51 protein-coding genes (2 of these 51 cut by a window edge) are annotated in these 56540 nt (G+C 67.9%); 16 read left to right on the top strand and 35 right to left on the bottom strand.

What is annotated here, in order from left to right:
• Positions 1–185 carry the start of a hydroxylamine reductase gene (hcp, locus tag SAZ01S_RS00970; protein WP_084579133.1) on the bottom strand. 1456 nt of this gene lie to the left of the window's left edge, so the window shows 185 of its 1641 coding nt (coding positions 1–185); its start codon is at positions 183–185; the stop codon falls past the left edge of the window.
• A gap of 133 nt (positions 186–318) precedes the next feature.
• Here hcp and SAZ01S_RS00965 point away from each other — a divergent pair, with 133 nt between their 5' ends.
• Positions 319–705, top strand: a complete 387-nt coding sequence (locus SAZ01S_RS00965; protein ID WP_084579131.1) for an RrF2 family transcriptional regulator — start codon at positions 319–321, stop codon at positions 703–705.
• Between the two features lie 28 nt (positions 706–733).
• Here SAZ01S_RS00965 and SAZ01S_RS00960 read toward each other — a convergent pair whose 3' ends face one another.
• The 11 genes from SAZ01S_RS00960 to SAZ01S_RS00910 all read right to left on the bottom strand — a co-directional run bounded on the left by SAZ01S_RS00960 (position 734) and on the right by SAZ01S_RS00910 (position 19942).
• On the bottom strand, positions 734–1552 hold the full coding sequence (locus SAZ01S_RS00960; RefSeq protein ID WP_084579129.1) for a Cof-type HAD-IIB family hydrolase: 819 nt from the start codon (positions 1550–1552) through the stop codon (positions 734–736).
• The gene (zwf, locus tag SAZ01S_RS00955) at positions 1549–2988 is read right to left on the bottom strand and encodes a glucose-6-phosphate dehydrogenase (protein WP_084579127.1); all 1440 of its coding nucleotides are present in this window, start codon (positions 2986–2988) and stop codon (positions 1549–1551) included. Before zwf ends, SAZ01S_RS00960 begins: the two co-directional genes overlap by 4 nt.
• Complete coding sequence (gene gnd / locus SAZ01S_RS00950; RefSeq protein ID WP_084579125.1) at positions 2985–3971, bottom strand: phosphogluconate dehydrogenase (NAD(+)-dependent, decarboxylating); 987 nt, start codon at positions 3969–3971, stop codon at positions 2985–2987. Before gnd ends, zwf begins: the two co-directional genes overlap by 4 nt.
• A gap of 23 nt (positions 3972–3994) precedes the next feature.
• Entirely contained in the window at positions 3995–6799 is a 2805-nt protein-coding gene (locus SAZ01S_RS00945; RefSeq protein ID WP_084579123.1) for a bifunctional transaldolase/phosoglucose isomerase, read from the bottom strand.
• The gene (gene tkt, locus SAZ01S_RS00940; protein ID WP_084579121.1) at positions 6796–8871 is read right to left on the bottom strand and encodes a transketolase; all 2076 of its coding nucleotides are present in this window, start codon (positions 8869–8871) and stop codon (positions 6796–6798) included. The genes SAZ01S_RS00945 and tkt overlap by 4 nt, the downstream gene beginning before the upstream one ends.
• Before the next feature lie 58 nt (positions 8872–8929).
• Positions 8930–9628, bottom strand: a complete 699-nt coding sequence (gene rpiA / locus SAZ01S_RS00935; RefSeq protein ID WP_084579119.1) for a ribose-5-phosphate isomerase RpiA — start codon at positions 9626–9628, stop codon at positions 8930–8932.
• 107 nt (positions 9629–9735) lie between these two features.
• Complete coding sequence (locus SAZ01S_RS00930; protein ID WP_084579117.1) at positions 9736–11232, bottom strand: efflux transporter outer membrane subunit; 1497 nt, start codon at positions 11230–11232, stop codon at positions 9736–9738.
• On the bottom strand, positions 11229–14540 hold the full coding sequence (locus SAZ01S_RS00925; RefSeq protein WP_084579115.1) for an efflux RND transporter permease subunit: 3312 nt from the start codon (positions 14538–14540) through the stop codon (positions 11229–11231). The genes SAZ01S_RS00930 and SAZ01S_RS00925 overlap by 4 nt, the downstream gene beginning before the upstream one ends.
• Positions 14537–17647 (bottom strand): efflux RND transporter permease subunit, encoded by a 3111-nt coding sequence (locus SAZ01S_RS00920; RefSeq protein ID WP_084579113.1) that lies wholly within the window; start codon positions 17645–17647, stop codon positions 14537–14539. Before SAZ01S_RS00920 ends, SAZ01S_RS00925 begins: the two co-directional genes overlap by 4 nt.
• Positions 17648–17650: 3 nt before the next feature.
• The gene (locus SAZ01S_RS00915) at positions 17651–18949 is read right to left on the bottom strand and encodes an efflux RND transporter periplasmic adaptor subunit (RefSeq protein WP_084579301.1); all 1299 of its coding nucleotides are present in this window, start codon (positions 18947–18949) and stop codon (positions 17651–17653) included.
• A gap of 81 nt (positions 18950–19030) precedes the next feature.
• Positions 19031–19942, bottom strand: a complete 912-nt coding sequence (locus SAZ01S_RS00910) for a LysR family transcriptional regulator (protein WP_084579111.1) — start codon at positions 19940–19942, stop codon at positions 19031–19033.
• Positions 19943–20056: 114 nt separating this feature from the next.
• On the opposite strand from SAZ01S_RS00910, the gene SAZ01S_RS00905 reads away from it, so the two are divergent.
• Genes SAZ01S_RS00905 through SAZ01S_RS00870 form a run of 8 tightly spaced genes read left to right on the top strand, consistent with a single transcriptional unit; the run spans position 20057 to position 28633 of the window.
• Positions 20057–22474 carry a TonB-dependent receptor gene (locus tag SAZ01S_RS00905; protein WP_245824470.1) on the top strand — a complete coding sequence of 806 codons (2418 nt, stop codon included), beginning with the start codon at positions 20057–20059 and terminating at the stop codon, positions 22472–22474.
• A gap of 11 nt (positions 22475–22485) precedes the next feature.
• Complete coding sequence (locus SAZ01S_RS00900) at positions 22486–23601, top strand: FAD-dependent oxidoreductase (RefSeq protein WP_084579107.1); 1116 nt, start codon at positions 22486–22488, stop codon at positions 23599–23601.
• Positions 23602–23623: 22 nt separating this feature from the next.
• Positions 23624–24526: a VOC family protein gene (locus SAZ01S_RS00895; RefSeq protein WP_084579105.1), complete on the top strand. Its 903-nt coding sequence runs from the start codon at positions 23624–23626 to the stop codon at positions 24524–24526.
• A 3-nt stretch (positions 24527–24529) separates the two neighbouring features.
• Positions 24530–25687 (top strand): alpha/beta hydrolase family protein, encoded by a 1158-nt coding sequence (locus SAZ01S_RS00890; protein WP_084579103.1) that lies wholly within the window; start codon positions 24530–24532, stop codon positions 25685–25687.
• 45 nt (positions 25688–25732) lie between these two features.
• Positions 25733–26299 (top strand): cupin domain-containing protein, encoded by a 567-nt coding sequence (locus SAZ01S_RS00885; RefSeq protein ID WP_084579101.1) that lies wholly within the window; start codon positions 25733–25735, stop codon positions 26297–26299.
• Positions 26300–26301: 2 nt separating this feature from the next.
• Positions 26302–27213 carry an NAD-dependent epimerase/dehydratase family protein gene (locus SAZ01S_RS00880; protein WP_084579099.1) on the top strand — a complete coding sequence of 304 codons (912 nt, stop codon included), beginning with the start codon at positions 26302–26304 and terminating at the stop codon, positions 27211–27213.
• Positions 27214–27218: 5 nt separating this feature from the next.
• Positions 27219–28184 (top strand): fumarylacetoacetate hydrolase family protein, encoded by a 966-nt coding sequence (locus SAZ01S_RS00875; RefSeq protein WP_084579097.1) that lies wholly within the window; start codon positions 27219–27221, stop codon positions 28182–28184.
• Positions 28185–28225: 41 nt separating this feature from the next.
• The gene (locus SAZ01S_RS00870) at positions 28226–28633 is read left to right on the top strand and encodes a VOC family protein (RefSeq protein WP_084579095.1); all 408 of its coding nucleotides are present in this window, start codon (positions 28226–28228) and stop codon (positions 28631–28633) included.
• Here SAZ01S_RS00870 and SAZ01S_RS00865 read toward each other — a convergent pair.
• From SAZ01S_RS00865 to SAZ01S_RS00850, 4 genes are read right to left on the bottom strand one after another with little or no spacing between them, the layout of a single operon-like run.
• Entirely contained in the window at positions 28621–30024 is a 1404-nt protein-coding gene (locus tag SAZ01S_RS00865) for an MFS transporter (protein ID WP_245824469.1), read from the bottom strand. The genes SAZ01S_RS00870 and SAZ01S_RS00865 overlap by 13 nt on opposite strands.
• Positions 30008–31693 carry a GMC oxidoreductase gene (locus SAZ01S_RS00860; protein WP_084579298.1) on the bottom strand — a complete coding sequence of 562 codons (1686 nt, stop codon included), beginning with the start codon at positions 31691–31693 and terminating at the stop codon, positions 30008–30010. The genes SAZ01S_RS00865 and SAZ01S_RS00860 overlap by 17 nt, the downstream gene beginning before the upstream one ends.
• A gap of 14 nt (positions 31694–31707) precedes the next feature.
• Positions 31708–32340 (bottom strand): gluconate 2-dehydrogenase subunit 3 family protein, encoded by a 633-nt coding sequence (locus tag SAZ01S_RS00855; RefSeq protein WP_084579093.1) that lies wholly within the window; start codon positions 32338–32340, stop codon positions 31708–31710.
• A 59-nt stretch (positions 32341–32399) separates the two neighbouring features.
• A complete protein-coding gene (locus SAZ01S_RS00850; RefSeq protein ID WP_139809864.1) occupies positions 32400–34703 on the bottom strand; it encodes a TonB-dependent receptor in 2304 nt (767 codons plus the stop codon).
• A 200-nt stretch (positions 34704–34903) separates the two neighbouring features.
• Between SAZ01S_RS00850 and SAZ01S_RS00845 the strand changes: the two genes are divergently transcribed.
• The 6 genes from SAZ01S_RS00845 (at position 34904) to SAZ01S_RS00820 (ending at position 41590) form a co-directional block, all read left to right on the top strand.
• Positions 34904–35698 carry a TIM barrel protein gene (locus SAZ01S_RS00845; RefSeq protein WP_245824466.1) on the top strand — a complete coding sequence of 265 codons (795 nt, stop codon included), beginning with the start codon at positions 34904–34906 and terminating at the stop codon, positions 35696–35698.
• Between the two features lie 7 nt (positions 35699–35705).
• A complete protein-coding gene (locus tag SAZ01S_RS00840; RefSeq protein ID WP_084579091.1) occupies positions 35706–37025 on the top strand; it encodes an MFS transporter in 1320 nt (439 codons plus the stop codon).
• A 149-nt stretch (positions 37026–37174) separates the two neighbouring features.
• Complete coding sequence (locus SAZ01S_RS00835) at positions 37175–38194, top strand: sugar phosphate isomerase/epimerase family protein (RefSeq protein ID WP_084579089.1); 1020 nt, start codon at positions 37175–37177, stop codon at positions 38192–38194.
• Positions 38195–38207: 13 nt separating this feature from the next.
• On the top strand, positions 38208–38600 hold the full coding sequence (locus SAZ01S_RS00830; protein WP_084579087.1) for a C-glycoside deglycosidase beta subunit domain-containing protein: 393 nt from the start codon (positions 38208–38210) through the stop codon (positions 38598–38600).
• Positions 38601–38770: 170 nt separating this feature from the next.
• A complete protein-coding gene (locus SAZ01S_RS00825) occupies positions 38771–39982 on the top strand; it encodes an MFS transporter (protein ID WP_084579085.1) in 1212 nt (403 codons plus the stop codon).
• 111 nt (positions 39983–40093) lie between these two features.
• On the top strand, positions 40094–41590 hold the full coding sequence (locus tag SAZ01S_RS00820; protein WP_084579083.1) for a glycoside hydrolase family 30 protein: 1497 nt from the start codon (positions 40094–40096) through the stop codon (positions 41588–41590).
• A gap of 32 nt (positions 41591–41622) precedes the next feature.
• Here SAZ01S_RS00820 and SAZ01S_RS00815 read toward each other — a convergent pair whose 3' ends face one another.
• The 3 genes from SAZ01S_RS00815 to SAZ01S_RS00805 are packed head-to-tail and all read right to left on the bottom strand — an operon-like array spanning position 41623 to position 45680.
• Positions 41623–43992, bottom strand: a complete 2370-nt coding sequence (locus tag SAZ01S_RS00815; protein WP_084579081.1) for a glycoside hydrolase family 3 protein — start codon at positions 43990–43992, stop codon at positions 41623–41625.
• A gap of 14 nt (positions 43993–44006) precedes the next feature.
• Positions 44007–44573: an NADPH-dependent FMN reductase gene (locus tag SAZ01S_RS00810; protein ID WP_084579079.1), complete on the bottom strand. Its 567-nt coding sequence runs from the start codon at positions 44571–44573 to the stop codon at positions 44007–44009.
• A gap of 3 nt (positions 44574–44576) precedes the next feature.
• Positions 44577–45680: an LLM class flavin-dependent oxidoreductase gene (locus SAZ01S_RS00805; RefSeq protein ID WP_084579077.1), complete on the bottom strand. Its 1104-nt coding sequence runs from the start codon at positions 45678–45680 to the stop codon at positions 44577–44579.
• A 92-nt stretch (positions 45681–45772) separates the two neighbouring features.
• Between SAZ01S_RS00805 and SAZ01S_RS00800 the strand changes: the two genes are divergently transcribed.
• Positions 45773–46447 (top strand): TetR/AcrR family transcriptional regulator, encoded by a 675-nt coding sequence (locus SAZ01S_RS00800; RefSeq protein ID WP_084579075.1) that lies wholly within the window; start codon positions 45773–45775, stop codon positions 46445–46447.
• A 66-nt stretch (positions 46448–46513) separates the two neighbouring features.
• Here SAZ01S_RS00800 and SAZ01S_RS00795 read toward each other — a convergent pair whose 3' ends face one another.
• From SAZ01S_RS00795 to SAZ01S_RS00720, 16 genes are all read right to left on the bottom strand, one after another.
• Positions 46514–46822 (bottom strand): 2Fe-2S iron-sulfur cluster-binding protein, encoded by a 309-nt coding sequence (locus SAZ01S_RS00795; RefSeq protein WP_084579073.1) that lies wholly within the window; start codon positions 46820–46822, stop codon positions 46514–46516.
• A gap of 18 nt (positions 46823–46840) precedes the next feature.
• Positions 46841–48025, bottom strand: coding sequence for a DegT/DnrJ/EryC1/StrS family aminotransferase (locus tag SAZ01S_RS00790; protein ID WP_084579072.1), 1185 nt, complete (start codon positions 48023–48025; stop codon positions 46841–46843).
• The gene (locus tag SAZ01S_RS00785; protein ID WP_084579070.1) at positions 48022–48294 is read right to left on the bottom strand and encodes a hypothetical protein; all 273 of its coding nucleotides are present in this window, start codon (positions 48292–48294) and stop codon (positions 48022–48024) included. Before SAZ01S_RS00785 ends, SAZ01S_RS00790 begins: the two co-directional genes overlap by 4 nt.
• A complete protein-coding gene (locus SAZ01S_RS00780; protein ID WP_245824465.1) occupies positions 48291–48653 on the bottom strand; it encodes a DUF3024 domain-containing protein in 363 nt (120 codons plus the stop codon). Before SAZ01S_RS00780 ends, SAZ01S_RS00785 begins: the two co-directional genes overlap by 4 nt.
• A complete protein-coding gene (locus SAZ01S_RS00775) occupies positions 48644–48886 on the bottom strand; it encodes a nitrogen fixation protein NifZ (RefSeq protein WP_084579066.1) in 243 nt (80 codons plus the stop codon). Before SAZ01S_RS00775 ends, SAZ01S_RS00780 begins: the two co-directional genes overlap by 10 nt.
• Positions 48883–49212: a nitrogen fixation protein NifZ gene (locus tag SAZ01S_RS00770; RefSeq protein WP_084579064.1), complete on the bottom strand. Its 330-nt coding sequence runs from the start codon at positions 49210–49212 to the stop codon at positions 48883–48885. Before SAZ01S_RS00770 ends, SAZ01S_RS00775 begins: the two co-directional genes overlap by 4 nt.
• Positions 49213–49254: 42 nt before the next feature.
• On the bottom strand, positions 49255–49785 hold the full coding sequence (locus tag SAZ01S_RS00765) for a hypothetical protein (RefSeq protein ID WP_084579292.1): 531 nt from the start codon (positions 49783–49785) through the stop codon (positions 49255–49257).
• Positions 49785–50108: a HesB/IscA family protein gene (locus SAZ01S_RS00760; RefSeq protein ID WP_084579062.1), complete on the bottom strand. Its 324-nt coding sequence runs from the start codon at positions 50106–50108 to the stop codon at positions 49785–49787. The genes SAZ01S_RS00765 and SAZ01S_RS00760 overlap by 1 nt, the downstream gene beginning before the upstream one ends.
• Positions 50105–50341: a 4Fe-4S dicluster domain-containing protein gene (locus SAZ01S_RS00755; RefSeq protein WP_084579060.1), complete on the bottom strand. Its 237-nt coding sequence runs from the start codon at positions 50339–50341 to the stop codon at positions 50105–50107. Before SAZ01S_RS00755 ends, SAZ01S_RS00760 begins: the two co-directional genes overlap by 4 nt.
• 16 nt (positions 50342–50357) lie before the next feature.
• A complete protein-coding gene (gene nifB, locus SAZ01S_RS00750) occupies positions 50358–51908 on the bottom strand; it encodes a nitrogenase cofactor biosynthesis protein NifB (protein WP_084579058.1) in 1551 nt (516 codons plus the stop codon).
• A gap of 172 nt (positions 51909–52080) precedes the next feature.
• Positions 52081–52932 (bottom strand): SIR2 family protein, encoded by an 852-nt coding sequence (locus SAZ01S_RS00745; RefSeq protein ID WP_084579056.1) that lies wholly within the window; start codon positions 52930–52932, stop codon positions 52081–52083.
• The gene (gene nifT / locus SAZ01S_RS00740; protein ID WP_084579054.1) at positions 52929–53147 is read right to left on the bottom strand and encodes a putative nitrogen fixation protein NifT; all 219 of its coding nucleotides are present in this window, start codon (positions 53145–53147) and stop codon (positions 52929–52931) included. The genes SAZ01S_RS00745 and nifT overlap by 4 nt, the downstream gene beginning before the upstream one ends.
• Complete coding sequence (locus SAZ01S_RS00735; protein WP_084579052.1) at positions 53144–53977, bottom strand: 4Fe4S-binding leucine-rich repeat protein; 834 nt, start codon at positions 53975–53977, stop codon at positions 53144–53146. The genes nifT and SAZ01S_RS00735 overlap by 4 nt, the downstream gene beginning before the upstream one ends.
• A gap of 11 nt (positions 53978–53988) precedes the next feature.
• Complete coding sequence (locus SAZ01S_RS00730) at positions 53989–54183, bottom strand: 4Fe-4S dicluster domain-containing protein (protein WP_084579051.1); 195 nt, start codon at positions 54181–54183, stop codon at positions 53989–53991.
• A 147-nt stretch (positions 54184–54330) separates the two neighbouring features.
• A complete protein-coding gene (nifA, locus tag SAZ01S_RS00725; RefSeq protein WP_084579049.1) occupies positions 54331–56046 on the bottom strand; it encodes a nif-specific transcriptional activator NifA in 1716 nt (571 codons plus the stop codon).
• A gap of 246 nt (positions 56047–56292) precedes the next feature.
• A protein-coding gene (locus tag SAZ01S_RS00720) for a ferredoxin family protein (protein ID WP_245824464.1) crosses the window boundary here: on the bottom strand, positions 56293–56540 show its 3' portion. It continues 70 nt past the right edge of the window; the window shows 248 of its 318 coding nt (coding positions 71–318); the start codon falls outside the window, past its right edge — the gene reads right to left on this strand; the stop codon is at positions 56293–56295.

Here is a 56540-nt window from a genome sequence, read left to right as displayed (position 1 = left end):
GTGAAGGCGTCCACCACTTCGTCCCGCGCGCCTTTCGCCGCCGCACGATCGGCATAGACCGAGATGCCCTGCATCACGCGCAGCAGCACGTCCTGCAGATCGGCGACCTGCGCCGTCTTGCCGCAAGACCCCATCCTGGCAGCACAGCCGCCCTTGTTCGATTGTTCGCACTGGACGCAGTACATCGCCGGTCTCCGGATAAAGCTGAATTGCACATTCCACTTATTGGGCCGGCAATCCCGCCACTTTGACGGACGTCAAAACTACGTGCTTTTCCCCACTGCGCCTGCATGCCTCGCCAAGTAGGAAGGTGCCGGCATGCAACTGACCCGTCACTCCGATTACGCGCTGCGGCTGCTCATGCATCTCGGCAGCACCGGGGCGGGGCGCGTCTCCATCGCCTCGGTGGCGGAGGAGCAGGGCATTTCCACCACCCATCTGATGAAGATCGCCAACGGTCTGGCGCATGCCGGCTTCATCGAGGCCGTGCGCGGGCGCGGCGGCGGGATCCGGTTGGCGCGAGACCCGGCAAACATCAACCTTGGCGCGGTGCTTGGCGTGACCGAGCCGCGCTGCCCGATGGTGGATTGCACCGGCTGCCGGCTGGCACACGGCTGCAGGCTGCCGGGCGTGCTGGACGAGGCGCAACGCGCGTTCATGGACGTGATCGGCCGCTACACGCTGGCGGACGTGCTGCGCGGCTGAACCGCGCGCCAATTCGCCCGTTGGACGTCTAGGCCGCCGAGGATCCGAGCAGCGGCAACAGGATGGTCTCGATCGCCTGGGCCACACCATCCATATCGCTGGGGCCGGTGACCCGCATCGCTGCCGTGCGGACCGCTTCGGGTGCCTGCCCCATCGCGATCGACAGCCCGGCGCGGCGGAACATCGGCAGGTCGTTATACTGGTCGCCGATCACCGCCACGTCCGCCAGCGCCACGCCGAGCGTGGCCGCCAGCGCGGCGATGCCGTCGCCCTTGTTCGCCGTCGGCGCGGTAACATCGAGATAATAGGGCTGCGACCGTGCGACCTCGGCGTCCGCGCCCAGCGCCGTCGCGACCTCCTGCTCCAGCGCGGCGAGCATGGCGTGATCCGAAGAGACCGCGACGATCTTGTCGACCGCATCGAGCAGCGGACCGAAGTCGCTGCACACCATCGGATCCTGCGCGGAGGTGACGCGCTCGCGTGGGGTATAATGGTCGTCGAGCCTGTCGGTGTGCCACTGCCCCTTGGCGAACACCCAGCGGATCACGTGCGCACGCGCGACCTGTTCGAGCGTGCGTGCCGCCACCTCGGCGTCGAGATGCGTCGCCGACAGCACCGCGCCGTCGGGCTGCACGATCGTTCCGCCGTTGAACGCGCCGATCGGCGCAGTGAGCCCCAGCCGCTCGGCGATCCACAGCAGCCCGCTCGGCGGCCGTGCGCTGATGATCGAGACGGGTACGCCCGCCGCGATCAGCCGCTGCACCGCGGCGACCACGGGCTCGCCCAGGCTCTTGTCCGGGCGGACCAATGTGCCGTCGACATCGGAGAGGAAGAGGCGAAGGTTCATGAGATCTCGTGCCAGCTGCGGCCATCACGCGCGAGCAGCGCGTCGGCGGATGTGGGGCCGGCGCTGCCGGCGGCATAGTCTTCGGGCTCACCGGTCCGCCAGGCGTCGAGCAGCGGTTGCACCGCGCGCCAGCCGCCCTCGATCTGGTCGGCGCGCTGGAACAGGCTCTGGTCGCCGACCAGCATGTCGTAGAGCAAGGTCTCGTAGCCGGTGCGGTGGCCGAGATCGAAGGCATCGGCATAGGCGAAGCTGAGGCACGCGGGCACCGTCTCGATGACCGGGCCCGGACGCTTGACCGACATTTCCAGCTTGAGCGCCTCGCCCGGCTGGATCTGGAGGATCAGGCGGTTCGGCGGCAGCGCCTCGGCCGGCGTGTCGCGGAACATCAGCGGCGGCACCGCGCGGAAATGGATGACGATCTCGGTATCGCGCGCCGACAGCGCCTTGCCGGTACGCAGGTAGAAGGGAACACCGTGCCAGCGCCAGGTGTCGACCGCGACCTTGAGTGCGACATAGGTCTCGGTGTTGCTGTCCGGCGCAACGTCGGGCGTCTCGCGATAGGCCGGCACGTCCTTGCCCCCGGCGCTGCCGCCGAGATAGCGGCCGCGCACGGCATCGTCCGGGCCGATCGCCCGCACCGCCGCGATCACCTTGGACTTTTCGGTGCGCAGCGCTTCGGCATCGAAGCTGTTGGGCGGCTCCATCGCGATCAGCGCGAGCAGCTGGAACAGATGGTTGGGCACCATGTCGCGCAGCGCGCCGGTCTCGTCGTAGAATTTGCCGCGGCTGCCCACCGCGACCGTCTCGGCCGCGGTGATCTGGACATGATCGACATAGCGGTTGTTCCACACCGCCTCGGTCAGCGCGTTGGCGAAGCGGGCGACGGTGATGTTCTGCACCGTCTCCTTGCCGAGGAAATGGTCGATCCGGTAGATCTGCGCCTCCTCGGCATGGCCGAGCAGCTGCGCATTGAGCGCCTGGGCCGAGGCGAGATCGGTGCCGAACGGCTTCTCGACGACCAGCCGGCGGAAGCCGTCGCGCTCGTCGAGCAGCCCGCTGGCGCCCAGCCTGTCCGCGATCGGCCCGAAAAAGCCGGGTGCGGTGGCGAGGTAGAACACCGCATTGCCGTCCAGCCTCGCCTTCAGGTCTTCGTACAGCGCGGCATCGGTGAAGTCGCCGCGCAGATAGGCGATGCGCGGCGCCCAGCGGGCCCAGGCCTCGCCATCGCCCTCGTCCTCGACAAAGCTTTTGAGCTTTTCGCGGAGCGCGGCGTCATCGCCCTCGCCATGGCTGATGCCGAGCAGCCTGGTGTCGCCATCGAGCAGTCCATCGCGTTCGAGATGGACCAGCGCCGGCATCAACAGGCGACTGGCAAGGTCGCCCATCGCCCCGAACAGGACCAGAGTCGCAGCCGGTGCCGGCGCCGCGTCGCTCACTGCGGCATCTCGACGTGCCCGCCAAAGCCGAAGCGCATCGCCGACAGCAGCTTGTCGCCGAAGGTGTTCTCCACCCGGCTGCGATAGCGGGCGAACAGCGCCGCGGTGAGGACATGGACCGGCACGGCCTCCTCCATCGCCGCATCGATCGTCCAGCGACCCTCGCCAGAGTCGGCGACCTTGCCGCTATACCCCTCCAGCATTCCGTCCTTGGCGAGCGCCTGGGCGGACAGGTCGAGCAGCCAGGACGAGATCACCGAGCCGCGGCGCCACACTTCGGCGATGTCGGTCAGGTTCAGGTCGAAGCGCTCGTCCTCGGGCAGCTTGTCCGACGACTTGCTCTTCAGCACGTCGAAGCCCTCCGCATAGGCCTGCATCAGGCCATATTCGATGCCGTTGTGGACCATCTTGACGAAATGCCCGGCGCCGGCGGGACCGCAATGGATATAGCCCTTTTCGGCACGCGGATCGCAGCCTTCGCGCTCCATCCGCTCCTTGGTGCGGGGAATGGTGCCGAGGCCCGGGGCAAGCGCGTCGAAGATCGGATCGAGCAGGTCGACCGCTTCCTTGGTGCCGCCGATCATCATGCAGAAGCCGCGCTGCAGCCCCCACACGCCGCCCGAGGTGCCGACATCGACATAGTGGAGCTGCCGCTCGGCCGCGACCTTGGCGCGGCGGATGTCGTCCTTGTAGAAGCTGTTGCCGCCATCGATCACGATGTCGCCCGGCTCGGCGGCGGCCATCAGCGCCTCGACGGTGCTCTCGGTCGGCGCGCCGGCGGGCAGCATCACCCAGAAGATGCGCGGCGCCGCCAGCTTGGCGACGACGTCTTCCAGCGAGCTGGCGGGGGTCGCGCCGTCCTTGGCCATGGCTTCTACCGCTGCGGTGCTTTGGTCGAACGCCACGATCTCATGGCCATGCTCCATCAGCCGGCGCGCGATCCCCGCACCCATGCGGCCGAGGCCGATCATCGCAAGACGCATCCGAGAATTCCCTTTCGCTGAAATCAGAGGGCCGCACGCACGGCCGATGCCAGGGCTTCTATCCCACCCCCGCCGCGCTTCAAGTGCAGGCGCAGCACGCGGCGGCCGCGCTCGGCGAGCACGTCCGTGTCGCCGCGCGCCTGGGCGATCTGGACGGTGCCGAAGCTCGCCTTGCGGCCCGGCACGGCCAGGTCCGGCTCGGGGTCGCGGGTGATGGTGAGGAAGACACCGGTGTTCGGGCCGCCCTTGTACGCCTGGCCGGTCGAATGGAGGAAGCGCGGACCGAAGCCGGCGACGGTCGCCACGCGCTTCTTGTCGCGCACCGCGACCCGCATCGCCGTGAGCGCCGCGGTGTCGGCATCGTTCCGCTCGATATAGGCGAGGAAGCCGGCATAGTCGCCGGGCAGCAGCGCCGCGAAATGATCGGCCAGCAGGCTCGCCGGGCTGCCGGACAGTGCCTGCCCCTTGGCGGCATAGAGGGCGAAATCCGCGTTGTCGGCGATCGGCTGCTCGGGATCGAGTGCGCCCGACGCTTCATAGGCCTCGACCAGCGTGCGCGTCGCGACCTTGGCGTCCTCGACATCGGGCTGGTCGAACGGATCGATGCCGATCACCGCACCGGCGATCGCCGTCGCGACCTCCCAGCGGAAGAACTCCTGCCCGATCTGCTGCGGCGTATCGAGCGTGATCCGCACCACCGGATGCCCGGCTGCGGCGAGCGCCTCCAGCTGCGCCGCATCATCACCACCCGCAGCGCCGGCAAGGGCGAACTGCACGAAGACACGGTCCTTGCCATAGACTTCGGGTGCGCCGAGCGGCTCGAGATCGACCGGCACGATCCCCCTGCCCTGCTTGCCCGTCGATTCCGCCAGCAGCTGCTCCAGCCAGGCGCCGAGCGGCGCCAGTGGCGGGGCAGCAAGGATGGTCAGCTTGTCGCGCCCGGCCTTGGCAGCTTCGCCGAGCAGCACCCCCAGCCGAACGCCGGGATTGGCGGCGGGCGGCACATCTGCGCCGCACGCAAACACCATCGGCGCGGTCGCCTGGAAGAAGGCGGGCAGGTCGAGGCCCATCGCGGCGGCGGGTACCATGCCGAACACCGACAGGACCGAGTAGCGCCCGCCGATCGCCGGATCGCCGTGGAAGATCGCGGCGAAGCCATCGGTTTTCGCCGTTTCCTCCAGCTTCGAGCCGGGATCGGTCACCGCGACGAAGTGCGCGCCCTTGCGGCCGCTCGCCGCGAAGAAATAGGCGCGGAGCAGTTCGGGCTCCAGCGTCGAGCCCGATTTGGAGGAGACGATGAACAGCGTCTCGGCCGGATCGATTTGCGCCGCCACCGCGGCGATCTGGCCGGGATCGGTGGTGTCGAGCACGTGGAGCCTGGGGCTGCCGGGCGCATTGCCGAGGATCAGGGCGAGCACCTCAGGCCCCAGGCTCGATCCGCCCATGCCGAGCAGCACGACGTCGCGGAATGCCCTGGCCTTCTCGGCAAGCTGCTGGAGCGCGGCCATGTCCACCCGCTCGCCGCGCGCGGCGGGGAGCCAGCCGAGCCATTTGGCTTCATCGCCGCCGGTCCACAATGTCGCGTCGCCCGCCCAGAGCCGCCGCGACCAGGCGTCGGCGCGCGCGGTCTCCAGCCGTTCCTCGACGGCCTTGGCAAGGTCGTCGGGCAGCTGCGCCGCGAAGCCGTTCAGCCGCTTGCCGAGATGCGCCGTGCGCTTGGCCGCGACCGCCCCGAGCAGCGCATCGGCGGCATCGCCGAACTGCTGCACCCCGTCGAGCACAAGCGCCCGGGTGATCTCGTCGAGGCCGAGGCCCAGCCGCTCGGCCTCGGCGAGCACGTGCCGCGCTTCCTCCAGCCCGTCGGTCAGCGTGTCCGCGACGGTGCCGTGGTCGCGAAAGGCGTCCATCGTCTTGGGCGGCATGGTGTTGACCGTGTCCGGCCCGATCAGCGTGTCGACATAGAGCGTGTCCGGATAGGCCGGATCCTTCACGCCCGTCGACGCCCAGAGCAGCCGCTGCGGCATCGCTCCCTTGGCGGCGAGCGCCTGCCAGCGCGGGCTGGCGATCATCTCCAGATACCAGGCATAGGCCCGCTTGGCATTGGCGATCGCGACCTTGCCGCGCAGGGCCCTGAGCGCATCGCTCTCCGGATCGCCCGCGGCGACGCGCGCATCGATCTTCTTGTCGATCTGGATGTCGATGCGGCTGACGAAGAAACTGGCGACGCTTGCGATCCGATCCACCGCTTCGCCCTTGGCGACGCGCGCTTCCAGGCCGGCGAGATAGGCCTCGGCGACCGCCTGATAGCTTTCCTGCGAGAACAGGAGGGTGACGTTGATGTTGATCCCGTCCTCGATCAGCTGGCGGATCGCAGGCACGCCGGCCTTGGTGCCGGGGACTTTAACCATCAGGTTCGGCTCGTCGACATGGCGCCACAGCCGCCTGGCCTCCTCGATCGTCGTCTGGGTGCCGTTGGCGAGATAGGGCGAGACTTCGAGGCTGACATAGCCGTCGCGCCCGCCGAGCCGGTCATAGACCGCGCGCAGATCGGCGGCGGCCGCCTTGATGTCGGCGATCGCCTGGCTTTCGTACACGTCGGCCACGCTGGCATCGCCGGTGCCGAGAAAGCCGTTGAAGCCCGCGTCATAGGCATCGCCGTGCCCCATCGCCTTTTCGAAGATCGACGGGTTGGAGGTGACGCCGGTCAGCCCGTCCTCGGCGATGAGCTTCCGCAAGCCGCCCTCGCGCAGGAAGCTGCGGTCGACGAAGTCGAGCCATGCGGCCTGACCGGCTGCGTGGAGCTGCTTCAACTTGCTCTCGGCGCTCATTTGGCCTGCTCCAGTACGTCGCGCGCGACCTTCACCACATTGTCGACGGTGAAGCCGTATTTCTCCTGCAGCTTGGCAAGCGGCGCCGAGGCACCGAAGGTCGACATGGTGATCGTGGCACCGTGGCTGGTCACATAGCGGTCCCAGCCCATCGACCCCGCCTGCTCGACCGCCACGCGCGCCATCACGTCCGGCGGCAACACGGATTCGCGATAGGCGCGGTCTTGCTTCTCGAACAGATACCAGCTCGGCAGCGAGACGACGCGTGAGCGCACGCCCTCGGCGGTGAGGCGCTCATGCGCCTCGACCACCATCGGCAGTTCGGAGCCGGTGCCGATCAGGATCACCTCCGGCGCGCCGCCCGCGGCATCGGCGAGCACATAGCCGCCGCGCTCCAGCCCATCGGCCGAGGCATAGTTGCTGCGGTCGAGCGTCGGGATCGCCTGGCGCGAGAGGATCAGCGCGGTCGGTTCGTGGCTGTGCTCCAGCGCCACCTTCCAGGCGACCGCGACCTCGTTGGCATCGCCCGGGCGGATCGTGTCGAGGCCCGGGATCGCGCGCAGCGTGGCGAGATGCTCGATCGGCTGGTGGGTCGGCCCGTCCTCGCCGACACCGATGGAATCGTGGGTGAACACGAAGACGACCGGCAGCTCCATGATCGCCGCAAGGCGGATCGGCGCGCGCATATAGTCGGCGAAGACCAGGAAGGTCGCCGTATAGGGGCGCAGATAGCTCAGCGCCATGCCATTGGCGATCGAGCCCATCGCATGTTCGCGCACGCCGAAATGCAGGTTCTTGCCGGCATAGTTGGTCGCCTCGAACGAATTCGCGCCCTTGATGTCGGTCTTGGTCGAAGGCGAGAGGTCCGCCGCGCCGCCGAGCAGGGCGGGCACGTGCGGGGCGACCGCGTTGATTACCTTGCCACTGCTGTCGCGCGAGGCAAGGCCCTTGGCATCGGCATCGAAGCGCGGGATCGCCTGCTGCCAGCCGTCATGGAGCTTGCCGCGGCGGAGCTCGTCAATCTCGGCGGCCTCTTGCGGGAAGGTCTCGTGGTAGCGCGCGAACAGCGCTTCCCATGCTTCCCGCGCCGGCCTGCCGCGATCGGCGACCGCCGCGCCGAAGCGCTCGGCCACGCCGTCCGGCACCAGGAACTGCGCGTCCTCGGGCCAGCCATAGGCCTGTTTGGTCGCACGGACATTGTCCTCGCCCAGCGCTTCGCCATGCGCCTTCTCGCTGCCGGCGCGGGGCGAGCCCCAACCGATCACCGAATGGACGATGATGAAGGTCGGCGCATCGGTGGTCGCGCGGAAGGTTTCGAGCGCCTGGGCGATCGCCTCCGCATCATTGGCATCGTCGACATGCAGGACGTTCCAGCCATAGGCCTGGAAGCGCTGGCCGACATCCTCGTCGAAGGCGAGATCGGTGCTGCCTTCGATCGAGATATGGTTGCTGTCATAGATCCAGCAGAGGTTGGAGAGCTTGAGGTGCCCGGCGATCGAGGCAGCCTCGCCCGAGACGCCTTCCATCATGTCGCCGTCGCCGCACAGGACATAGACGTCATGGTCGAACAGGTCGAAGCCGTCGCGATTGTAGCGGGCGGCGAGCGCGCGCTCGGCGATGGCCATGCCGACCGAATTGCCGCACCCCTGGCCGAGCGGACCGGTGGTGGTCTCGACGCCGGTGGTCATCCGATATTCGGGATGGCCCGGCGTCTTGGACGAGAGCTGGCGGAACTGCTTGATGTCGTCGAGGCTCACCGCCGGCGCGCCGGTCGGCTGCCCGTCCGCGTCGATTTCGCGGACGCCGGCCAGATGCAGCACCGCATAGAGCAGCATCGAGGCATGGCCGACCGACAGGACGAAGCGGTCGCGGTTCGGCCAGTCCGGCGCGGCAGGGTCATAGCGCAGGAAACGGCTCCACAGCGTGTGCACCACGGGTGCGAGCGCCATGGGGGTGCCGGGATGGCCGCTATTGGCCTTTTGCACCGCGTCCATCGCAAGCGTGCGGATGGTGTCGATGGCGAGGCGATCGGGCGAGCCGTCTTCGTGAATCTGCTGGCTGAGGTCGGACATGGATCAAGCAACTCCGTTCGTTGCGGTGCAACGGGTGGGTTCGCGAAAGGCTGCAATCTTATTCATCTATCGGTCGTTTCTGACGGGTCACCCCATCGGAACCGGCGACGTAGAGCGCATCGATTTCGGTGAGGAAAAGCCCGTGCCCCAGGGCACCGGGAATCGCCGACAGCGCCGCGGCCAGGGGGGATGGATCGGCGAGGTCCGGAAAGCGGGCATCGAGGATGTGATGCCCGGCATCCGTCACCCACGCGTCCCCGCCGCGCAGCCGCAGGTCGGCCGTGCCGCCGAGGCGGGACAGCTCCCGGGCGACCAGACCCCGCGCCGCCGGCAGGATCTCGACCGGCACCGCGCGGGCGCCCAGCCGTTCGACCTGCTTCGAGGCATCGGCGATGGCGATGTTGCGGCGCGCCAGCGTGGCGACGACCTTCTCGAGCAGCATCGCCCCGCCGCCCCCCTTGATCGCGCGAAGACGCGGATCGATCTCGTCGACTCCGTCGATGCAAAGATCGATGGCGGTACGTTCGTCCGGGACCAGCAGGCGAATACCGGCAGTACGCGCCGCCGCCGCGGTAGCGCGTGACGTGGCGACCGCGGCGATGTCGAGCCCCGCCGCGACGCGCGCGCCCAACAGCTGCACGACATGCGCCGCGGTGCTGCCGGTGCCGAGGCCGACGATCATGCCGTCCCGCACCTCCTCGACCGCAGCGGCTGCCGCGGCGCGTTTCAGGTGCTCGGCATCATCGGGGGAATGCATGATGGCCGAACGGTACAGCGTCGCGCGCGTTCCGGCTGCTATACGCGCGTCTAGCCGACGATGCGCTTTCCTGCGACGAACGCGGAAAATTCAGGTGAGCGAGGCGCTCAGCGCCCCTGGGTCCGGGCAACCTGCCGCGCGTTGTCGTTCAGATCGGCCAGGGTCCATCCGCCCCCCAGCGCCTGGACCAGCGCGACATAGGCGGTCTGCCGGTCGAGCTGCCCCTGGATCAGCGCGCGGCGGGCGCTCAGCGCGGTGGCCTGCGCGCTCACCACGTTGCTGTAGACGACGATGCCGGCGCGATACTGGTTGCGCAGCGTCGTCTCCGACTGATCGGCCGCGATCGAGGCGGTGCGCAGATACGTCTCCTGCCGCGCCAGCACCTCCTGCGCGACCAGATTGTCCTGCACGCCCTGGAAGGCGGTGAGCGTCACCTGACGGTAGTTGGCGACGGCCGCGTCATAGGCGGCGCGCGCCTGCGCCACTCGGGCACCGCGCGCACCGAAATCGAGCAGCGTCTCGGCGACCGAGGCGCCGAGCGACCAGAGCGAGGCGCCAGCGTCGAACAGGCTGGACAGCGCGTTACTGGAGAAGCCGCCGCTGCCGGTGAGGCTCACCGTCGGGAAATAGGCGGCGCGGTTGATGCCGATCGTCGCATTCGCCGCGGCCACCGCACGCTCGGCGGCGGCGATGTCCGGCCGGCGCTCGACCAGAGCGGAAGGTAGCGCGACGGGCGCATCGGGTACCACCGGCGTCCAGGCGGCGCCGGTGGAGGCGATGCGGAAGCCGGCCGGGTTCTCGCCGATGAGCACGGCGATCGCGTCCTCATACTGCGCCCGCGTCCGCGTCTGGCCTTCGAGATCGGACTGGGCCGAGGCGAGCTGCGATTGCGCCTGAAACACGTCGGTCTTGGCGACGATCCCCGCCTTGTACTGGTTCGAGGCGATCTCCAGCGAGCGCTGATAGGCCTCCACCGTCGCGGTAAGGCTGGCGATGGTGGCGTCGGTGGCGCGCAGGCTCAGATAGTCGGTGACCAGCTCGCCCTGGATCGCCAGCCGGGCGTTGGCGACGTCGGCCAGCCGTGCCTCTTCGGTATAGCGGGCGTTGCGGACCGTGTTGGTGACGCTGCCGAACAGGTCCGGGGTCCAGCTCGCCTGCGCATTGATCCGGAAGCTGTCGGAACTCTGGCCGTTGATCACGGTCGCGCCGGTGCCGCTGTCGGTAGCGTTGCGGACCGAGGTGCCGCTGTGCGTGTGAGTCACCGATCCGGTGGCGCTTACCGTCGGAAACAGGCTGGCGCGCGCCTCGCGGGTCGCGGCGGTCGCCTGGCGCCAGACGGCGGCGGCCTGGGCGAGCGTCTGGTTGTGCGCGTTGGCGCGGGCGATCAGGTCGTTCAGCGTCGCGTCGCCGAAGCTCGTCCACCAGTCTGGGCGCAGCGCGCCGTCATTGGGATTGGCGGGACGCCAGCCATCCACCGTCTTCCACGCGGGCGGAGTCGCCGTTGCCACCTCGGGGCGCTGATAGGGCGGTGCGAGCGAGCAGCCCGCGAGCGCGCTCAGCGCCAGCAGCGATGCGATCGGACGAAGGCGGATGCGGGTGGTCATGCGGGAAGCTCGCGAACTGGCTGGGGAGAGGATCGCCGGCGGCGCCGCGCCAGACGATCGAGCAGGACGTAGATGACCGGCGTGGTGATCAGGGTCAGCACCTGGCTGGCGATCAGCCCGCCGACGATGGCGACGCCCAGCGGCCGGCGCAGCTCGGCGCCTTCGCCGAAGCCGATCGCCAGCGGCAGCGCGCCGAGCGCCGCCGCGATCGTGGTCATCAGGATCGGGCGGAAGCGCAGCAGGCTCGCCTCGCGCGCGGCGTCCTCCGCCGAAAGCCCGCGCTCGCGCTGAGCAGCGAGCGCGAAGTCGATGATCAGGATGGCGTTCTTCTTGACGATGCCGAGCAGCAGGAACAACCCGATCAGCGCGATGATGTCGAATTCCATCCCGCAAACGATCAGCGCCAGCACCGCGCCGGTCCCCGCCGCCGGCAGGGTGGAGAGCACGGTCAGCGGATGGATCAGGCTCTCGTAGAGAATCCCGAGCACGATGTAGATCGCGACCAGCGCCGCCAGGATCAGCAGCGGCTGCGATCCCTGTTGCTGCTGATAGGTGAGCGCGGTGCCGGCAAAGGCGCCATGCACCGTGCTGGGCATGGCGATCTGCGCCTCGGCCGCATCGATCGCGGCGCGTGCGTCGGACAGCGCCTTGCCGGGCTGGAGATCGAACGAGATCGTCGCGGCGACTTCAGTGCCCTGGTGGTTGACGCTCGCCGCGGTAGGCGCCTGGCGGACGGTGGCGAGCGCGGGCAGCGGCACCATCGCGTGCGCGGTGTTGCTCAGCGCCGAGCCGGTCGAGGGATTGCGCAGCGCCGGATTGGACGGGACGGCACCGCTGGTCGCCGCCTTGGTGGTCGCGGTGCCGGTGCCCGTCGCGCCCGTGGCGCCGGTCGTGGTGGTCGGCGGCGGTGCGACGACGTTCACCGCACTACCCGAAGCGCTGGTGCGGCTCAGATTGTCGGTCGCGACCGACTGGGCAGGGATCCGGATGTCCGGCAGCATGTGCGGGCCGGTGGTCGCCGCCGGATCCCAGCCGAGGATCACGCTATACTGGTTGATGTCCTCGTAGATGGTCGCGACGTTGCGCTGGCCGAAGGCGTCGTACAGCGCGTTGTCGACATCGCGCGGCGAAATGCCGACCCGCGCGGCCGCATCGCGATCGATCGTGACGAAGCTCTCCACGCCGTTTTCGGCCAGATCGCTGTCGACATTGGTGAAGACCGGGCTCTTCGCCATCGCGTCGTTGAGCTTCTGCGCCCAGACCTTCAGATGCGCGGTGCTGTCAGCCATCAGCGTGTACTGATAGGTGGCATTGCCCGAACGGCCGCCGGCGCGCAGGTCCTGCACGGGCGAGAGGAACAGGCGAATACCTTCCACCGGCTGGAGCGCGCGCTGCAGCCGCTGGATCACCACCGTGCTCGGCTGGCCCGGCCGCTGCGCGATCGGCTTCAGCGCGATCAGCATGAACGCGCCGCCGCCGCGGCTGCCGCCGGTGAAGCCGACCACGCTCTGCACCGCGCGGTCCTTCTTGATGACGGTGACGACCTGGGTGAGCTTGTCCTGCATCGACAGGAAGGACACGCTCTGGTCGGCGCGGACGCCGGCGAAGATCAGCGGCGATTCCTGCTGCGGGAAGAAGCCCTTGGGCACGACGATATAAAGATAGACGGTGAGCCCCATCACCGCGATCAGCAGCAGTACCACCAGCGGCTTCATCGCCAGCGCCCAGTCGAGCACCCGCGCATAGCCGCGCTCGAGCCGGGCATAGCCGCCCTCCAGCAGGCGGGCGAAGCGGCCGGGTCGCCTGGGCACGGCATCGTGTTGCGGCACGCGCAGGAACCAGGCGCAGAGCATCGGCGTGGTGGTGAGCGAGAGGACCAGGCTGATCATCACCGCAGCCGACAGGGTGACCGCGAACTCGCGGAACAGCCGCCCGACCAGCCCGCCCATGAACAGCAATGGGATGAACACCGCGATCAGGCCGATCGACATCGACAGCACGGTGAACCCCACCTCGCGCGCGCCGCGCAGCGCCGCCTCGAGCCGGCCCATGCCCTGTTCCAGGTGCCGGGTGGTATTCTCCAGCACGACGATCGCATCGTCGACGACGAAGCCGGTGGCGACGGTGATCGCCATCAGCGAAATGTTGTTGAGGCTGAACCCCAGCAGGTACATCACCCCGAAGGTGCCGAGCAGCGACACGATCGTCGCCACCGCCGGGATGAAGGTCGATCGCACGTCGCGCAGAAAGGCGAAGACGACAAGGACGACCAGCACCAGCGCAACCAGCACGGTGATCTCGATCTCGCGGATCGAGGCGCGGATCGAACTGGTCCGGTCCATCGCGACGTCGAGATGGATGTCGGCGGGGATCTGGGCGCGCAGCGTCGGCAGCTCTGCGCGGATCGCGTCGACCATCTGGATCAGGTTGGCGTCGGGCTGCTGGGTGATGTTGACGACGATCGCGCGCTTGCCGTTGTAGAGGCCGAGCGTGCGCAGGTCGGCGACGCTGTCGCTCACCGTGGCGATGTCGCCCAGCCGCACAGGCGCGCCGCTCCGCCAGGCGATGACCAGCGGGCGATAGTCCGCCGCCACCCGGCCCGCGGCATTGGTGTAGATCTGCCAGGCGCGGCCGGTCACGCTGCTCTGGAGCAGGCCCTTGGGGCGATTGGCGTCCGCCGCCTCGATCGCGGCGCGGACATCCTCCATCGAGATGCCGTAGCTGTTCAGGCGGTATGGATTTACGTCCACCCGCACCGCCGGCAGCGATCCGCCGCCCAGCTCGACATCGCCGACGCCCTGGATCTGCAGCATGCGCTGCTGCACGGTGTTGGAAACCGCGTCGTAGATCTGCCCCGCCGTCTTGGTGTCGGACCAGAGCGCCAGCGTAATCACCGGCTGGTTGGCGGGGTTGACCTTGCGATAGGTGGGGTTTTGCTTGAGCGTCGCCGGCAGGTCGGCGCGGGCGGCGTTGATCGCGGCCTGCACCTCGCGCGCGGCGGAATCGATGTTGACCGACAGATCGAACTGCAGCGTGATCCGCGTCGTGCCGAGCGAGCTCGACGAGGTCATTTCGGTCACGCCGGCGATCGTCGACAGGCGGCGTTCGAGCGGCGTGGCGATGCTTTGCGCCATCACCTCGGGGCTGGCGCCGGAGAGGTTCGCCGAGACGCTGATCGTCGGCAGGTCGATCGCGGGTAGCGGCGCCACCGCCAGCGAGAAGAAGGCGGCGATGCCCGCCAGCGCCAGCCCGATCGTCAGCAGGACGGTGCCGATCGGGCGCCGGATGAAGGGCGCGGAGAGGTTCAAGCGCCCGCCTCCGGCGTCACGTTCGGGCTGGTGCGCGTGCCCCAGCCATGCTTGGCCAGCTTCTGCTGCGCGCGATCGAAATAGAGATAGACGATCGGCGTAGTGAACATCGTCAGCAGCTGGCTGACCAGCAGGCCGCCGAAGATCGCGATGCCGAGCGGCCGGCGCAGCTCGGCGCCCTCGCCCAGCCCCAGCATCAGCGGCACCGCCGCGAACAGCGCCGCCAGCGTGGTCATCAGGATCGGGCGGAACCGCAGGATCGCCGCCTGCCGGATGGCCGCGGCGGGGGCGAGCCCCTCGTCGCGTTCGGCGGCGATCGCGAAGTCGATCATCATGATCGCGTTCTTCTTCACGATGCCGATCAGCAGCACGATGCCGATGATGCCGATCACGTCGAGATTGTGCCCCGTCACCCAGAGGGCGAACAGCGCGCCCACCGCCGCCGAGGGCAGCGTCGACAGGATCGTGACCGGGTGGATGAAGCTCTCATAGAGCACGCCCAGCACGATGTAGACGCAGACGATCGCCGCCAGGATCAGCACCAGCTGGTTGCCGAGCGAGGCGGAGAATGCCCCCGCCGCGCCGAGGAAGGTCACCGACACGCCGGGCTTGAGCTTCAGCTGCGCGATGGTGTCGCGGATCGCATTGGTCGCGGTGCCGAGCGACACGCCCGAGGCGGTGTCGAAGTTGACCGTCGCGGCCGGAAACTGGCCGACATGGGTGACGGCAAGCGGCGAGCGCCCCTCGCGGATCGTCGCCACCGCGCCCAGCGGGGTCGATCCGCCCTGCGACGGCAGATGCAACAGCCCCAGCGATTGCGGATCGGTGGCGAGCCCCGGCACCGCCTCCAGGATCACGCGATACTGGGTCGTCTCGGTAAAGATGGTCGAGACGATGCGCTGGCCGAACGCCGAATAGAGCGTGTCGTCGACGCTGGAGGCGGTGATGTTGAGCCGCGCCGCGCTGTCGCGATCGATGTCGACATAGGCGGCCGCGCCGGTCGCGCCGGCATCGGTCGAGACGTTGGCGACCTTGCCCACATGGCGCAGCGCCGCGGCGATCCGCTGCGCCTCGCCGTTCACGTCGGCGGTGTTCGATCCCTCGACCGAGAAGCGATACTGGGTCGGGCCGCTCTCGGCGTCGATCGTCAGGTCCTGGGTCGGCTGGACATAGAGGGTGATGCCGGCGATCCGGTCCACCGCATCCTCCAGCCGCCGCATGATCGCGCCCTGGTTGCCGTGCGATGCCTTGAGGTTGATCAGCATCGTGCCGACGTTGAGCGAGGCGTTGTTCGATCCGTCGACGCCGACATAGGAGGACAGCGTCTCCACGTCGGGATCGGCGAGGATCGCGCGGGCCGCCTGCGCCTGCAGCGTCGCCATATGGCTGTACGACACGCCGTTGGTGGCGACGATCCGCGCCTGGAGCTGCCCGGTATCCTGGGTGGGGAACAGCCCCTTGGGGATGACGAGGTAGAGCAGCACGGTCAGCCCGAGCGTGGCGATCGCCACCAGCAGTGTCGCGAAGCGGCGGCGCAGCACGAAATCGAGCCCGGTCTCGTAGCGGCGCTCGACCCAGCCGAACAGCGCGGCCGAGCGCTCCGCGACGCGGCTTGGCTTTTCCTCACTGGGCCGCTTCAGCCAGCGCGCCGACAGCATCGGCGTGAGGGTGAGCGAGACGACGGCGGAGATCAGGATCGTCACCGCCAGCGTCACCGCGAACTCGCGGAACAGCCGGCCGACGATGTCGCCCATGAACAAGAGCGGGATCAGCACCGCGATCAGGCTGACGGTCAGCGAGATGATGGTGAAGCCGATCTCGCCCGCGCCCTTCAGCGCCGCCTCGAACGGCGCCATGCCGTCCTCGATATGGCGCTGGATGTTCTCGATCATCACGATGGCGTCGTCGACGACGAAGCCGGTCGCGATGGTCAGCGCCATCAGCGACAGATTGTCGAGGCTGTAGTTGAGCAGGTACATCACGCCGAACGTGCCGATCAGGCTGATCGGCACGGCCAGCCCCGCCACCAGCGTCGCGCGGCCGGAGTGCAGGAAGAAGAAGATCACCAGCACCACGAGGACGACGGCGAGCACCAGCTCGAACTCGACATCGTGGACCGAGGCGCGGATGCCGGTGGTGCGATCGGCCAGCACCTCGGCATGGAGGCCGGCGGGCAGGCTCTTCAGCAGCTCGGGCAGCTGGCGCTTGATCGCGTCGGTCGTCGCGATGACGTTGGCGCCGGGCTGGCGCTGGACGTTGAGGATGATCGCGGGGGTTGCGTTGGCGAGCGCGCCCAGCCGGCTGTTCTCCGCGCCTTCCACTACCTCGGCCACGTCGGACAGGCGCACCGGCGCGTTGTTCTGGTAGCTGACGATCAGGTTCTTGTAGTCGTCCACCGTCTCCAGCTGGTCATTGGCGTTGATCTGGTAGGAGCGGTTGGGCCCGTCGAAGCTGCCCTTGGCCGAATTGGCGTTGGCATTGCCGATCGCGGTGCGGATCTGGGCGAGGCTGAGGCCGTAGCTGGACAGCTTCTGGGTATCGGCGCGGATCCGCATCGCCGGCTTTTGCCCGCCCGCCAGCCCGACCAGGCCGACGCCGCTGATCTGGCTGATCTTCTGCGCCAGCCTTGTATCGACCAGCGACTGCACCTGGGTCAGCGGCATCGTGTTCGAGGTGATCGCCAGCGTCAGGATCGGCGCATCGGCGGGGTTCACCTTGGCATAGACCGGCGGCGCCGGCAGGTCGGCCGGCAGCAGCGCCTGCGAGGCGTTGATCGCCGCCTGCACTTCCTGCTCGGCGACGTCGAGGCCGGTCGACAGGTTGAACTGCAGCGTGATCACCGACGCGCCCGAGGAACTGGTCGATTCCATTCGCGTCAGCCCCGGCATCTGGCCGAACTGGCGCTCCAGCGGCGCGGTGACAGTCTGGGTCATCACCTCCGGGCTGCCGCCCGGATAGAGGGTGCTGACCTGGATCGTCGGATAGTCGACCTCGGGCAGCGCCGAGAGCGACAGGCTGTTGAAGCCGACCAGCCCCGCCAGCACGATCGCGACCATGAACAGCGCGGTCGCGACCGGGCGGAGGATGAAGATGCGCGACGGACCCACCGATCAGCCGCCCTGGCCGCCGCTGCGGTGCCGCCGCTTGCCGCCGCCCTGCCCGTCGCGCGCCGGCGGGGCATCGCCGGGCAGCGCGACCTTGGCGCCTTCGTTCAGCCGGTCGGCACCGTCGGTCACCACCGTGTCGCCGATGGCGAGGCCGTCGGTGATCTGGGTCTTGTCGGCCACCGCGACGCCCAGCTTCACCTTGCGCTCGGTGACGGTGCGGTCGGGCTTGAGCAGCCAGACGAACGGGCCGTTCGGGCCGGACTGGATCGCGGCCGGCGGCACGGTCACCGCCTTTGCCACCGTCTCGATCGTCAGGCGGACATTGACGAACTGGCTGGGGTAGAGCTGGAAGCCGGCATTGGCGAAGCGGGCCTTGCCCTTGATCGTGCCGGTGCTGGTATCCACCCGGTTGTCAAGCGTCGAGAAGCTGCCGGTGTCGAGCGTCTTGGTGCGGGTGCTGTCGAGCGCGATCGCCGGGATCTGCGCGCCCTGCGCGATGCGCTTCTGGATCTCGGGCGCCTGTTGCTGCGGAATCGCGAACTCGACATCGATCGGCTGGAGCGTGGTCACCACGACGATGCCGTTGGTGTCGCCCGCGCCGATATAGTTGCCGATATCGACCACCTTCAGGCCCGCGCGGCCGCTGACCGGCGAGACGATGCGGGTATAGCCGAGATTGATCTGCGCCTGCTGCACCGATCCGCGATCGGCGAGCACGGTGCCCTCCAGCTGGTGGACCAGGGCGGCCTGGGTGTCGCGGTCCTGGCGCGCGATCGAGTCCTGGGTGAGCAGCGTGTTGTACCGGGCGAGCTGGAGCCGCGCATTTTCGAGCTGCGCCTGGTCGCGGGTGAGCGCGCCGCGGGCCTGCAGCAACGCCGCCTGATAGGGCCGCGGATCGATGACGGCGAGCGCCTGCCCCTTCTGGACAAGCTGGCCCTCCCGATAAAGCAGCTGGACGATCGTGCCCGAAACCTGCGGCCGGACGGTGACGGTCGCCGCCGGCGTCACCGTGCCGAGTGCCTCGACCTGCACGGGCAGATCGGCGAGCGCGGCCTTGGCGGTGCCGACCGTCGTCGTCTGCGCCATGCCGCCCCGCCGCCCGCCCCCGCCGCCGGCGCGTCCGCCCTGCTTGCCCGAGGAAGAGCCGCTGCCCTGCGACAGCATCACCGCCAGCGCGACCAGCGCGACGATGGCAACGATCCCGACGATCCAGCTGATCCTCCGGGCGCGGGGTGAAAGGGTGCCCCGTTCGACCACCCCATGCTGGTGCTGCGCGGCAAACTGGGGGTCGCTTTCGTTCATCCTGCTCTCGTCCATTCGCATGCGCCGCGCGCCTTTCTTGGCTCGCCCTAAGCGCGGTTTGTCGCAAAACTTTGTCGGCAGCTATTCGCCCGCATTCGTCGCGCCGGCATGGTGCCGCAGCCGCTCGCGCAGCCAGACCAGTCCGCGATCGCTGGCTCGAGCACGGCTGAACTGGATCATCTCGCGCATCTTGGGGAGCGGGAACGGCGGCGGCGCCATCGCCAGCGGCAGCTTGTCCATGAACAGGCGTGCGAGTCGCGCATGTACCAGCGCGATCCGCTGCGTGCCCGGCAGCAGCCACGGCACGAGGGTGAACGAGGTGACGGTCACTTCGATCCGCCGCGTATCGCCGCGGGCGCGGACGAACTGTTCGACAAAGGCCGGCGTGTTGGAAAGCTCCACCACGACATGACCGGCCGCCTGGTATTCAGCCTCGGTGATCGGCTTGGCGAACAGCGGGTTCTCGGACCAGCCGAGCAGGACATGCTCCTCCTCGAACAACAGCTCGGTCGGGTGCCCGTGCGCCTGGAACTGCTCGGGCGAGATGATGCAGTCGACTTCGCCCCGCTCCATCTGCTCGGTGACCCCGGTGTGCGGCGGGAGTACCGAGCAGCGGATACCGGGGGCCTGCACCGCCATTTCGGCGAGCAGCGGCTGGACCGCGATCGAGGTGACATAGTCCGACGCCGCGATCCGGAAGCTTCGTCGCGAGGTGCGCGGGTCGAACAGCGTCGAACTGGAGATCAGCGCCTGCGCGGTCGCCACGATTTCCGCCACCCGCGGTGCGAGTTCCTGCGCGTGCGGGCTGGGCACCATCTGCTTGCCGTTCGCAACCAGCAGCGGATCGTTGAACGAGTCGCGCAGGCGCCGCAGCGCCGCGCTCATCGCCGGCTGGGTGAGGCGAAGCCGCTCCGCCGCCCGCGTGACGCTACGCTCTTCCATCAGCGTGTGGAAGGCGACCAGCAGGTTCAGGTCGAAGCGATCGAGCCGCATGCATCAATCCCATGATTGGATAATCATAAAATATTAGAATTTTGATTAATGTCAAAAGCGACCCATTCTCGGCCGCAGCGGACAACCAAAGATCCGCATATCAGGAGAATGGATGTGAACCGGGCATGGAGGCGAACCAGTTCGATACTGGCGCTCACGATCGCTGGCATCGCGACGCAAGCGCACGCGCAGAGCGAAGCGCAAGCAGCCGGCGAGGCGGCGCAGCAGCAAGCGAGCAGCGCGACCGACCAGCAAGGGCTGCAGGAAATCATCGTCACCGCGCAGCGCAAGGCGGAGAACCTGCAGCGCGCGGGCATTCCCGTCGCGGTGGTCACCGGCGATCAGCTGGTCAGCAAGGGACTCACCAGCTCGAACGAACTGGGCAACTCGGTCCCCTCGCTCAGCGCGCAGCCGCAGGGCGGCGCCAACACCACCTTCTTCCTGCGCGGCGTCGGCAATTTCACCGTCAACGGCTATAGCGACCCGGCGGTCGCCTTCAATTACGATGGCGTCTATCTCGGTCGCGCCACCTCGACTTCGGGCGTCTTCTACGATCTCGAGCGGGTGGAGGTGCTCAAGGGGCCGCAAGGCACGCTCTACGGCCGCAACGCCACCGCGGGTGCGATCAACGTGCTGCCGACCCGCCCCCGGATCGGCGAGAACAGCGGCTTCGTCACTGCCAGCTACGGCAATTACAATGCGCTGAACGTCCAGGGCGCGGTGAATGTCGCGATGGGCGAGCATGGCGCGCTGCGCATCGCCGGCAACGTGGTCAGCCGCGACGGCTACCAGGACGACGGCACCAGCGACGAGAAAACGCAGGCGCTGCGCGTCCAGCTGCTCAGCGAACTGACGCCCGACCTGACCGTGCGCGTCGGCGGCGACTTCTCCCATAGCGGCGGCAAGGGACCGGGCTCGACCTATGCCGGCCGGATCGTGTTCAACGGCACGACCAACCTGTTCGTCCCATCGGGCTTCGGGCCGGACAGCGGGCTCTTCTCGGCGGACGCCCAGGCCTATCGCCAGACGCTGTTCAGCGGGCTTGCCGGCCGCACCCTCGTGCCGCTCGACGTGCAGCCCTATCTGGACAACAACTACTACGGCGCCAATGCCGAGATCAGCCTGCGTACCGGCGCGGGCACGCTGACCGTGATCCCGTCCTGGCGCTACTCCAAGCTCGACAACCGCTTCGCGGTGCCGGCCTTTTACGGCGACGTCGCCGAGACCGACGAGCAGAAGAGCCTGGAGGTCCGCTTCGCCGGCAACCGCATCGGCATGTTCGATTACATGCTCGGCGCCTATTATTTCGACGAGTCGGTCGCGGCGACCTATCTCTATGCGCAGCAGGCGCTGAACGCCTATCAGCAGTTTAGCTCGGGCACCAAATCCTATGCCGGGTTCGGCCGGCTCACCGCCAATATCGGCGATCGGCTGCGGCTGATCGGCGGCCTGCGCTACACCAAGGACGACAAGGACTTTGACGGCCGCGCCGACGTGTTCCTCGTCCGTTGCACGGTCGTCGCGCAGGGACGACCGAGCTGCCCCACCGCGCCGCTGCTGCCCTCGGCCGGCCGCTATCAGGACCTGCCGACCTCGATCTACCCGAGCGTGCCGGACAACCAGGCGCGGCCGATCGGCACCACCGGCGCCCTGCTGATTCATGCGGTCACGCCGGTGAACACGACGCTGTCGAACGATCGTCTCACCTATCACCTCGGTGCCGAATTCGATGTCGGCCCGCACTCGCTGCTCTACGCCAATTACGAGACCGGCTATCGCTCGGGCGGTTTCGCGCTCTCCGCGGGCTACGAGACGTTCCAGCCGGAATATATCGACGCCTACACGATCGGGATGAAAAACCGGTTCTTCGATAACCGGCTGCAGCTGAACGTCGAGGCGTTCCTGTGGAAGTATCGCAACCAGCAGGTCAACCACACCGGTATCGACAAGAACGGCAACCAGGGCCAGTTCACCGAGAATGTCGGCAAGTCGACCAACAAGGGCGTCGAGGTCGAAGCCCAGCTGCTCGCCACGCCGACGACGCTGCTCAGCGCGAACGTGCAGTATCTCGACGCGAAATATGACAGCTTCGTCTATCGCGAGCCGATCGGCGCGACGCCGCCGGTGACCGGCTGCCCCTATCGCCCCAGCGCGACGGCGGGCACCTACGACATCGATTGCTCGGGTCGTGCCGCCTATCTGTCGCCCAAATGGACGATGAACCTCGGCGCGCAGCAGACCGTGCCGCTGGGCGCCTACAAGGCCGTGCTCTCGGCCGATACCCAGTATCGCTCCAGCCGGGTCGTCGGCTTTGAATATATGCCGAACCAACTGGTCGGCAGTACCTGGGTGAGCAACGCCCAGATCGCGTTCGGATCGGCTGACGATCGCTGGTCGATCGCCGCCTATGTCCGCAACATCGAGGACGATCGCTACCAGGCAAGCGCGCAGATCTACAGCGCCGGCTCGGCCGCCCTCGCCGTCTATTCGCCGCCGCGGACGTACGGCGTGCGGGTTACGTCAAAGTTCTGAGGAAAGCGCCCATGCAGTCTCTCAAGATCCTCGTCATCGGCGGCGGTATCGGCGGGCTTACCGCCGCCATTGCGCTCCGCCAGAAGGGCTTCGCCGTCGACGTGATCGAGCGCGATCCCAGCTGGTCGGTCTACGGCGTCGGCATCATCCAGCAGGCCAATGTGCTCCGGGCGATGAAGGCGCTCGGCCTGCTCGACGACTATCTGGATGCGGGTGTCGGGTTCGACGCAGTCGAGATCTTCCGGCCGGACGGGGTGAAGGTCGCCCGGGTGCCCGCGCCGCGGCTGCTCGAGGGCTATCCCGCCAATGTCGGCATCGGCCGGCCCGCGCTCCACAAGGTGCTGGGCGACCGCACGATCGCGCTTGGTGCGGAGGTACGCCTCGGCATCACCGCCGAGACGATCGTCGACGATGGCGAGCAGGTCGCGGTGACCTTCTCGGACGGCAGCAGCGGGATCTACGATGTCGTGATCGGCGCGGACGGGGTCTATTCGCAGACCCGCGCGACGCTGTTCCCCGATGCCGAGCGGCCGCAGTTCACCGGCCAGGCGGTATGGCGCTACAATTTCCCGCGCTTTGCCGACCTCGATGCGCTCCAGGTCTATAACGGCCCGACCGGCGTCGGATTCGTACCGATCAGCGATGCCTTGATGTACATGTATGTAACCACGCCGGAGCCGGACAATCCGCGCTATCCGCGCGAAGGGCTGGCGGCGGCGATGCGGGGCAAGCTCGCCGGCTGCGCGCCTGCGATCCGCGACCTCGCCGAGCAGATCACCGACGATGACGGTGTGGTCTATCGCCCGCTCGAAGGCATGCTGGTCGAGGGGCCGTGGCATCGCGGCCGCATCGTGCTGATCGGCGATGCGGTGCACGCAACGACCCCGCATCTCGGCCAAGGCGCCGGGATGGCGATCGAGGACAGCCTCGTCCTCGCCGAGGAGTTGGCGCGCGCCGAGACGGTGGAGGACGCCTTCACCGCCTATCGCGCCCGCCGCTTCGATCGCTGCGCGTACATCGTCCGCCAGAGCCTGGCGATTTGCCACGGCCAGCTCGGCAAGGGCCCGCCGGTCGATAACGCCAAGGCGACCGCCGAGATGTTCGCCGTCACCGCCCAACCCCTCTGAACCCCCGTCAGGAAGACCGACCATGACCCGTGTCACCGAAATCCGCTATGTCGGCTATGCCGTCACCGACTTCGACGCCGAGAAACGCTATTACGAGGAAGTATGGGGCCTTGAGCCCGTGCCGAGCGACGATGGCATGGCCTGGTTCAAGGCGCAGGGGCATGACGAGCACCATGTCGTCCGCCTCCGTCCCGCCGAGGAGAACCGGATCGACGTGATCGCCCTGTCGGCAGACAGCCGCGCCGATGTCGACGCGCTCCACGCGCGGGTGGCCGAGGCCGGCTGCACGATCGCGCGCGCCCCGGCCGATCTCACCACGCCCGGCGGCGGATATGGCTTCCGCTTCTTCTCGCCCGACGGCCTGTTGTTCGAAGTCTCCAGCGACGTCGCGCGCGGCCAGCGCCGCGAGATCGCCCGCTGGGACGGCGTGCCGGTCAAGATCAGCCACATCGTGCTGCACTCACCCGATCACCAGGCCGCGGTGAAGTTCTTCACCGACGTGCTCGGCTTCAAGGTAAGCGACTGGCTGGGCGACTTCATGTGTTTCCTGCGCTGCAATTCGGCGCACCACCGCATCGCGCTGTTGCCCGGACCCGCCTGCCTCAACCATGTCGCCTATGACATGGAGGGCATCGACGGGATGATGCGTGGCGCGCACCGGCTGAAGCTCAACGGCATCAACATCGGCTGGGGGCCGGGGCGGCACACCGCCGGCAACAACACCTTCAGCTATTTCGTTACGCCCAGCGGCTTCGTCACCGAATATACCTCCGAGCTGGAAGAGGTCGATTTCGAGGCGCACCAGCATCAGGTCTACACGCCGGCGCCGCTGGTCATGGACCAGTGGGGCATCGGCACCGGCGGCCCACAGACATTGCCGCACCCCGCGCCCAATCCCGGGCTTTTCGTGGCCGTGGAGGCCTGAACCGTGGCGCTGTTCGAAGTCTTCCCCAACTATATCTGGAACCTGTCGGTCGCGATCGCGATGGAGAGCGGCGGCCAGATCGGCGAGCTGGTCGACATGTGCCAGCCGATCAAGGACGCGGCGGCCAGCGGCGCCGATGCGGGCACCCCGCAGTTCATGGCGCAGTGGGTCGCGATGGCCGACAAGCTGATCGACCTCGCCGCCGAGGACGAGGCGCGGGGCCGCGCCTTTTCCGCCTCGACCAAGCTGGAGCGCGCAGCACTCTATCTGTTCACCGGCGAGCGGATGCAGGGCCATGGCCATCCCGGCCGCAAGGAGACCTATGCCAAGGCGCGCGCGACCTTCGATCGCTCGACCGCGCTCGGCCAGATCAACCGCGAGCGGGTGGAAATCCCGCTGGAGACCGGCACGATGCCGGCGCTCTACACCCGTGCAGCCGGTGAAGGTCCCAAGCCGGTCGTGGTCTATTGCAACGGTCTCGATAGCTGCAAGGAGCTGCTCTACTGGTCGCGCCTGCCCGAGGCGCTCGCCCGGCGCGGCATCTCCACCCTATGCGTCGATCAGCCCGGCTCGGGCGAGGCGCTGCGGCTGCAGGACCTGCCCGTCGATCCGCATTCGGAGAATTGGGCCTCGAAGGCGGTCGACTGGCTGGAGCGCCAGCCGGACGTCGATCCCAAGCGCATCGGCATGACCGGCATCTCGCTCGGCGGCCATTTCGCCCCCCGCGCGGTTGCCTATGAGCCGCGCTTCGCCTCGGGCGCCTGCTGGGGCGCGAACCACAATTGGGCCGAGGTCCAGCAGAAGCGCCTCAACCGCGAAGGCGAGAACCCGGTGCCGCATTACTGGGCGCACGTGATGTGGGCGTTCGGCGCGGCAGACATGGACGATTTCTTCGCGCGTGCCGCCGACATGAACCTCAACGGCCATATGGGCGGCGTGAAGGTGCCCTTCCTCGTCACCCACGGCGCCGAGGACCGCCAAATCAGCGTGCAGTATGCGCATGACTGCTACGACCAGCTGGTCAACAGCCCCAAGCGCGAGCTGAAGATCTTCACCGCGCGCGAGGGCGGGGTCGAGCATGTCGGCGCCGACAACATGTCGTACGGCCGCGACTATATCGCCGACTGGTTTGCCGAAACGCTGGGCGGGCATACCGCCTGACGCGCGCCGCCAAGCCTCTGACCGTATCTCTGCTTGAAGGATTACATGATGGAAAAGCCCGTTCGCCGCGTCGTCACCGGCCATGATGCCCAGGGTCGCGCGATCATCCAAGAAGACGGCACCGTGCCGCGCGTCCAGCGCGTCGGCGGCGCGATCGGCCCGCTGTTCCACGAGGTGTGGAACACCCAGTCGACGCCCGCGCCGATCGACGCTGCCTCCGGCGAGCCGCACGAGGACGGCATCGTCCTGGCACCCCCGAAGAACGGCACCCGCATCCGCGTGCTCGACATCCCGCCCGAAGGCGACGGCATCCGCAACATGACGCCGGAGGAAGCCCGCGCCCACTTCGCCGAAGTCGGTGCCGGCAGCGCCTCGGCGCATGGCGAAGGTTCGCGCCACGCACTGATGCACCGCACCGAGACGATCGACTATGGCATCGTCCTCGAAGGCGAGCTGGTGCTGATCATGGACGAAGGCGAGACGGTGGTGCGTGCCGGCGACATCGTCATCCAGCGCGGTACCAACCATGGCTGGTCGAACCGCTCCGACAAGAATTGCCGCATCGCCTTCATCCTGATCGACGGCATGTTTGACGAGCCGCTGAAGCGCTGACGATGCGGCTGACGATCACCGGCGCCGACGGCTTTGTCGGCCGGGCGGTCGTGCGGCGGCTGCGCGACGCAGGCGCAGTCGCCGATCTGCTGCTGGTCGACCGCGCGTTCGCCGAACCGGGGCCGGAACGCCGGCTGGCAGGCGACCTCACCGATCCCGCCCTGCTTGCCGCTGCGACGCGTGACTGCGATGCGCTGCTGCACTTGGCGGCGCTGCCCGGCGGCGCGGCGGAGCGCGATCCGGCTGCCTCGCGGTCGATCAACCTGGATGTGCCGCTGCGGCTGATCGAGGCGTTGGCGGGCCGGCGGCTGGTGCTTGCCGGCTCGATCGCGGTGTTCGGCGCCGCACCGGCCGGGCCGGTCGATGACGGCACGATGCCGGTGCCGGACAGCGTCTATGGCACCCACAAGCGCATGGTGGAACTCGCCTTTGCCGATGCGGTGCGCCGGGGCGTGATCGCCGGTGCCGTGCTGCGCTTGCCGGGTATCGTCGCGCGCGCCCCGGCGGCGAGCGGCTTCGGCTCCGCGTTCCTGAGCGATATGTTCCATGCGGCGATGGCGGCCCGGCCCTATGTCGTCCCGGTCGCGTCCGATGCGACGAGCTGGCTCTGCTCCGTCCGCGCCTGCGCGGCGAACCTCGTCCGTGCCTTACTCGGCGCCGGCGCCGAGCGAGCAGCTGTGACCCTGCCAGCGCTGCGGGTGCGGATGGGCGATCTCGTCGGCGCGCTCGAAGTCCGCCTGCCGGGCGTATCCTTCACCCATGCCGAAGATCCGGCGTTGCGCCGCGCTTTTGCCAGCTACCCGCCGCTCGTCACGGCGCGGGCGGCGGCGCTCGGCTTCACGGCCGAAGCCGATGTCGACGCGCTGATCGACGCGGTCCTGGCCGATCTCTCCCCGAACCCGACACAAGGATAGTCCCGATGCGCCTAGCCACTCGCGACAATGGTACGCCCGACGGCGAACTCGTTCTCGTCTCCGCCGATGGTACCCGCTGTATGCCCACTGGCCCGGCGGTCCCGACGCTGTTGTCGGCACTTGAACGGTGGGACAGCGCGCTGCCCGCATTGCATGCGGCGGCGGCGTGCCTGGCGGGCGGCGAAGGCGCGCCACTCGATCTCGCCACCCTCCGCGCGCCGTTGCCGCGCACCTGGCAGTGGCTCGACGGCTCGGCGTTCCCGACGCATGGCGAATTGATGCAGCAGGCCTTCAACCTGCCGCCGATCGAGACCGACAAGCCGCTGATGTACCAGGGGATGAGCCACCAGTTCCTCGCGCCGACCGAGGACGCGCCGTTCCCCTCCGCCGCCGACGGCGTCGATTTTGAAGGCGAGTTCGGCGTGGTTACCGGCGCGGTGCCGATGGGCTGTTCGGCCGAGGACGCGCTGGCCCATGTCCGGCTGGTCGTGCTGATCAACGACTGGTCGCTGCGCACGATCGCACCGGTCGAGATGAAGACCGGCTTCGGCTGGGTCCAGGCCAAGCCTGCGTGCAGCGTCGCGCCGTTCGCAGTGACGCCCGACGAACTGGGCGATGCCTGGCGCGACGGCCGCGTCTGCCTGCCGCTCACCGTGACGGTGAACGGTGCCTGGTTCGGCAGCCCCAATGGCAGCGCCATGGCCTATGGCTTCCACGAACTGATCGCCCATGCCGCCCGCACCCGCAGCCTGCCGGCGGGCACGATCATCGGATCGGGCACGGTCTCCAATGCCGATCATGCCGTGGTCGGGTCGACCTGCATCTCCGAGCGCCGCGCCATCGAGAAGATCGCGCATGGCGAGTTCCGCACCAGCTTCCTCGGGCAGGGGGACAGGGTGGCGATGCAGGTGGGCGAGGACGCAGCGCATTTCGGCCGGATCGATCAGCGGGTGCGGCTCACCGATGGATGATCGTCACGGAGATCGGTACATTGCCGCGATCGGAGAGAAGCATGGCCGCTGAAGACACCCCACCGTTCCAGCTACAGGCGCTCGATCACGTGGTGCTGCGGGTCGCCGATCTCGAGCGGAGCATCGACTTCTATTGCGACGCGATCGGCTGCGCCGTCGATCGACGGCGACCGGAATATCAGCTCGTGCACCTGCGGGCCGGCGCCTCGATGATCGACCTGGTGGCGCGCGCCGATCCTGCCGGGGGCGGCGACAATGTCGATCATTTCTGCCTGCAGATCGCGCCATTCGACGAGGCCGCCCTCCTCGCGCATCTGGAATCGCGGGGCGTGCCGATCGAGCCGCCGATCGCCCCGCGCTACGGCGCCCAGGGCACCGGTCGATCGCTCTATCTTCGGGATCCCGACGGCAACCGCGTCGAGCTCAAGGAAGCACTTCAGTCGGCATAGATGCGTGCCGGCAGCCGCGCTGCCATCACGGCACCAACGCCCAGCAACGCGACGATAACGGCTGTCGACGGCAAGAGGCTACGGGCCCCTGACAGCCCGAAAAAGGCAGCACCCACCAGCGCGATGCCGGTCACCCCGCCCATCTGCTGCACGGTCTTGACGATCCCGCTGGCGGACCCGGCGTCCGCCCGGTCGACATGGGCGAGGATCAGCGGCGTGGCGGGGCCGCTGCTCATTCCCATCCCCGCGCCTGCGACGAGCAGCGCCGGCAACAGCAGGCCGAGCGGCAAGCCACCGACGTCGATCCAGACGAGCGAGGCCGCAGCACACACGCCGAGCAGGCTATAGCCGATCACCAGGATCCACTTCTCCGCACGCCGCGCCAGGCTCCGGCCGATGACGCCCATCCCCAGCATCACGCCGACGCTGAACGGCATGTGGATCAGTCCGGTCTCGAACGGCGAGAAATGCGCGAGCCGCTGCAGCGCATAGGCGAACAGGAACAGAAAGCCGGTATTGGCGGCGGAGAACAGCAGCAACAGGACGATGCCGGCACGGAACACCGGATTGGCGAGCAGGCGCGGCGGAAACAACACGGGTCCGCCCCCAGCGGCGCGGCGGCGCAGCATCCACCAGGCGACAAGCAGCAACGGCACGCCCGCGATCAACAGCACCAGCATCGGTCCCTCCAGCCCGCCCTTCTCCGCCTGCAACAGCGGGAAGAGCAGCGCGAGGATGGCGATGCCGAAGCTCAGCGTGCCGAGAAGGTCGATCCGCGTCGCGGCATTGCCGCGGCTGCGGGGCAGCAGCCACCAGCCGGCGAGCAGCGCGACGAGGCCGATCGGGCCGTTGATCAGGAAGACCGTGCGCCAGCCAAGGCCGCCGATGTTGGCGGCGATCAGGAAGCCCCCAAGGATCGGCCCCGCGATCGATGAAAGCCCGCCGATCACGCCGAACCAGGCGAGCCGCCCGATCCGCTCGACTGGCGTGTAGAGCTGCTGGATCACCGCCAGCACCTGCGGCGCCATCAACGCGCCGGCCGCGCCCTGGAGCACCCGCGCGACGATGAGCATGGTGCCGCTCGGCGCCAGCCCGCAGCCGATCGAGGCGGCGGTGAAGCCGCCCACGCCGATCAGGAACAGCGTCCGGCTGCCGAACAGGTCGCCGAGCCGGCCGGACAGCATCAGCAGCAGCGCATAGGGCAGTACATAGCCCGCCACCACCCACTGGGCGAACGCGCCCGATCCGCCGAACTCGGCCTGGATCGAGGGCAGCGCGGTGTTGACGATCGTCACGTCGACGATCTCGAGCACCAGCGCGATGATCAGCGTGAAAAAGGCGAGGCTCTTCTGCCGCTCGGTGAGGGGAGCAGGGTCAGAGCTTGCCGGCACGCAGCTGCTCGACGGCGTAGTTACAGGCCCGTGCGGTGAGCGCCATGTAGGTGAGCGACGGATTCTGGCACGCGGAAGAGCTCATCTGCGCGCCGTCGGTGACGAACAGGTTCGAGATGGCGTGCGCCTGGCTGAAGCGGTTGAGCACCGAAGTCGCCGGATCCCAGCCCATGCGCGCGCCCCCCATTTCATGGATCGCGGTGCCGCCCGGCCCCGGCCGGTCGAAGCCGAGGATCACATGGCCGCCCGCTGCGGTCAGCATCTCCGCCGCATCGGCCTTGGCCTGGGCAAGCGCCGCCTGTTCCTCCTTGCCGAAGGCGAAGGCGACCTTGAGCTGCGGGATTCCGCGATCGTCGGTCTTGGTCGAGTCCAGGGTCAGCCGGTTGGTCGCCCGCGGCACGCAATCGGCGAACCCGACCAGCACCATCTTCCACGGCCCCACCTGTCGCAGCTTGGCCTTGTAGTCCGCGCCGATGCCCGGCTCGCGCTTGCCCGCGGTCCAGGTCGATTGCAGCGCGCCGCCCTGGAAGGAGAAGCCGCGGGTGTGGCCGGCGCCATCCATCACGTCCATGTTGCGATAGCGGGGCACGATCACGCCGGTCGGGCGATTGCCGAACGTCGTGTGCGCCTCGAACCCCGGCATGATCGCCATGGCCGACAGGGTGTTGGCATGGTCCATGATGTGGGTGCCGAGCACGCCGCTCTCGTTGGCGAGCCCGTGCGGCATCGCCTCGCTCGCCGAGTTGAGCAGCAGGTGCACCGAATTGAACGCGCCGGCATTGAGGAACACGATCCGCGCCGATGCCGAGCGCCGCCGGTTGGTCGCGGTATCGATCCAGCGCACCCCGGTGACACGCCGGGTGGCGGGATCATAGTCGATCTTCTCGACCACCGCGTCGGTGACCAGCGTCAGCCGCCCGGTCTTCTGCGCCGCCGGCAGGGTGGAGGACTGGGTGGAGAAATAGGCGCCGTAGGAGCAGCCGCGCGCACAAATGCTGCGATACTGGCACTGCGCCCTCCCCTCGTCCGGTTTCGCCTCGGTGAGGTTGGCGGTGCGGCCGATCGTCAGGCAACGGCCCGGGAATTTCTCGGCCAGCACGCCGCGGACATGCTGCTCGACCACGTTGAGCGCCATCGGCGGTTGGAACTTGCCGTCGGGCAGCTGCTTCAGCCCCTCCGCCGCGCCCGACACGCCGATGAAGCTTTCGACATGATCGTACCAGGGTGCGAGATCGGCATAGCGGATCGGCCAGTCGGTGCCGTGGCCGTCGCGCTTGTTGGCGCCGAAATCATAGTCCGACCAGCGATAGGATTGCCGACCCCAGGTCAGCGAACGCCCGCCGAGCTGATAGCTGCGGAACCAGGTGAAGTCCGTGCCCGGCGCGGTGGTGTAGGGGTTTTCGCGATCGTTGACGAAATGGCCTTCGGTGAACTCGGTGAAATGCCGGTTGAGCATCTGCACCGGATAGTCCTGCCGGTAGCGCGCGGTGTCGCCGATGCCGCGGAACGGCATCTCCCACGGCGCCTTGGTTTCGGTATCGTAGTCCTGCTGGTGGCGGATGTTGCGGCCGCGCTCGACCAGCAGCACGCGCAGGCCCGCCTCGGTCAGCTCCTTGGCTGCCCAGCCGCCGGTGATGCCGGAGCCCACCACGATCGCGTCGAATTGCATCGCTTCCCCCGCCATCAGCCGAAATCCACCGCGGTCCAGTCGCTCGAATAGGCGTGCATGGCCGGCGTGAGCGGAAGATCCGGGTCCCATCGGCCGGGCACCAGTTCGTAGTTAAGCTCCTTCGATCCGCCGACTTCCGACGTGTAATAGCCGGTGAGGATCAGGCCCTTGATCGTCCGCCACGGATGCGCGCGTACGCCCTCGGCAAAGGCTTCGCCGTCCAGCGCCCGGAGCGCCGCGATCCGGCGGCCGGCGTCCGCCTTCTGGAAGTCGCCGCTGGCGCGCTGGTCGAGCTGCATCTCGAGCCAGTCGAGATGGCGCAGCGATCCGTCGCGCCGCTGGAAACTGGCGAGGTTGGGCATCGCATCCGCGGCGACCGGCGCCCGCGATCCCTCCAGCCCATGGGCGAGCGCAAGGATCACGAAGTCGCCGACGCCGACATCGCCGGCCCCGGCGGTATCGGTGCGCGGGATCACCAGCTGCGACACGCCCGCGATCATCGCGCGCTGGCGATCGCTGGGCTCGTCCGAGGGATCGAGATCGGCATACTGGGCCACCGCCGCGGGGATGCCCACCGCGAGCGCGAACAACGCCGCCCCGCCGAAGAAATCGCGGCGGCTCCACCCCGCCGCCTCTCGCTCCGCCATTCCCGATCCTCTCTCACACGTACAGGGTTGGGGGCGCCACCAGGTGCCGCCCCGCCCGATCAGAAGTCGATGCCGAGGCGGACGCCATAGGTCCGCGGCGGCGTGAACTGCCAGTTGTAGATATTGGCCACGCCCGGCACCACGGTATTGCCGGCAAAGGCGATCAGGCGATAATTCTCGATGTTCCGCACGAACGCCTGCACGCTATAATGCTTGTTCGCGGGCTTGTACTCGAGGCTGAAGTCGCTCTGGGTGTGGCCGATCTGCTTCGAGTCGTTGTAATTGTAGAAATCGAGGTAGTAATTGCCCTTGTAGCGCGAGAAGGCCGAAGCCGTGATCGTACCGGCGCCGCCCAGGTCGAACACATGGTCCCAGCCGACCGAGACGATCGCGTTGGGCGCCTGGGGCAGGCGATTGCTGCCTAGATCCACCGTCGGCGGAATGGCGGGGACATTGCCGTTGGTATAGGCCGCGACGCTCGCCTGGAACTTGCGATAGGTGGCGTGCATCAGGTTCACTGCCAGCGTCACCGTGTCGGCACGGCTGGGGTGTAGATTGGCCTCCGCCTCGACGCCGTAGATCTTGGCGCTGCCGGCATTGAACGTCTGCGCGCCGGTCACCGGGTTGAGCAGCACGTCGTTCTGCAGATCCTTGTAGTCATAGTAGAAGCCGGCGACGTTGAACGTGTTGTTGCCGGAGAAGCGCAGCTTGGCACCGCCTTCATAGGCGGTGTTGTTCTCCGGATTGAACGTCTTGCCGGTACCGTCGAAGCCGCCCGCCTTGTAGCCGGTCGAGACCTTGGCGTAGAGCAGCGTATCGGCATTGGGCTTGTAGTTGAGGCCCGCCAGCCAGGTGAACTTGCTGCCCGAATAATGCAGCGGGGTGCTGGCGGAAGGCTGGTTGGTCAGCTCGATCGGGCCGCTGTTGAACGCGAAGAAATAGTTGGTGAAGGTGGCGCTGCGCACGTCGTGCGTGTAGCGCGCGCCGCCCACGGCGGTCAGCTGCGTGGTGAGCGGCACTTCCACCTGTGCGAAGCCCGACACGCTTTCGCTGAGCGTCGGATGGCGGAAGTAATTCACATAGGAACCGTTGGGGCCGATGAACGGGCTGTACAGGCCGCCATTGGTCTCCTGCTTCTCGCGGAAATAGAAGGCGCCGGTCTGCCATTCGATGCCGTGCATATTGCCGTTGAGCCGCAGTTCGTGGCTCTGCGTCTTCACCCGACCGCCGAAATTGGTGAACTCGAAGGCAGGCGACAGCGTGTTCGCGCCGACATTCTTGGTGGTGCGATAGCCGCCGGTATAGGTCAGCGTCGCCGGGCCGAAATCATAGGCGAGCCGCCCGCGCACCGCCGTCGAGATTTGGTGGAGCGATCCCACCCCGATCAGCGGCGAAGCATAGTTGCTGCGATCGATCTTCGACAGCGTGTTGGTGTTCTTCGGCACGCAGCCGACGCCGCCGGGCACGGTATAGGCCACCGCCCAGCCATTGGCGCAGCTCGTCAGGCTCGATCCCGGGTTGTTCGCGGCGCTGGTCATGTCCTGCCAGGCCTGCGCCGCGGGGATCAGCGTCTGCTCGACATGCTCCACCGCCGCATCGATGGTGAAGCCCGCCGCCGGCTTGAGGCGCAGGCTCACCCGGCCGCCGCCGGTATTGTCGGTATCGCTCTCCGCCGTCTTGCTCGGCACCAGGGCGGGCGTCGGGCTGAACGGCGTGTTCGGGTGCGTGGTGTAGCCGTCGTGCGAGCGATAGAAGCCCGCGACGCGCACACCGCCGACATCGCCGAACGGCAGGTCGACGCCGCCGTCGATCAGCACTTGGTTGTAATTGCCATAGCTGGCCGAAGCATTGACCGCGAAGGTATCGCCCGGCTTGCGGGTGATGAAGTTCACCGCGCCGCCGGTCGAGTTGCGGCCATAGAGCGTGCCCTGCGGCCCGCGCAGCACCTCGACGCGATCGAGATCGAAGATCGCCGCGTTCAGGATGGTCGGGCGGTTGATATATTCGCCGTCGATATTGACCGCGATCGACTGGTCCTGCGCCTCGTTGTTGGTCAGCGAACCGACGCCGCGCACCGAGACGCGGGTATTGTTGGTGTCGTTGGTCACCTGCAGCGCCGGCGAGACCTTCTGCACCGAGGTGAAGTCGGTAACGCCCTTGTCCTTCAAGGCTTCGCCGGAGATCACCGAGATCGCGATCGGCACATTCTGCACGCTCTGCGCGCGGTTCTGCGCGGTGACGATGATTTCGTCGGTAAGCTGCGTGCTGTCCTGGGGCGCCGGCGGCGCGGTCTGCGCCTGGGCGACACCGCCTGCCAGCACGCTGGCGCTCGCCATCAGCACGAGCACGGTCCTGCCGTTCATGATCTCTCTCCCGCTCTCGGTGGCTTTGCGCCACCTGAAGTAAAATATGCGTTCTAAAAAATCGCTTCTGTTGATCCTTGTCAAGCGGATTCGAATGCCCGTTCGCAATTCCGGAAAATTGCATTGACAAGCGTCAAAAAGAATCATTGTTCTAATACGGAAACGCCGCCATCCTGCGGTGGCTTGGTTGAGCTCGCACGATGACGCGCCGACCCGGAGAGGACGACATGCTGCTATCCCCCTGTATCGAATGGATGTTCGCCGATGCCCATGCCGACATGGGCGATCGCATCCGCGCTGCGGCCGCTGCGGGCCATTCCGCCGGCGAGTTCCATCTGTGGCGCGACAAGAACCTGGAATCGGTTGCGGCAGCGCTGCGCGAAACCGGCAGCACGCTGACCGGCGCCTGTGTCGATCCCCGCCGCAGCCTGGTCGATCCGGCGCAGCAGGACGAGTTCGCCCAGGCGGTCGAGGAAAGCCTTGCCGCTGCCAGGACGATCGGCTCGCCGCCGATGATCATCGCCTCGGGCTTCACCCGCGAAGGCGTCAGCGAAGAAGAACATTTCGCCGCCGCGGTCGCCGCCCTCAAGCGCGCCGCCGCACTCGCCGAAGCGGCCGACGTGATGCTGGTGCTCGAACCGCTCAACGACCGGGTCGAGCATCCCGGCATGTGGCTGGTTTCGACCACCAAGGGGCTCGACCTGATCGAAGCCGTCGGCAGCACGCATCTGCGGCTGCTATACGACGTCTATCACTCGCAGGTGATGGGCGAGGACATGGCCGAGGTCCTGCGCGGCCGCATCCATCTGGTCCACCATGTCCAGGTCGCCGACATGCCCGGCCGCAACGAGCCCGGCACGGGCACCATCGACTGGATGAAGGCGATGCGGACGCTGCGCGACCTCGGCTATACCGGCGCGATCGGCCTCGAATACCGCCCCACCTTGCCCCCGGCCGAGTCGCTCGCGGCGACCCGCGCGGCGCTCGGGCTCTGAGGACGGCATGTTGGTCGCCTCGCCCCCGCGCCCATCGCGGCTGGGGCTGGTCGAGCGGCTGAGCTACGGGTTCGGCGACTTCGGCTACAGCCTTCCCTACAACATGGTGGGGGCCTTCCTCCTCTATTACTATACGGTGGTGCTGCGGCTGCCCGCGGCCGCGGTGGGCACGATCTTCCTCACTGCCCGGCTGTTCGACGCCGTCGTCGATCTCGGCGTGGGCGTGCTGCTCGATCGCACGCGCAGCCGCTGGGGCCGCGCCCGGCCCTATATCCTGTTCACCTCGGTGCCCTACGCGCTGGTGTTCGTCGCGATCTTCCTGGTACCCAGCGGCAGCGTGAACGCGCAGCTCGCCTGGGCCTTCGTCACCTTCAACCTGCTCGGGCTGCTGATGTCGTTCGGCTCGATTCCGTACACGGCGCTGCTGCCGATGATGACCGCGGATACCGACCAGCGGCTCAAGCTGGGCTCGATGCGGTCGATCGGCACCTCGGTCTCGGTGATCCTCGGCACCGCCGCGACGATGCCGCTGGTCGGGCTGCTGGGGGGCGGCGACGAGCGCAAGGGCTTCCTGCTCACCGCGCTGCTGTTCGGCGTGCTGGCACTGGCTGCCATGCTCGCGCTGTTCCGCAACTGCCGCGAACGCCATGTCGGCGATGCCGATGCCGCCCCCGCGCCTGCCCCCACCGCGATCGGCGAGATGCTGCGCAACCGCGCATGGTGGGTGTGCTTCCTGTTCACCCTCCTCTATTTCGTCCGCTTCGGCGCGATGCTCTCGGTCACCGCCTTTTTCGCGATCGAGGTGCTCAAGCGGCCCTGGATGATCTCGGTGATGCTGCCGGCGATCTCGGGCATGCTGCTGCTCGCGGCGTTCGTCGCCCCGCCGATCCTGTCGCGTACCGGCATTCGCGGCGGCTCGCTCGGCGCGCTGGGGCTTTCGCTGGTGCTGTTCGCGCTGCTGCCCTTTGCCGAGGCGTCGCCGATCGCCTTCCTGGCGCTGTACCTCGCGGCGTCGATGGCGACCTCGATCACGATCACCGCCATCTTCACGATGATCGCCGAGTCGGTCGACTATCACGAGGCCCGGTTCGGCAGCCGCAACGAGGGGCTGCTCTCGGCCGGCGTCAGCCTCGCCACCAAGATCGGCATGGCGCTGGGATCGGCGGCGATCGCCTATGCGCTGGCCTATGCCGCCTATGCGCCGGGAGCGGTCACCCCGGCGGCGGTGCAGACGATCCGCTGGGCCTATTACGGCGCGCCGCTGCTGCTGCTGTCGCTGCAGGCGCTGTGCATCCTGTTCTGGCCTTCTCGCCAATCCATGGGTTGACGCTGACATGCAAATATAGAATTATCATTCCAATCAGGGCGTACAGCGCCCCAGGGGAGAGGTTCGAGAAAGGTGCGGAGCGTCGCCCAGGCGTCGCCACCTCCCCCGCGTCACCGAAGTGCACCCGACCTGTTGAAGAGGTGAATGCGATGAGCGGTATCAAGCGGGGCGTCAGCCTCTACAGTTTCCAGAACGAGACGTTCCAGGGGAAGATGTCCCTGGAGGATTGCGTGCGTACCTGCGCCGAACTCGGTGCCAACGGTATCGAGGTCATTGGCGAACAGTCCTTCTGGGGCTGGCCCGAAGTGGGCGTGGAAGACGCCGCCATCGCCGAGTGGCACCGGCTGATGCAGGTCTATGGCACCACGCCGGTCAGCCACGACTTCATGCTCGATTACAAGCGCTACAAGGGCCGCGAAATGCCCTTCGACGAGCAGGTCGCCAGCGTGAAGAAGGACATCGATTTCGGCGCGCGCCTCGGCATGAAATATATCCGCGCGCTGGTTTCGATCGCGCCCGAGGTGCTGGTCGCCGCGGCGCCCTATGCCGAGGAAAAGAACATCAAGATCCTGATCGAGGTGCACGCGCCGCTGCACTTCGACCATCCCTGGATCATCCGCCATGCCGAGGCCTTCGAGAAGGCGGGATCGGACGCGCTCGGCTTCCTGCCGGACATGGGCATGTTCCTCTTTGCCTATCCGCGCGTGTGGAAGGAGAAGTTCCTGCGTGTCGGCGTGCCCCAGCACATCGCCGACTATATCGAGAAGGCCTATGAGGACCGCGTCCTCTCCGAATACGTCATCCTCAACGTCCAGCAGATGGGCGGGACGGGGCCGGCCATCGCCATGGCCGAGGTGACGCGCCACAATGCCGCGTTCGAGCCCAAGCGGATGCTCGATTACATGCACCGCATCCACAACATCCACGGCAAGTTCTACGAGATGACCGCCGACTATGTGGAGCCGTCGATCCCCTATGACGCCATCGTCGCGGTGCTCCAGAAGGGCGGCTACAACGGCTATATCTGCTCCGAATATGAGGGCAATCGCTGGATCGAGGACTTCGAGGAACCGGACTCGGTCGAACAGGTCCGCCGCCAGCAGGTGATGCTGGCCAAGCTGCTCGGCGAAACCACCGTGCCGTCGCTCAAGACCCCCATCGCAGCCTGAGGAGCGCCTTTCCATGATGGACAACAAGATGATCTGCACCGAGCTGTTCGAGAATGTCGTCGAGGGCGGCGAGACGGTAGGGTTCGCGTTCCTGGGGCGGCTGCCTTATTATCGCGGGCTCGGCCTCTCGATGATCGAGGACATCCAGGTCAGCGTCGACGGCGAGGAGATCGCCCGCGAGGCCATCCGCTTTGCGGTGCGCGGCAAGACCTACACGCTGGACGAGATGGAAACCGTCTATGACGATCGCTGGAACTTCGGCGAGAAGGCGCGGATCATCGCGCTGAAGCCGGGCGGCCTCGCCGCCGGCCCCCACAAGATCGGCTTCGCGGTGCGGATGCGGGTCAGCTACCTGCCCTTCGTCCCCACCACCCGCGACACCAAGGAACTCGCGCTCGCCGCCTGAGCGCGTCCGCTTCTCCTCCTCGGGGCGCCCCGGCTTGCCGGCGGCGCCCTTTTTGTGTGCGGCGAGCCCCCTGCGCCTGCAATTTCATTTTGAAATACTCGTTCTATTTTGATATTCCGCAAGGACAAGGAAGCGCGGGGCGAACCGGCGCAGGAGCGATTGGAGAGAGGATGAAGGCGATTCGCGCGTTCTGGGCAGAGCTGACGCTCAAGCCGCAGGGCTTTACGATGATCATCGCAGGCTTTCTGCCGGTGTTCGCGATCATCGCCATGTTCCCGGTGGTCGCCGCGATCATCGGCCATTTCCACGATGATCCCAATGCCGGAATCAAGGTGCCGGCGATGGTGACCGCGCCGGGTTACGCGATCGCCCTGCTGGCACCCTTTGCGGGCGTGCTGTGCGACAAGTTCGGCCGCCGCCGGATCCTGCTCGCCTGCACCTTCTTCTACGGCATCGCCGGCTGCGCGCCCTTCTTCCTCGAAAGCCTCGACGCGATCATCGCGACCCGGCTGGCGCTGGGCGTCTGCGAGGCGGGCATCCTGACGGTCGTCAACACGCTGATCGCCGATTACTGGGTCGATCGCAGCCGTCGCAACTGGCTGATGCTGCAGGGCATTGTCGGCCCGGCGCTGCAGCCGGCGGTGTTCATCCTCGTCGCGAGCGTCGCCGCGGTGCGCTGGAATGGCGGCTTCCTCGTCTATCTGATCGCCTTCCCCATTTTCGTGTCGATGTACTTCTTCCTGTTCGAACCCAGGCGCGAGCAGGTGCTGGTGCAGGAAGGCACGCGCCCCGAAGCCGATGCCGGGCCCTTCCCGTTCGGCCAGGCGGCGATCGTGGCAGGGCTGACGCTGTTCGCGTCGATCCTCTACTATGTGTTCATCGTCAACGGCAGCATCGCCTGGAAGGAAGTGGGGGTCACCGATCCGCTCCAGGTCAGCACGCTCACCGTGATCCCGGCGCTGTTCATCGTCGTCGGCTCGATCCTGTTCCGCGTCGTCTCGCGCTTCAACAATGCCGTCCAGATCGCCAGCTTCCTCGGCATGCTCGGGCTGGGGCTGGCGGCGATCGGCCTCGCCCGCTCGGTCACGACGATGCAGCTCGGCATGACGCTGCAGCAGACCGGCGCCGGCATGGCGATCCCCGCGCTGATCGCCTGGTCGCAGACCAAGTTCGGCTTCGCCCATCGCGGCCGCGGCATGGGCGTATGGACCAGCGCCTTCTTCCTGGGCCAGGCGATCTCGCCGATCATCGTCGGCAACATCGCCGGTGCGGCCGGATCGATGCAGGGCGCGTTCCTGCTGCTGGGGCTGGTCGGCATTGCCAGCGCGCTCGTCGGGTTCGCACTCGGCACGCGCGCGCCCTTGCGGGCGGCGACGGCCTGACCCGCCGACGCTGCCGATTTCGGTTCCCGCGCCGTCCCAAACACCCTAGCGTCGCCCATGAGAAACATGGGCAATACCGGTCGAGGGATCGGGTGCGAAAAGAGGTGCGAGATGGATGCATGGGGCGGAACGAGCCGGGTCGATCGTCGACAGTTCGTTGCATTGACGGCAGCGGGCGGGCTGGCAGCCGCGCTTCCGGGCGTCGGGCGGGCGGCAGCATCCGTACAGCGATACGCCATCCCCGCCGGCCGCTGGGTCGTCACCACCGAAGCCCAGCCCTGGCAGATCGGCGATCAACCCGCCCGCATCGCGCCGGGCAGCGGGTCGCCTGCCGATATGGTGCTGCAGCTCGATCGCCCGCTCCAGACGATGGAAGGCTTCGGCGCCTGCTTCAACGAGATGGGCTGGGACGCCATCAACCTGCTGCCGCCGGCCGAGCAGGACAAGATCTTCGCGGAACTGTTCGGCGACGCCGCCACCGGCCTGTCGCTCTGCCGGATGCCGATCGGCGCGAACGATTTCGCCCGCGACTGGTATTCCTATGACGAAACGCCCGGCGATTTCGCGCTCCGGTCCTTCAGCATCGCGCGGGACGACAGCGCGCTGGTGCCCTTCATCAAGCGCGCGCTCGCGGTCCGCCCCGATCTCAGGATCTGGGCCTCGCCCTGGAGCCCGCCCAGCTGGATGAAGACCAACCGCCACTATGCGGCCGTGCCCAATCGACCCGGCTGGCCCGACAATGGCCTGCTACCGAGCCAAGTGGGCACGGAAGGCACCGACATGTTCGAGCAGGACGAGCGCTATTTCGACGCCTATGCACGATATTTCGGCAGGTTCATCGATGAATATGCCAGGCGCGGCATCCGCATCGCCATGGTCATGCCGCAGAACGAGTTCAATTCCGCGCAACCGTTCCCGAGCTGCTGCTGGACACCGAAAGGGCTGGCGCGCTTCCTGCCGCATCTCGGTCGCGAGATGGCGCGACGCGACGTCGAGGTCTTTTTCGGGACGATGGAGCGTCCGGACGACCGGTTGTTCGAGGCCGTCTATGCCGACACTGCGGCGGCAAGCGTGATCCGCGGGGTTGGCGTGCAATGGGCGGGCCGCGGCGCCCTCCCCTTCCTTGCCCGCGCGCACCCGACGCTGCGCTTCTACATGAGCGAGCAGGAGTGCGGCGATGGCAAGAATGACTGGCGCTATGCCCGCTATACCTGGAGCCTGATGAAGCAGTATCTCTCGAACGGCTGCAGCGGCTATGATTATTGGAACATCGCGCTGGTGGACGGCGGCGTCAGCCGCTGGGGCTGGGCGCAGAACTCGCTGCTCAGCGTCGATCGCGCGACCCGCAGCTGGCGCTGGAACCACGAATTCTATCTGTTGAAGCACCTCGCCGGCATCGTGCGCAGCGGGGCGGTGCGCATCCCCGCGATCAGCTGGACCGGGTATGAAGACGTTCTCGCCTTCCGCAACCAGGACGGCAGCATCGCCGTCATGACGCACAACCCCACCGGCGCCCCGATGCACGCGCGGATCGGCATTGGCGCCGCGACTCTCGAGGCGGTGCTACCCGCCGATTCCTTCGGATCGATCCTGCTCCCGCCGCGCTGAGCGTGCGCGGCAGCCACGGACACTGGACCCGATCAGCGGTGGAGGGTCACCGCCAGCCCAGGATCTTCCGCCGATCGCGCCACACGAAACGCCAGCGCGCCGCGAAGCGCCTGCCAGCCATCCTCCTGCCACTGGCGCAGCATTCGCGGCTCGATCGGCACCGAGAGCGTTCGCCGCTCGCCCGGCGCCAGCGCGACCTTGGCAAAGCCCACGAGCGCAGATTCAGGCGCATCGCGATAGACCTGCACCACTTCGGCACCCGCGCGATCCGACAGGTTGGTGACGGTCACCGTCACCGCGTCGTCCGCCGCCGCCGCGTCGGCCCATTCGAACCGCGCATAGCCGAAGCCGCTGCCCAGCGCATGACGCGCTGGCGTGCCGTTCGCGATCAGTCCGCGATAGCCGAGCCGCGTTCCCTCGGCATAGACCAGCCGGCCGTCCGCCTCGGGCGTCACGCCGTACCCGCAATAGTCTGCCTCGGCGCGCGCGATCGACACCGGCATGCGGCCGCCGGGCTCGCGGTCGCCCGCCAGCACGCCTGCGAGCGCGGGCGCAAAGCCCTGCCCCGGATACCAGGCAACCAGCAGCGCCGCCGCCTGCTCGCCCCACTCGGCATCGAAGGCGTGCCCGACATTGACGATCGCCGCAGTCCGCGGATTCGCCGCGCACACCGCCTCGATCAGCCGCAGCTGTTCGGCTGCAAGCCGGGTATCGGGTCGATCCTTGCTCTCGACGCTGGAGTCGGAAGTCTCGCCGATCACCAGGAACACCGCATCGGCGGAACGCGCAGCCTCGACGGCGCGCGCGAGCATCGCCTCGGGACTGTCCGGCGTGCGGATGCCGTACCACAGCCCCTGCACGCGCGCGCCGACATAGTGAAACTCCACCGTCACCAGCACCTCGCGGCCCGCCGCCAGCGCCACTTCCACCGAGTCCGCGTCGCCGGCCTTGAGCACGCCCATCACGTCGCCCGCCGCCAGTTCGCGGCCGGCACGCAGCACCTCGCGCCCGTCGACCAGCATCCGCGCCACGCCGGTGCCGCCCAGATAAAAGCGATGCACCCCGTCCGTCGCCGGCGTGAACCGCCCGCTCGCCCGGATCGAGCCGGGCGCGTCGAACCGCCCCTGGGTGTGGACGCCGACGAACCAGACCAGCGAATTGGTCGCCCGCGTCTCGCTCGACAGCGGCGTGCCGGAGCAATCGGTCGTCGCGAAATAGTCGAGCGTCATCCCGCTGGCGCAGCCATCGCCCAGGTCGCGCGCGGGCTGCACCGGCATCGACGGCAGCCGCGGCTGCGGGTCGACGCCGGGTTCGTAGACGATCTCGCAGGCCGCGCCGTAGCGGGCGCGGATCGCCTCGATCGGAGTCGGCGTGTCGGGTGCGACCGCAATCTTGGCGAAGGTGCCGCCCTGGTAGCAGGGCGCCGCCGCGTTCGGGCCGATCACCGCAATCCGGCGGACGCTTTCAGGCGGCAACGGCAGCATCGCGCCGTCGTTGCGCAGCAGGACGAAGCCCTGTGCTGCGGCGTCCTCGAGCATCAACGCGGCCGTCTCCGCCGGCAGCGGCGCGCGCTTGGCGCCGGTCACCCGCCGCGCGGTCGCCGCGACCCGCGCCGCCGCATCGGCAACGCGCTCCGCCGACACCACGCCCGCCGCCACCGCAGCGGCGATCTTCGGCCCCATGAATCGCGCCGGCCCCGGCATCTCCAGGTCCAGCCCGGCAGCGATCGTCCCCTCGGTCGAATGGGTACCGAACCAGTCGCTCATGATCAGATAGGGAAAGCGCCACTCGCCCTTGACGATGTCGGTCAGCACATGCGCCTGTTCCGAGCACCAGGCGCCGTTGAGCTTGTTGTACGCCGCGAGCATGCCCGCGCAACCGGCTGCGGCCGCCATCTCGAAGGGCAGCAGATAGACTTCGCGCAGCGTCCGCTCGTCGACCTGCGCGTCGACCGTGTCGCGCGCGGTTTCGCTGTCGTTGCAGACGAGATGCTTGACGACCGAGCCGGTGCCCGTCGATTGCAGCCCCTCGATCCACGCCGCGCCGAGCACGCCGGCGAGCAGCGGGTCCTCCGAGAAATATTCGAAGGCACGCCCGGCCAGCGGGCTGCGCGCGAGATTGAGGTTGGGGGCGAGCAGTGCGTCGACGCCCCGAGCCACGGCATCGCTGCCGACCACCTGCCCCATGCGCCGGGCGGTGTCGCGATCCCAGCTGGCACCCAGCGCGGTGGGGCACGGCGTCAGCAGCGAGACGTCGCGCTCGTCGACATTGCCGCTCGCCACGCCCATCGGCCCATCGGCCATGGTGAAGGCGGGGATGCCCGCCTCCGGCACCGCGACGCTCTGCCACATCGCCGCGCCGGCGGTGAGCGCACAGCGTTCCTCGAAGCTGGGTTCCCGCATTATCCTACCTTTTCTCAAGCGGCCGGCGCGAGCGCGAACGCCATCAGTTGCTGCGCCTGCACCGCAACCATCTGCGCCACGCCCGCATCGACGATCGCGCCGTCCGGACCGAACGGCTTCTGCTCGATCGAGTTGAGCGCGATGCCCACTGGTGTCGGCCAGCCGCGCATCGCATGGACGATCCCGCGCAGCGCCGCGAGCGTCACCCCGCCCGCCTGCCAGCCGGCCGCGGAGACGATCAGCCCCACCGGCATGCCGTCGAAATAGACCCGCGCGTCGCCACGCGTATCCTCCAGCAGGTCGAGCGCGTTCTTCACCACGCCCGAAACGCCGCCATGATAGCCGGGCGTGGCGATCACCAGTGCATCGGCCGCGCGTACCGCCGCGACCAGTTCGGCCTGTTCGGGGCTGCGGCCGGGCGCCTCGGGGTTGAAATGCGGGAGTTCGGCAAGCGCAGGGCCGCCGAACATCCGCGTCTCCGCTCCCAGCCGCGCGCATTCGGCAAGCACCGCCCGCGCCAGCAATTCGCTCGACGAATTGGCGCGCAGCGTGCCGCCGATGCCGACAATCCTGCGGGCCATGGCTCAGCGCCCCTTGAACGCGGGCATCACCTGGCGCGACAGCAGGTCGAGCGTCTGGTTGGCGAATGCCAGCCGCTGCTCGGTGAGCGGGCCGGTGGTGGTGCCGCACAGGATGTTGCCGATGCCGAGCTCGGCATAGGGCCGCAGATGCTCGATCACCGTTTCGGGCGAGCCGTAGAGGCACCAGGTGCCGATCCAGCCTTCGTGCAGCGCGCTGATGTTGACGTCGGTCTTCTTGTTCGCCTCGCCGGCTTCCGCGCGGCGGTTGAACTCGTTCTCGCGATCGACCGCGTCCTGATAGCCCTGGAGGATGATCTCCAGCTCCTCGCGGGCCTGTTCGTCGGTCTCGGCGAGATGGACGCACTGGTAGCTATGGGTGCTCCAGCTCAGCGCCTCGGCGATCACCGCGTCGGCATGCCCGGCCTCCAGCAGCATGGCTTTGTACGTGTCGAAATACTTCTTCACATGGGTGTAGGGCTCGGTGCCGTAGATCTGCGGCGGGGTGAAGGCGGGGATGAACGCCGGCCAGCCATTGACCGCCGCGCGCCGCGCGCTGCTTTCCTTCATCGCCACCGGCATCAGCCGGGCGTGCTTCTCGCCGTACGGCGCCGGGGTGATCCGCTGCAGCACGCGGCCCTGGTGCGGGCCGTTGTCGATCTCGATCGCCGGATCGTCCATCTGCTTGGCCCATAGCGCCTCGGCCAGCGCCAGGTTCTTCTCCGCGATCGCGCCCGCATCCTTGTAGTTGACCGCGAAGCCGATCATTTCCTCGGGCGTCGTGCCCGATCCGACGCCGACCAGCAGCTTGCCCTTGGTCAGATGGTCGAGGATGCTCACCCGCTCGGCGAAGCGCACCGGGTGGTGCAGCGGTACCGACACCACCGAGAAGCCAAAATGGAGATCGGGGTGCTTGGCGGCGAGATAGCCCGCCAGGATGAAGCTGTCGCTCGCCACCGGCATATAGCCGTTGAAGTGGTGGTCCGGCATGAAAATGGCGTCGAAGCCCGCTGCCGCTGCCCGGTCCGAATGATCGATCAGGTCGGTGATAAGCCGGCCGTCCTGGTCGGGGCTCGTCGATCGAGCATTCAGGAATACCGAGAAGCGCATGGACACTCTCCCAAAGCTGCCTGGGCGATTGATTCGAAGCCCATGACAATTAGAATTGACGTTCCTATTTTGATAGGGTTTGTCTCAACGCAATGTCAAGCCAGTCGACCAAGAAGAAGCCGCGTTCCTCCCTTGCCGTGGAGCAGGTGGGCCGCGTGCCGCAGCAGGGGCGCAGCAAGGCGTCGTACGAGCGCATGTTCGCCGCGGCGCGGGCGCTGATGCTCGAGCGGGGGGATGAGGAATTCACGCTGATCGAGGTGAGCCAGCGCGGCAACGTCTCGATCGGCTCGATCTACCTCCGCTTCGAATCCAAGGAGAATCTGGTCCGCGCGGTGATCTGCGAAGCGCTGGAAGAAATCGTCTCCGCCGAAGAGACGATGTTCGAGCGGCTGGCGGACGAGGCCCGGAATCTCGGCGAATTCGTGCCGCGCTACGTCGATGAATATGCCGAGGTGCTGCGCGTCAACGCGCCGCTGTTGCGGCTGGCGATGCGCCGCGCCGCCTTCGATCCGCTGATTTCAGCCCCCGGCAAACAGGTCGCCGACCGATCCGCGGCGGGCGCCAATCGCGCGATGCTGCGCTTCGCCAGCGAGATCGGCGGCGATGCGGCCCTTAAGGCGGACTCCGCCTATCACATCATCTTCGCGACGCTCGCGCGCGAACTCCACCTCGGATCGACCGCGGAATCGGCACGCAACTACGATTGGGAGCCGCTCAAGCGCGAGCTGGCGCGGATGTGCCTCGCCTATCTGCGCGAGCCGTCCTGACCGTTCTGCCCGCCGCCCCAGGGCAGCTCCCGCACGATAGACGCGCGGCGTAGCGGGCACGCACGCTCAAAAGCCGGACGAAAATCCGAGCAGCTCGATCTCGATGTCTTCGGTGCCCAGCACCGTCGCCTGGCACGCCAGCCGCGACTTGGAGCCGACGCCGACGATGCTGTCGAGCTTCTCATTCTCCAGCGACCCGATCTTCGACACGCCCTTGCGCCCCTGCTGGACGAAGATGTGGCACGTCCCGCAGGTCGCCTTGCCGTCGCAATTGTGGCGGATGCTCTCGTCGGCGGCGAGGATCGCGGCGAGCAGCGTGGTTCCCGCCGCGGCATCGAAGCTGCGGCCCGAGGGACGAATGGTGACGAGCGACATGATCGGGCTCCTTGCAGGCTAGAGATAGATGGGCGTGCCGGCGCCGACATTGGTCGCGGCATCCTTCAGCCGGGCGACGACGAAGGCGATCTGCTCCTCGCTGAGATGCGCGTGGAACGGCAGCGCCACGGCGCGATCGGCGACCTTCTCGGTCACGAACAGGTCGCCCTTCTTCCAGCCGAGATCGCGGTAGCGGCGCTGGAGGTGGATCGGCACGCTGTACGGCGCCGCCTCGATCGCTTCGGTGCGCAGATCCTCGATGATCTGGTCGCGTGCCGAACGGGTGAAGCGCGTGCCGAGATGCACGACGTAGAGGAACCAGTTCACCTGTTCCGCATAGGGCGCGACATAGGGATCCTTCACGCCTTCGAACGAGCGCAGGAAATTGAAATAGACGTCCTGCACATGGCGGCGGCGTTCGAGCAGCACGTCGATGCGCTCGAGCTGCGCCAAGCCCAGCGCCGCGGTGAGCTCGCTCATCCCCGCCTGATAGGGCGCCGCCGTGGCGGCGGAGACCGAACCGCGCTCGTCGGGGCTGCGCGCCCGCAAGCGCCGCACCGCCATGGCGAGATCGACATCGTCGGTCACCACCATCCCGCCCTCGCCGCAGCAGATCGTGCCCGGCTGGCCGAAGTCGAACAGCGCGACGTCGCCGAAGCTGCCGACCGGCCCAGCAACATGGCGCGAGCCGATCGCCTCGCTCGAATCCTCGATGAGGAACAGGCCGTGGGCATCGGCAAGCGCGCGGAGTTCCGGCCAGGCGGCCGGATGGCCGGCGGTGTTCGCCGCGAGGATCGCGCGGGTCGCCGGCGTGATCCGCGGCTCCACTTTCGAAGGCGCCAGGCTGCCCGTCCAGTAATCGATATCGGCGAATACCGGCCGGGCGCCGCCAAGCAGCACCGCGTGCGCCGTCTCGCGAAAGCCGTGGGCGGGCACGATCACCTCGTCGCCCGGGCCGATGCCCTTCGCCGCCAGCACCAGCAGCAGCCCCAGCGCGGCGCTCGCTACCGCGACCGCATGGCGACGGCCGGCATAGGCGGCAAACGCCTCCTCGAATCGCGCCACCCCCGCCCCCATGGCGAGCTGGGTGCCGCGCAGCGCCCGGTCGACGGCGGCCAGCTCGCGTGCGGTCAGGTCGGGGTCGCTGAGCGGGATCCAGCCCTCGACCGGTTCCTCGACGACGGTGGAGAGCCGCCGGGTCATGGCTGCTCCCGCGTGGCGAGCAACACGCCGGTCGCGTGGCGCAGGTCAGCAGTGACCGTGACGCAATGTTCGCGCGTGTCGAGCAGATGGACGTCGACCGCGCCAAAGCTGCGGAACGGCGCCTCGTTCACATCGGCGGCGTCGCACAGCAGGACGCGCCGTCCCGCGAGCCGGTCCCGCAAGGTCCGCAGCGCGTCGGTCGGTGCCGGGCTCGGTTGCGCTGCCAGCACATTCTCGATCTCGACGATCTCGGCCAGGGTCAGGGTCATTGCCAGAAGATCCGATCGGGGTCGGTGACGAGCAGGTCTAGCAGATCGGCCAGTCGTTCGAACGGCAGCTCCGGCTGCCAGTCGCCATGGACATGGTCGCGCGAATAGAGCCACCAGCATCCCGGCCCGGGCAGCCAGCGGATCAGGGCGATGTCGATCACGCCGCCGTCGGGGTCGACGGTGCGCGAGCAGCAGGGCGACTCCACGCGGTAGCCGTCCTGATGCGGCACCACGCTGGGCTCGACATAGCGGTAGCGCACGCGTCGTTCGAGCGCGCGGCGGATGCGCCGCAGATCGAGTTCGTTGGGGTGCCGTGGCTGGACGGCATTCCAGGCGGCGAGCGGCATTGCTAGCGGCACGGCACGATCTCCTCCTCGAAGCAGCCGACGACGCGGTCCGGGCCGAACTCGACGAGATAGATGGGCAGGTTCGCCTCGCTCTGCATGCCGATGTTGACGATCTCGCCTTCGGTGCCCGCGGCAACGAGCAGCGCGTCGACGGGCTGTTCGGGGAAGCTGCCGTCGTTGATCAGGTCGGCGGCCGCGAGCACCCGCATCCCCCAGTCGTAGCGCGGCTTTCGCGGCTGGATCATGCTACCCTCCCCGGAACGATGGACACCGGCAGCGGCAGGTCGTCCTCGTCGATCGCCTCTGCCCGGTCGAGCTCCTTGCGCTTCATGCCGACGCGGTTGCCGCTGTCGAGGAACTCGACGCCGTAGATGTAGAATTGCTGGAGGAACGTGCCGATCGAGACGACATAGCCCTCCTCTCCCTTCTTCACGAGCACGTCGCCGATCTCCTTGCCGGCATAGGTGCCGTCATTGCGCACCGTGCGCTTCGCGCGCACGCGGTCGCCATAATGGAACACCGGCGGGCCGCCGAGCTCGACCACTTCGCTGTCGCGGACGATCGCGGTCATTGCCGCCACTCCCGGCGTTGCGCGGCTTCACGGGCGCGCGGGTCAGTCATGGTCCAGCTCGGCACGGTCGAGCACGTCGATCAGCAGCCGGGCGCCGATGCGGTCGCGCGGGTCCAGCTCGAGCAGCTTCTCCGCCGCGCGTCGGCCTTCCTCGGTCCGGCCCAGCCGCATCGACAGATAGGCATAGCCCTTAAGCGAGAAGAGGAAGAACCGCGCCTGGAGCGCCCCCCAATCCTCGAAGGCCGCGTCGCCGCGGCGGACGGCGCGCCAGTCCTCGCCGAGCAGGTTGAGCCGCATCGCCTTGCCGATACAGGCGCAGGCGACGTGCCATGCCTCCTCCAGCCGCCCCTTGTAGAAATAGAAGCGGTAGCGCGCGATCAGCACTGCGGCATGATCGGGCGCGAGGCTCTCCGCGGCGTCGAGATGCGTTTCGGCGACGTCGCCCAGCGCATAGGTCGCCGCCGCGCGGTCGAGATGGTGCTGCGCCTCGGCCGGCAATCCGCCCCCCAGCAGCGGGCTGGCCAGGATCGACTCCTCGAATTCCGGCAGGGGCACGGAGCGCGGCCTGGCCATCAGGCGCTCGCCGGCGCGTGGCTGCCGCACGCGACCTGTTTGGGATCGTGGAACACCAGCCCGGTCGAGGCCGGCGTGTCGGCGAAGTCGATCGTGACCCCGTCGAGCAGAATGCGGCTCTCGGCGTTCACGAACAGCGGGATGCCGTCGACGACGAGCGCGGCCTCGTTCGCGGCGGGCACAGGGGCAACCGCAACCTCCGCGCTCAGTCCCGAGCAGCCGCCGGGCTTGACGGCGAGGCGGAAGCCCCATCCCTGCTGCCCGTCGGCGAGGAGCATCAGCCGCATGAAGCGTTGCGCCGATCGCGTGATCGTGAAGGTCATGATGCCGTCCCCTGGCTGGCTTGATAGCGCGGCAATCGCGTGTCGAGGATGCAGGTGTCGTCCACCGGGCAGACCGCGACGCATTGCGGCACGTCGAAATGGCCGACGCACTCGGTACATTTGGCGGGGTCGATCACGAAGGTGGTGCCCACCTCAGCGATCGCCATGTTCGGGCATTCAGCCTCGCACGCGGAGCAGTTGGTGCACTGTGCGGCGACGATCTTGTACGGCATGGCGCCCCCTCCCCGCTCAGGCCGCGTTGATCAGCGCGCCCTGCCGGATCGCAGCGTCGCCGCGCTCGGTATGGACGACGTCGCCCGCCTCGACCTTGGCGACATAGTCGCGGAACCAGGCGATCGCGGACTTCTCGATGAACTCGTGCGCATAGGCATCGACGGGCTCGATCCCGGCGGCGGTGAGGTCGGCCTTGGGGCAGCCGCCGATCTTGGCGACGAACACCGCATGGCAATCGTTGATCGCCTTGATGATCGTGTCGAGGCTGTCCTCCTCGCCATAGCCGCCCTGGCAATAGAGATCGACGCGGCGATGGCCGACGAACTTGGCGCCTGCGGTCGAGAGCTCGTAGATCTGGAACTCCTTGGCATGGCCGAAATGCTCGTTGATCACGCCGTGGCCCTTGGTCGCGACGGCGACGAGCAGCTTGAGGTTGCTGGCGATCCGGGCGAGCGTCTCGAGCTCCTCCTTCTTCGCCTCGACCTTGGCGACGCGTTCCTGCTCGACCGCCTGCTGATAGGCCTTGCGCCCGGCGGCGTCGTATTCGACCTCCATCTCCATGATCTTGTCGGTGGTGAATTCGGCCGAGCGGTCCTCGCCGAGCAGGCCGACCGCGTCGGCGCGGCACTGGCGGCAGTGGCGCATCATGTTCATTTCGCCCTCGCAGGCATCCTGCAGCGCCTTGAGCTCCTGCGCGGTCGGCCCGCGCTGGCCATTGAGGCCGAAGACGGTGCCGTGCTCGGGCGCCGAGATCAGCGGCATGATGTTGTGGAGGAAGGCGCCGCGCGACTTCACCGCCCGGTTCACCTCCACCAGGTGCTGGTCGTTGATGCCGGGGATCATCACCGAGTTGATCTTGGCGAGGATGCCGCGCTCGGTGAGCATCTCCAGCCCGCGCAGCTGGCGCTCGCTGAGGATCTTGGCCGCCTCGTATCCAGTGACGCGCTTGTGCTCCCAGAAGATCCACGGATAGATGTGCTGGCCGATCTCGGGATCGACCATGTTGATCGTGATCGTGACGTGATCGACGTTGTATTTCGCGATCTCGTCGATCCAGTCGGGCAGCGCGAGGCCGTTGGTCGACAGGCACAATTTGATGTCCGGCGCGGCCTTGTGGATCATCTCGAAGGTCTTGAAGGTCTTGGCCGGGTTGGCCAGCGGGTCGCCTGGCCCGGCGATGCCGAGCACCGTCATCTGCGGGATGGTCGAGGCGACGGCGAGCACCTTCTTGGTGGCCTGCTCGGGCGTCAGCCGCTCGGAGACGACGCCGGGGCGGCTCTCATTGGCGCAGTCATATTTGCGGTTGCAGTAGTTGCACTGGATGTTGCAGGCCGGCGCGACGGCGACGTGCATCCGGGCATAATGATGATGCGCTTCCTCGCTGTAGCAGGGGTGGTTCTTCACCTTCTCCCAGATCGCCGGATCCATGTCGGCCGGGCCGGCCGAGGAGCCGCAGCTCGCCTTGCCGCTGCCGCCCTCGGTGCCGCAGCCCTTGTGCTCCGCCACCTTCTGGAGGATGGCGCCGAGATCGGGCGTTCCGGCGTCGTGCAGCGCTGTATCGGTCATTCGCTCGCTCCTCTTGCTCCCGCGGGTGGTCGGGAGAGGCCCCGCTTCGTGCAGCATGCATAGCAACCGCCGTGCCAAGCCGATCCGGCCAGTATTTACAGCGGGTTAGACGCACGCTGTCGGATGTCGCGCATCGCGCAATGTTGCGAACGCGACAGAGTGTCGCACTGCGTCATGCCAGCAGTGCCGCCAGCGCATCGGCAAGCGGCAGGTCGATCGCTTCGATCCCCTGCTCGTCGAGGAAGCGCAGTTCGTTGCGAGTCAGCGCATCGCGCTGGACGACGGCATGATGGGTGCCACCCGAACGCTTCATCAGCTGGCGTGCGTAGGTGCGCAGCAGCTGGTCGTGGAAGCGACAGCCGAGGAACAGGAATCCCATGCCGGTGCGGCGATGCTTGACCACCTCGGGGATCGGGGTCTGGATATCGATCTCGGTCAGCACCTCGACATAGTCGGCATCGGAGATCAGGAAATTGCCCGCGGGCTGCGCGCTGCCGTGCGGCGCATACAGGATCGTCGGGCGCGCTTCGGCTTCCTCGGCCGCGAGTGGTGCCCCGTCCGGGCCATAGAAGCGGAACCAGCGATCCTCGCCGATGCCTGCGCGGGTGATCCCCTGCACCTCAGCCCAGTCCTCCCGCCCGGTAAGCGCGGCGCGCATCTCGCCACCATACCAGCTGTCGACGATCAACGGCAGGCCAAGGCCCGCCAGCCACGCATGCAGCGGATGCCGCACCGGTGGCGGCGCGAATGCCTCCGCCATCAGCGCGGAGACGGTGCTGCGGTGTCGGTAGCTCTCGATATGCTGCGCCGCCGCCCAGGCATTGCCCCTGGCGCGACGCGGCAGCGCGACCTTGGCGCCGAAGAAATCGGCCAGCGCCTCGGGCGTAGTCGGCACGCTCGCCCCCGCCAGCGCCGCCACCTCGGGGCCCAGATAGGGCACCAGCCGCCGCGCCACGAGTGCTTCGCGAACCGCGGCGAGCTGCGCCTGCGGATCGGCGCGGCTTTCCACCAGCGTCGCCATCATGCTTCCTCCCCGCCGCGCTTGCGGGCGTTCACCGTGATCGGCAGCCGCGTGTCGCTCGCCATGTCGGGCAGCTCGAGGATCCAGCCATTGGCCAGCCGCACCCAGCCGCCCCACAGCGCCTCGCCGCGCTCGACCTCGACGATCGGCTCTTCCAGGTCCTTCTTGGGCACATAGGCGGAAAGCCCGGTGTCGCCGCGGCGGATCATCACCTTCATCGCTCGTCCCTTCGTTCGGCCGTATCGGCCCCGTGAAATGGCAGGATGGTCGCCACGCCCAGCAGCCGCGCCGCGAGCGCCGGCACCCGCGCGATCCGCTCGCGCGCCACTTCGCGGATCAGCGGCTCGGCATCGTGCAGGAACGGCGCCAGCTCCTCCTCGGCGATCCGCTCGGCAACGGCGAAGCGGACGCGCAGGTCGCTGTCCTGCGCGAGCAGGTGCAGCTGGGCGAGCGGCAGCCGCTGCGCCACTTCCAGCCGCACCAGCGGATCGGCGTCGAACGCCATGTCCGGCAGGCAGCCGACCGGCAGCCGCCGCGCTACCCAGGTGCGCACCTCGGGATCGGGATCGCGCATCACCAGCGGCAGCAGGTCGGACGGCATCCGCCGCACGACCGCGAGCCGGACCTGATAGGCAGGATCGCTCAGCATCGCGACCAGCGCATTCCCCGCGATGCGGTGCGCGACGACCAGGCGGACATGAATCTCGGGATCCTCCGCCAGCGCGCCGATCCGATCGAGCGGCAGCCGCGCGGCCGCGGCGCCGCGCACCTCGGGCTCGGGATCGTCGAGCAGCGCCGGCAGGCGGAAGATGCTGGCATAGCGTGCCGCCGCGGCGCGGACCTCGAAATAGGGATGGTCGAGATACGCATCGGCCAAACCCCGGTGGCCCGACAGGAAGCGCTCGACCCGCCGCGCCCGCCGATCGCGGATGCAGGCACGCCCCTTGGCGCACAGCCCCTCGCGGTTAAGCGTGAGGTGCGCGCACTCGCGGCAACGGACGGGGCGGCCGCGCCAGTCGAGCGGGTCCGCCTCCTCATCGGGTTCCATGGCACCCGCCGTCAGGCCGGAACGCAGGTCTTCGGCACCGGGCACACCTCGTCGCACTTGGGCGCATCGAAGATGCCGTCGCATTCGGTGCATTTCTTGGGGTCGATGATGAAGGTGTCGCCCTTCATCGAAATCGCCGCATTGGGGCATTCGAACTCGCAGGCACTGCATCCGGTGCACTGCGAAGCGATGATCTTGTAGGCCATTGCATGTCTCCGGCTCGCGTCACCGGATGCTCTGCAGGATGCGTGCCATGCGGCAGCGGTCGGGCAAGGCGCTGAAAACCGGGACAAAGCGGGCGCCTCTGCGTGTCGCAAAGCCGACATTGCCGTGTCGGGTCGCCGCCCGGCGGGTCAGAACTTCTTCACTTCGATCCCGTGCTTGCGCAGCGCATAGCCGATCTGGCGCGGGGTGAGCTTGAGCAGCCGTGCCGCGCGCGCCTGCACCCAGCCGCTGCGCTCCATCGCCTGGACGAGCTGCTCGCGCCCGATCTTGTCGAAATCGCCGCCGTCCATCTCCGCGGGTGGACTAGCCTGCGCCGGTGGCGGGCTGGCAGGCGCAGCCGGCAGCGGACGCGGGATCTGCGGCGTGACGATGTTGAACGAGGTGTCGATCGCGCCCTTCCACAGCGTCGCCGAGAGGCACTCGTCGTGCCGGCAGGCGAAATCGTCGTCGGTGATGCACGCCGCGCGCGACAGCGACGCCGTCCGCCGGATGCAGTTCTCCAGCTCGCGGACGTTGCCGGGGAAATAGCAGCGATCGAGGATCGCGAAGGCCGAAGGCTGCAGGTCGTGCCGCGTCTCATGCTCCTCGTCGAAGCGGCGGAGGAACTCCTCGGCCAGCAGCGGGATATCTTCGCGGCGCGCGCGCAGCGGCGGCAGCTGGATCGAGATCACGCAGATCCGATAGTAGAGATCGGCCCGGAACTCACCCTTGGCCACCGCCTCTTCGAGGTTGCGGTTGGTCGCGCAGACCAGGCGGACGTTCACCTTGATCGTGCGGGTGCCGCCGACGCGCTCGAACTCGCCTTCCTGCAGCACGCGCAGCAGCTTGACCTGGAAGGCCGGCGAGATCTCGCCGATCTCGTCGAGGAACAGCGTGCCGCCATCGGCCAGTTCGAACCGCCCCTTGCGCTGGTTGACCGCGCCGGTGAAGGCCCCCTTCTCATGCCCGAACAGCTCGGATTCGAGCACGCTTTCGGGCAGCGCGCCGCAGTTCAGCTTGACGAACGGCCCCGATCGCCGCGGGGAGAAATCGTGCGTCGCGCGCGCGAACAGCTCCTTGCCCGTACCGGATTCGCCGCGCAGCAGCACGGTGGAATGGCTGCGCGCCGCGATCTTGATCTTGTCGAGCACCGCGAGCAGCGCCGGGCTCCTGCCGACGATGCCGCGCGCGCCCGGCTCGGCCCCGCCTGCCCGCGGCCGGTCGGACAATTCCTTCTCCAGCCGGGTCTGCTCGGCCATCAGCCGCTCGCGATCGCGCCCGACGATCTCCATCAGCCGCACCGTCTGGCCGAGCAGATTGGCGACCATGGTAAGGAAGCGGACATCCTCGTCGACCGCGTGATAGGGCATTTCCTCGCGCCACAGCTGCTCGATCGTCAGCGTGCCGATCACCCGGTCGCGGTCCTTGATCGGCACGCCCAGGAACGAGCGGCGGGTGACGCCGGGCGGCAGCGGCTCGGCCGCCTGCCAGCCGCGGAACAGCGGGTTGGTCGCGACATTCTCGATCACCACCGGCATCTTGGTGGCGACGATCTGCCCCACCGCGCGCTCAGGCAACCGCCCGAAATAGGCCGCAGCCTGTTCCTCGCGCCAGCCGATGCCGACCACCATGTGCGGGTTGCCCTGCTCGTCGACCAGCGCGACGATGCCGTGATGCATGTCGAGAAAGCTCGACAGCAACGTGAGCACGTTCGCCAGCTTGGTCTCCAGCCGATCGGGCGTGACCAGGAACTTCGATATCTCGAAGATCCCCCGCAATGCGATGTCGGCTCGCACCCGCGTCGCGCGAGCCAGCCTGCCGTCAGAATTCCCCATGAGCCGGTTCGCGGCCCGCACATCTGCCATGCTGCCTACCTCCCGCCCGCAGAGCAGCCTCTCCAGCTGTGCCGTACCCCTGGTTATTGTGGGTCGGGAATTGCGTAGTGCAGTCATGAGACTGACATAGAATCCATGCGCTCGCAACGAGTCGGGCGCGATATTGGATCTTGTTTGCGTGCAAAGACGGCAAGGTGCGGAGCAGTCGCGCCGCCAGGCCGAGCGCGCCGCTCCAATCACGCTGTCCGGCTTCAAGGATCGCGGCGGTGCGCATCATCATCCGAACTTGTAGAGAACGCCGAAACCGCCCCGCGGATAGTTCCACTCGATCTCGCCGCCCTTGGCCGTGACGATCCGGCAGGTGCCGCATTCGACGCAGCCATCCGGGCTGATCTCCACCTGGCCCGCATCGCTCAGGCTGTAGCATCCCGCCGGGCACAGCCGCGTCATCGCGAGCAGCGCCTTGGACGGCGTCTGGTGCGGCCGGATCCGGATGTGCGGCCGCCCGGAATCGACGACGTAGC

It is taken from the genome of Sphingomonas azotifigens NBRC 15497, assembly GCF_002091475.1.
Lineage (GTDB): Bacteria > Pseudomonadota > Alphaproteobacteria > Sphingomonadales > Sphingomonadaceae > Sphingomonas > Sphingomonas azotifigens.
This window is presented reverse-complemented; position numbering and strand designations above follow the sequence as displayed.

Excerpts from the sequence above, each read along its gene's own strand:
- SAZ01S_RS00965 (WP_084579131.1), top strand. The coding sequence starts at position 319 with ATGCAACTGACCCGTCACTCCGATTACGCGCTGCGGCTGCTCATGCAT.
- SAZ01S_RS00960 (WP_084579129.1), bottom strand. The coding sequence starts at position 1,552 with ATGAACCTTCGCCTCTTCCTCTCCGATGTCGACGGCACATTGGTCCGC.
- gnd (WP_084579125.1), bottom strand. The coding sequence starts at position 3,971 with ATGCGTCTTGCGATGATCGGCCTCGGCCGCATGGGTGCGGGGATCGCG.
- SAZ01S_RS00945 (WP_084579123.1), bottom strand. The coding sequence starts at position 6,799 with ATGAGCGCCGAGAGCAAGTTGAAGCAGCTCCACGCAGCCGGTCAGGCC.
- tkt (WP_084579121.1), bottom strand. The coding sequence starts at position 8,871 with ATGTCCGACCTCAGCCAGCAGATTCACGAAGACGGCTCGCCCGATCGC.
- rpiA (WP_084579119.1), bottom strand. The coding sequence starts at position 9,628 with ATGCATTCCCCCGATGATGCCGAGCACCTGAAACGCGCCGCGGCAGCC.
- SAZ01S_RS00930 (WP_084579117.1), bottom strand. The coding sequence starts at position 11,232 with ATGACCACCCGCATCCGCCTTCGTCCGATCGCATCGCTGCTGGCGCTG.
- SAZ01S_RS00915 (WP_084579301.1), bottom strand. The coding sequence starts at position 18,949 with ATGAACGAAAGCGACCCCCAGTTTGCCGCGCAGCACCAGCATGGGGTG.
- SAZ01S_RS00910 (WP_084579111.1), bottom strand. The coding sequence starts at position 19,942 with ATGCGGCTCGATCGCTTCGACCTGAACCTGCTGGTCGCCTTCCACACG.
- SAZ01S_RS00900 (WP_084579107.1), top strand. The coding sequence starts at position 22,486 with ATGCAGTCTCTCAAGATCCTCGTCATCGGCGGCGGTATCGGCGGGCTT.
- SAZ01S_RS00895 (WP_084579105.1), top strand. The coding sequence starts at position 23,624 with ATGACCCGTGTCACCGAAATCCGCTATGTCGGCTATGCCGTCACCGAC.
- SAZ01S_RS00885 (WP_084579101.1), top strand. The coding sequence starts at position 25,733 with ATGATGGAAAAGCCCGTTCGCCGCGTCGTCACCGGCCATGATGCCCAG.
- SAZ01S_RS00880 (WP_084579099.1), top strand. The coding sequence starts at position 26,302 with ATGCGGCTGACGATCACCGGCGCCGACGGCTTTGTCGGCCGGGCGGTC.
- SAZ01S_RS00875 (WP_084579097.1), top strand. The coding sequence starts at position 27,219 with ATGCGCCTAGCCACTCGCGACAATGGTACGCCCGACGGCGAACTCGTT.
- SAZ01S_RS00870 (WP_084579095.1), top strand. The coding sequence starts at position 28,226 with ATGGCCGCTGAAGACACCCCACCGTTCCAGCTACAGGCGCTCGATCAC.
- SAZ01S_RS00860 (WP_084579298.1), bottom strand. The coding sequence starts at position 31,693 with ATGCAATTCGACGCGATCGTGGTGGGCTCCGGCATCACCGGCGGCTGG.
- SAZ01S_RS00855 (WP_084579093.1), bottom strand. The coding sequence starts at position 32,340 with ATGGCGGAGCGAGAGGCGGCGGGGTGGAGCCGCCGCGATTTCTTCGGC.
- SAZ01S_RS00850 (WP_139809864.1), bottom strand. The coding sequence starts at position 34,703 with ATGAACGGCAGGACCGTGCTCGTGCTGATGGCGAGCGCCAGCGTGCTG.
- SAZ01S_RS00845 (WP_245824466.1), top strand. The coding sequence starts at position 34,904 with ATGACGCGCCGACCCGGAGAGGACGACATGCTGCTATCCCCCTGTATC.
- SAZ01S_RS00840 (WP_084579091.1), top strand. The coding sequence starts at position 35,706 with ATGTTGGTCGCCTCGCCCCCGCGCCCATCGCGGCTGGGGCTGGTCGAG.
- SAZ01S_RS00835 (WP_084579089.1), top strand. The coding sequence starts at position 37,175 with ATGAGCGGTATCAAGCGGGGCGTCAGCCTCTACAGTTTCCAGAACGAG.
- SAZ01S_RS00830 (WP_084579087.1), top strand. The coding sequence starts at position 38,208 with ATGATGGACAACAAGATGATCTGCACCGAGCTGTTCGAGAATGTCGTC.
- SAZ01S_RS00825 (WP_084579085.1), top strand. The coding sequence starts at position 38,771 with ATGAAGGCGATTCGCGCGTTCTGGGCAGAGCTGACGCTCAAGCCGCAG.
- SAZ01S_RS00820 (WP_084579083.1), top strand. The coding sequence starts at position 40,094 with ATGGATGCATGGGGCGGAACGAGCCGGGTCGATCGTCGACAGTTCGTT.
- SAZ01S_RS00815 (WP_084579081.1), bottom strand. The coding sequence starts at position 43,992 with ATGCGGGAACCCAGCTTCGAGGAACGCTGTGCGCTCACCGCCGGCGCG.
- SAZ01S_RS00810 (WP_084579079.1), bottom strand. The coding sequence starts at position 44,573 with ATGGCCCGCAGGATTGTCGGCATCGGCGGCACGCTGCGCGCCAATTCG.
- SAZ01S_RS00805 (WP_084579077.1), bottom strand. The coding sequence starts at position 45,680 with ATGCGCTTCTCGGTATTCCTGAATGCTCGATCGACGAGCCCCGACCAG.
- SAZ01S_RS00800 (WP_084579075.1), top strand. The coding sequence starts at position 45,773 with ATGTCAAGCCAGTCGACCAAGAAGAAGCCGCGTTCCTCCCTTGCCGTG.
- SAZ01S_RS00795 (WP_084579073.1), bottom strand. The coding sequence starts at position 46,822 with ATGTCGCTCGTCACCATTCGTCCCTCGGGCCGCAGCTTCGATGCCGCG.
- SAZ01S_RS00790 (WP_084579072.1), bottom strand. The coding sequence starts at position 48,025 with ATGACCCGGCGGCTCTCCACCGTCGTCGAGGAACCGGTCGAGGGCTGG.
- SAZ01S_RS00785 (WP_084579070.1), bottom strand. The coding sequence starts at position 48,294 with ATGACCCTGACCCTGGCCGAGATCGTCGAGATCGAGAATGTGCTGGCA.
- SAZ01S_RS00775 (WP_084579066.1), bottom strand. The coding sequence starts at position 48,886 with ATGATCCAGCCGCGAAAGCCGCGCTACGACTGGGGGATGCGGGTGCTC.
- SAZ01S_RS00770 (WP_084579064.1), bottom strand. The coding sequence starts at position 49,212 with ATGACCGCGATCGTCCGCGACAGCGAAGTGGTCGAGCTCGGCGGCCCG.
- SAZ01S_RS00765 (WP_084579292.1), bottom strand. The coding sequence starts at position 49,785 with ATGGCCAGGCCGCGCTCCGTGCCCCTGCCGGAATTCGAGGAGTCGATC.
- SAZ01S_RS00760 (WP_084579062.1), bottom strand. The coding sequence starts at position 50,108 with ATGACCTTCACGATCACGCGATCGGCGCAACGCTTCATGCGGCTGATG.
- SAZ01S_RS00755 (WP_084579060.1), bottom strand. The coding sequence starts at position 50,341 with ATGCCGTACAAGATCGTCGCCGCACAGTGCACCAACTGCTCCGCGTGC.
- nifB (WP_084579058.1), bottom strand. The coding sequence starts at position 51,908 with ATGACCGATACAGCGCTGCACGACGCCGGAACGCCCGATCTCGGCGCC.
- SAZ01S_RS00745 (WP_084579056.1), bottom strand. The coding sequence starts at position 52,932 with ATGATGGCGACGCTGGTGGAAAGCCGCGCCGATCCGCAGGCGCAGCTC.
- nifT (WP_084579054.1), bottom strand. The coding sequence starts at position 53,147 with ATGAAGGTGATGATCCGCCGCGGCGACACCGGGCTTTCCGCCTATGTG.
- SAZ01S_RS00735 (WP_084579052.1), bottom strand. The coding sequence starts at position 53,977 with ATGGAACCCGATGAGGAGGCGGACCCGCTCGACTGGCGCGGCCGCCCC.
- SAZ01S_RS00730 (WP_084579051.1), bottom strand. The coding sequence starts at position 54,183 with ATGGCCTACAAGATCATCGCTTCGCAGTGCACCGGATGCAGTGCCTGC.
- nifA (WP_084579049.1), bottom strand. The coding sequence starts at position 56,046 with ATGGCAGATGTGCGGGCCGCGAACCGGCTCATGGGGAATTCTGACGGC.